A 57,671-nucleotide genomic window follows, 5' to 3' on the forward strand; every position below is an offset into this window, starting at 1 on the left:
GGCGAAGAAATTAGTCCAAGATAGTAGAAGCAGAAAGAAAAACACAGACAGTTCGGCTGAATTTCATCAGAATCAGCTTGAATCTATCTGTGTTTTTTATTTACTGGCTAGTTTTTGCCCAGTCTCTTTTCTTATGTCTTTGTTTCCAATCCCTCTATCGCTATTACCTCCTGTCGACAGAAGCTGTTCCCTTTATGGGGATGCTTCGGATGAGGTGGTTAGTGGAACATATAGAACAATTCTCTTTGACCTTCTCACTTGAACCACACTTCCTATATGTAGGTCTCCTTGGTTTTCTTCTTCCCTTATTGGCCTATGTCTCAGGAGACAGACAGGTCTATCGAACAGGAGAAGAACAAGGGAGTGCTCGCTTTGCGACCTTAAAAGAGATGAAGCGTTTTGAGGATAGAGAAATAGACAAGAACATGATTTTCACCAAACGAGCTAAGATGGGTCTCTTTAATTTTCGCTTAGCCTATCATGTCCAACTCAATAAAAATGTGATTGTCATTGGTCTTCCAGGGGACGGAAAAACCTTTACTTTTGTATTGCCTAATCTCATGCAGTTGAACTCTAATTTTGTGGTCACAGATCCCAAAGGAAACCTGGTCCACGAAACCGGTAAGATGTTAGAAAAGCATGGCTATGCGGTCAAGGTTTTTGACCTCATCCGCCTAACAAACTCCGATCGCTTTAATGTATTTGAGTATATGAGGTCTGAGCTGGATATTGACCGAATCTCAGAAGCTATTACGGAAGGAACAAAAAAGAGTGAACATATGGGAGAAGATTTCTGGGTACAGGCAGAACTCATGTTACAACGGGCACTCATTGGTTATCTTTATTTTGATTCTAAGGATCCGAAAACAGGTGTTTCTCACTACACCCCTCATTTGGGGCACGTGGCCGACCTCTTACGTCATCTGTACCGAGAAGATCCGGATAATCCAAGCCCAGTTGAGCAGATGTTTGAAGAGCTAGAAGAACACCAACCAGGTAACTATGCCTATAAGCAGTGGAAACTCTTTCAGAACTTTAAAGGCGAGACTCGAAACAGTGTCGTTGCGATTCTATCAGCTCGTTATTCCATCTTTGATCACCAGGATGTCAGAAACTTAATTAGCACCGATACGATGGAAATGGATACCTGGAACACCCATAAGACCGCTGTCTTTATTGCGATTCCTGAAACCAATAACGCCTTTAACTTCTTATCTTCTATCCTCTTTGCGGTCGGCTTTGAAGTGCTGACCCATAAGGCAGATGCCATTTTACAAGGAAAGGTTCCAGGTTATAGCAGACAGAATTTAAGACATATTCAGTTTATCTTAGATGAATTTGCGCAAATTGGCCGGATTCCAAACTTTGCCCAAGTTCTTTCGTCTATTCGAAGCCGAGAGATGTCCATTAAAATCATTATCCAAGCCGTGAACCAATTGGAGTCCCTTTATAAGAGTGACTGGAAAACAATCTTTAATAACTGCGCAACCCATGTCTTTTTAGGGACTAACGACAAGGACACCATGGAATACTACTCGACCAGGAGTGGGAAGCAGACGATACGCACTCGCTCCACTTCAAAAACACATAGCTATCGCAATGGTTCCTCTGGAGAAAATAAGCAAATCCAAGGCCGTCCTCTATTGACACCAGATGAGGTGGCTCGTATCGGTATTGAGGAAGGCTTGGTCTTTATCTCCAAACAACATGTCTTTAAAGATCAGAAGGCCAGTGTCTATGACCACCCAAGGCACGTAGAGATTGCTCATTCTCCACAGGATGAGAATTGGTATGACTATGTTCGATTGGGAACAGATATTGACGGACTATTGCTATATACAGATGATGTGACCTCAACATTTGAACAGCTAACCGCAGCTTAAGTAGAAAGGAAGAAGAAATGACAGAGACACAGGTAAGACTAGGCTATTTTGAAAGTATTTGCCAGGTCTTGGCACTAGAAACAGAAGATTTGACTGTGGAACACCCAAGTATCTGGAAACTCATTCAGACGGCAGACGAGGCAACCTTCTATCAATTGGCTCCTCATCTCTTTCTAACAAGAGACCGAACAGAACCTCTTCTAGCTTATCCATTAGAAGCTACAAAAGAAGAATACGAACGGTTTCGTCGATTACTAAAAGGAGAATAAGTATGGTCTTTACAAAAGCACAAGCCAAGGCTCTGTCCATCTTAGAGGTCGCAAAACGCCTCGGAATGGAGATGGAACGTAGCTCGCACAAGGAATATTACTGGAACGAACACGACTCATTTAAAATCAATACGGTAAAAAATACCTGGAACTGGTATTCTCGAACTGGGAAATATGGGGATACCATCAACTTAGTTCAAGAAATAAAAGGGGTGAGCTATAAGGAAGCGATGATTTTTCTAGAAACAGGAAATTTTCCTGAAGCCACCATTGTAGAAGAAGAGCGTAAACCCTTTAGGTACACGTTAGCCCCTTACGAGAAACCCTTTAGAAAAGCAAGAAGCTACCTCAAAGAGGCGAGAGGCTTGTCAGATGAGACGATTGATTTCTTCTTGGAAAAGGGAGTGCTGGCAGAAGCAAGCTACCGAGATAGGGATGGCTACGTGGAGGACGTCCTAGTCTTTAAATTTTTGGATCGCAACCACCACATTGTCGGAGCGAGCCTACAAGGCCTTTCTCCTTTCCCAGATCGTCATGAAGGCAAGGGCTACCTCAAGAAAATCATGTATCAATCAGAAGGAGTCGCCGGTTTAAACGTAGCTATTGGCTCTCCTAAGCGTCTAATCGTAGCAGAAGCTCCAATTGACCTTATGAGCTATTATGAGCTCCATAAGGATGAATTAGAGGATGTCCGTTTAGTTGCGATGGATGGTTTAAAGGAAGGAACACTGTCTCGCTATGCCATGGAAGTTCTCCAGGAAAGAGGAGCCGCAAAGGAAGTCGTTTTGGACTACACACAATCGAAAGACTTACGTCAAGCGTCAAACTTTCTATCTGAAACAGCCCGTTTAACGAATTTGTTTCATGATAACAACCATCAGGATTTCCTCACTCTTGCGGTAGACAATGATAAGGCTGGTCAAGACTTTATTGATCAGCTACAGGAGAAAAAAATCCCAGTTGTTGACGGAAGACCACCTCTAGCAACTAATGAGAAGAAAATGGACTGGAACGCTTATCTCCAGCTAAAAAAGAAAGGACAACTAATGGAACATCAAAGCAAACGTCTCACTCAAAACAAAGAAGTTGAACCACACCGAAAGGAAACAAAGTCTAAAAAAACAAAAACAGCAGAAGAACATTATTTCGATTGGATTGAGAGGATGGCCGCTACTGTACAGGAACAGCTACAACTTCCATCCCCTCCCACGTTAGCGTCTGAATTAGAAGCCGTAGTCGAACCATTCCTCACAACCGACTTAGATCAACTATTTGCCAAACGGCTTTCCTTAGCACTAGATACTCAGCGAGTAGAACAGTCTGAGATTCTATCTGTGTACCAAAAAATCGAACAATTGGATAAACAAATTAGCGAAAGAATGCGAGAAACAGAGCTTCGCGAATCTGAAATAGAAGTTATTTTCCATAGTTCTGACGAACCACTACTATCCCGATACTCCTCAGGAGAAATTATCCCATACACAGAGTTTGTTAGCATTCTTTATCCTAAAAATGCCAAACTTTTTAATGAGAACCCTCGCACAGGACCAACTGTTTCCTTTTCGAATGATGGGGGTACTTGGTTCGGACTTAGAACCGCAGATGGGCAGATGTTAGTTGAGCGTTTCCGTTATGATGTAGGATTGGAAGGGGAGTCTATATCTGAACGACTTAACAGAATCCTTTCGCCAGCACATTTAGAGCAGATAAGACAGATTGATACAGATTTTGATATTCCTTCTTATGTCGAAGATAAAAATAAAGAACTTGGTATCGAGGTGAAGCTTTACAGAGATAAAGAGCACATAGATACGCTAGATTTTAATGACTTGATTAATCACCCTAACATTGAAGAAATGGTCAATGAACTAGGTCACACCTCGCTCTCGTCCTATCCGGAAGAATTTACTATTGAAATTTTAGATAAACGCTTAAATCAGTCCCAGCTTACTGCATTGCTGGATCAGATTATTGAACTTGGTAAAGAAAAAGATGAATTAAAACAATTCCTGACAGAGCAACTAACAAGCCTTAGTCACTCTACTCGTCCAGATACTTTTCGTGCTTTAACAGAAAACGAAAGAACCCATATTAGCGAATTTTTTAAAACCCTAATACCCAATGTAACGACGAGCTATGAATTTACTGAAGAAGGAGTAGAGTATCTTTCTTATCGGATTAGGAATATGGAGTTTGCTTCCAGCCACCCAGAATTACGAGAGTTATCCCCTGAGGAACAGTATCAGTCTCTACTTAAGTTTTTTGATAAACACTATGGGAAACCATTCCCGTTACCAAGCGATCAAACTGTGATGGGGATTGAGCTACTGCAAGAAAAATTTGGTTATAACCCCAAATTGCCGTTGGCTGTCTATCGTGATAGCGCTCAGAATATGGATCGAATTGCTGAGAAGGAAGAAGAAGCCTTCCATTCTACTTTTGATAAGACGATGTTTGCCAAATCACTAGAACTGGTACAAAAGTATTCTCTTCAGGAAGTCATGGAGGGTATTGATATATGGTCTGGTGGAGATGAAGCTCGCTTAGAAGCCCTTAATTCGGACCTTAGAGATATATCTTTACAACCGCTTAAAGATTTCGTCGAAAGATATATTGACCCTAGTCTCTATTTGAGCCATGGATTTGAGGATAGTCCGCTGGCTAGTCTTTCGTTTCAAGATTTAGCAGATCTCTCTCATGAAAAAGGCTTGTTAGATGTAAATGGTAAGCTAGTTAATCAAAAAGACCATATGGAAAAAGAAAAAGCTCCTGACCGAGGTCAAGAGCCTATTAGCAATGCGGGCGATTTACATCGCAATCCCGATTCTTTAGGAGATATTTCTCCAAGGACAGCATCGAAGCCTGTTGTGAACGAATCACAACCTGATTTTCCTGTCATTGCTCCCTTAAAGTTTACCACTAAAGGAGAGTGGATGTCAACTCTTAAACCAGGTTACCATGTGATTACCGATGGCGAATTGAGGCGGCTCAATAAATTTGCACCAGGATTACAAGCAACGGCTCAGTGGTATTTGAATGAACTGGCGGGAAGTACAATTACCTATCTCTATCAAGATAGAGACGGCATTGGGCGACTAGACGTGCAATTCTCTGATGAAAATTTTGCACACCTGACAGGTATCTCTCCTAAGGGAACTGAGATGAAGCAAGTTGTCTATGATTTTGCGAATGGACAGGGGGATTATGGCAATATACAAGTTTCACATTCCATCAAAGATAAATCCATGGTATTGCCACTATTGCCAGATATTCTGTCATCTCAAGCCTTTGTCTTTAATGACTTATCAACGGTAGAGAAGTTTCATAAGATTGATTTGGAACAAGCAATCAAGACAGATGATGAAGATTTGTTGCTAGCTATTCGAGATGTAGATGGCGTTGGGGTTCCTGCTTCCATCATGCGAATAAAAGAAAAACTATCTGTAGAACTAGAAGGGAAAGAACAAGTTGTCCTGGGAGTCTATCGTGAACGAGACGACATTATCGAACAACTATCTATCCATCCAGACTATGTAAAAGATGGTGGACAGTCTATGATGACCGTCCTAAAAAATAAACAATATGAAACTCTCTCGACCTCACAAACGATAGAAGAAGAGAAAAAAATACCAAGCCTTTCTTCTGACAGACTACACGATGAACCGGCTCTACCAGTCTCCATAATGGATTCGGATGCGGATGGTATTTCAGATGAAGAGGAGAAAAAACAAGGAAGCAACCCTTACGATTTTCGCTCTCAACCAGCTACGAAACACCAAGAAGAAAGAGAAGAACAAGTGGTAGAAGACAGTAGCCTAGTTGTCGCAAACTTAATCCAAAATCAAGACATCGCTGGCTTAAACCGTCACCTAAAAGACGGCATTAAAGAGTATCTTGATTCAGATAAATACAAAGACTACTTAACTAAGATGAGTCAACTGAACAACTACTCCAGTCGCAACCTTCGTCTCATTCTTGCCCAACAGCCAACAGCTAGTCAAGTTGCTTCCTTTAAGCAATGGAAAGAAACATTTGGTCGCCATGTTAAAAAAGGGGAGAAGGCTCTTCGTATATTTGTTCCTATCACCTACATCAAGAAAGATGAGAACAATCAACCTATCTTAGATAAGGATGGAAAACCAGAAATAGGGACCACCTTCCGTCTCAAAGCTGCGGTCTTCGATGTCAGTCAAACAGACGGAAAAGAGATGCCAAAAGCTGTTTCAGATGTCAAGGACCAACTAACCGATCAGGACTACGGCAACCTTTATCGAACCCTGATGACGATTGCAAAAAACAATCATGTTTCCGTTCGTTTCGAGGAATTGGAGGAAAGTAGGAAAGGATATTATGACACAGCCAACCACCAAATCGTTTTAAATAAAGTTGGGATGAATAAGTCGCAACTCATCAAAACCTTCCTACATGAGACGGCTCATTCTGAACTCCATCACAAGGATCATCCACAGAAGGACCAACTGACAAGAAGTACCGCAGAACTCCAAGCAGAAAGCGTTGCGTACGTAGTTGCGTCTTACTATGGACTGGATACTTCTAACTATTCCTTCGGTTACTTAGCGAGCTGGTCACAAGACAAAGACACGCTGAGAGACCTAGAGGCACAGCTCGATATTGTCCAACAAGAAGCTAAAAGTTTGATTGAGCGCATGGATAAGGAAATGGAGGTCTTACGTTTATCCCAAGTTAAACAAACCCAACATCAGTTTGAAAATAAATTAAATCACTTTAAAGAACAATCAGACAAACAACTCAAAGAATTACAGGAAAAGAGGCAAGCAGAAGCTACCTCAAAAAAGGAAAAGGGTATCTCGAAATGACCAATCGAGATGTTCCAACACCGCCTAAGGTCACCTTAAAAACAACTCATCATCAAGGAGGAAATGTATCATGACACCAACACAAGAACACCAACTCATTCTCATCCTATCTGACTTCGTTCCAGTATTGGATGGAGATATAGTTCAAGCAATTAATCCAGAAGCACATCGTCTGACACGACAAATCATTTTAGCCAAACTCGAAGAAGAGGATGACTTCTTACTACAAGAACCTTCATTGTCTGACTGGATGGAAGAAAACAAAAGAGTCCTTCAAGAAGTCAGCGATGAGGAATTTCAAGAGGTCTTAAGAGAAACCATTCTCATTACAGAACTTCAAATTGGGCACTCATTATTTGACCCATTAACGGACGGACAACGAGGTCAATTAGCAGAAACTATTCTTCAAAACAAAATCAAAAACGAGGAGACCTCCAGTAAAAAATCAGTTGGCTTTTTCTCCAAAGCAACACATTTTTTAAGAGGAAGCCGTTAAAAAAACAATCAATTTTTTGAGAAGTGCTGCTCAAAAAGTGAGCACTAGGGGCTTGGGGTCTTCCCCAAAAATGAAAAAGGAGAGAAGGGAAAAATATATTTTTGACCTTCTCTGACTTTTTTAAAAATCGCAAATGGATATCCATTTGCTACGCTTGCCGGAAGAAAGGTAGGGGTGGGAGCCTCATTATAAAAGTATGGTTTTTACCAGGAGAGAAAAAAATAAATGGTACACAAGAAAGAAAATAGAAAACGATATATTCAGAAACTATTTCGTCTCACACCAGACGAGGACCGACAAATAAAAAAGAACATGGAACAGATGGGAGTGGAGTCTTTCCAGTACTATGCCAAAAATCAATTGATCCATGGTCAATTAGTTCAAATTGATTTTCCAGAGTTGAAAGCTCTTCGAGTAGCTATCAATCGAATTGGGTCCAACATCAACCAAATAGCCAAGCAGGCCAATGAGGACCAACACACCTCTACTGAGATGTTAGAACAAGTCTTGGGTCATCTAACGGAAATTCGAGAAATGGTTTCAGTCAAATTGTCAAGCGAGGAGAAACAAAGTCTCCAAGCGCGAAAACGAATAGTAAGGATGGATATAGATGAATGGTAGCTATTAAACCACCAATCCAAATTAAGACTACAGCTAATCTGAAACGTGCAGTCACCTATATACTAAAAGAAGCTAAAACAGTTCTGCCTATGAAAACAAAAACTGCTTTCCCCTTCCCAATTGTATCGAAAAATGGGAAATTACATTTTCAATTGGTTTCTGGTCATCAGATTGAGGATGTATCTATTGCAGATGAGGAAATGATTCTCACAAAACTAGCCGCAGCCTTTCATAAAGGAGACGATGATTTAAAAGAATTGACAGACAATAAACAAGTGCTTGCCCATCATATTATCCAATCATTCTCGCCAGAAGATAATCTAACTCCAGAACAGGTTCATGAGATTGGTCGGAAAACCATGCTTGAGTTTCTAGGACCAGATTATCAATTTGTGATTGCGACTCATACAGATAGAGACCACCTGCACAATCATATCATCATCAATACGACCAACAGCTCAACGTTAAAAAAATTACGTTGGCAGAAAAATACTCTAAAAAATCTACGGGCTATTTCAGATAAACATGCGGCTAAATATGGCGCAAAAATTATTGAGCCAGCGATGAAAAATTCTTATACCAAATATTCTGCCTGGCGTAGGCAAAATAATTTTCGTTATGAGTTAAAACAACGTCTTGACTTCCTCTTGAAACATTCTACCTCGTTAGAAGATTTCAAAGAAAAAGCAAAAGCTATGGATCTGCATGTTGATTTTTCAGGGAAGTTTGTCAAATACCGCTTACTGACTCCTTTGGATGGGAAGCTCCAAGAAAGAAATACCAGGGACGACACTTTATCCAAGAAAAGACTCTACGCCCTTGAAAAAATTAAGGAGAGAGTCTCAAAAAATCAACTTACATTTTCTACCTCGAGTATAAAAGAAATGTACCAACAGTATAAAGAAGAAAAAGAACTGGATTTTGAATTGAAACTCGATGTAGCTTCTTGGCAAGTCGAACAAGAAAGTCCAAAGGGGATTTATCTTCAACTGGATATGGGTGCCTTAGATAGTGGAGCCATCCTGATTCCTTCTCATAAAGTCGATAAAAAAGAAGATGGTTCATATACCATCTACATTAAGGAAAAAGATTATTTTTATTTTCTCAATCCTGACTACTCCGAGAAGAATCGGTACATGATGGGGGTGACTGTAGCGAGACAGTTGGCTAAACAAAATGGTGAGGTGCTCATTACAAAAAATCCTCATATTTCATCCATGCAAGAACTGGTTAAGGAATATAATTTCCTAGTGCAACATGGTGTGACAGATGGAGAGCAGTTTAGCCATTTGGAGGAACGCTTTAATCAGAAAATAGCTGACGTGGATAAAGAACTGAAACGCTTGGACAGTCGCTTAGCCCGTTATCATAAAATCGAGGGTGCACTTCTTGCCTTAGAAAAAACTCCAGAAAATACATTGTCCGCACTCCAACTATTGGATGAGATGGGGCTGCCAAAGGACATCAGCCTATCGGATATTTCACAACTCATCCAACAGTATGATATTGAAAAAGGAGCGCTTCAAGAATTTTTCGACGACACTTTGAGAGAGTATACTAATTACCGTGAACTGCAAGATGTGGTCCGTGTAAGAGAGCAGACTCATAAGGCTATGTCGGATGAAAAAATTCTATAGATGACTTACGGAAAGAATTTCCTAAGTGAGGTTTGCTAAACTAAAAAATGCTCCCCGTTTTTTCGGGAAGCATAGTTGCCTATGGCTGTGTGCTTAATTCAGAATTTTTTACCAAGACAACCTAAAAAATAGTATGCCACTAAATATTGTTTCTGTAAAGACCATTGATGACAATATCTGAAACTTACTTTCATGGGTTTTCAATGCTTTTCAAATCCAGTACAATGGATTGTATGAGATTTGATGAACGTAATTTTGTGACAGAAATGGATGAATACTGTAGACAGGAGTTTTTAAAACGAATTCGGGATTATGATGATTCTATCGCTCCAACTATGCGACAGAATGGCTATAAAAGAGTCGATGCAACGGAGCGAACAGTCCTCTTCACTTTCGGAGAAATCACCTTCTCACGAAACCGCTGGCGAAGAGGGCAGAAAACTCTTTATCCAGTAGATGAGTGGTTAGGTCTCGAAAAATATATGCGTTACTCTCCAGAGCTAATTTTTCATATGGCCAAACATGCCTCAAAACTATCTTATAGAGAAGTTTGTAGAACTATCTGTGATGCTTACCGTATTGGAGTAACGAAAGATGCTGTGTTGAAAGCCACTAAAGTAGTTGGACAACTTTTAGAGGAAAAAGAGCGCTATCGCTTTTATCTGGAAGAAGAACAACCCCCACAAAGAATCAAAGCAAGCAAGATATATCTAGAAGGGGATGGTGTGATGGTCAAAACCACTTCATCAGGAAATGAGCGTTCAAATACTGACCTAACACATTTTCTTGTCCATACGGGGGTAAAGCAAGTAACAAAAGATCGGTGGATACTCGAGAATAAACATGAGATTGTTCATGTTAACCATGAGAAAGCTAAAGAAGAGCTATTAGACTATCTCTATAACCATTTTGAAATTACAGACCAAACTATTCTTATTACTAATTCCGATAACGGGAAGGGGTATACCAAGCGCACCTTTCAAGAAATCAAAAAGGCACTTGGTATTAAACGTCATGAACATTTCTGGGATGAGTACCATCTGAATCAAAAACTGAAGACCTTCTTCAAACCCTATCCAGAAACCTTGTACAATTTAGCTCAGAAAGCTATCCAGACTCACAAGAAACCTCTACTCATCACAGTGTTAGATACGGTAGAATCCCTCATTGAGACAGAAGAGCAGTATGAGACTTACTATAGCTTCCGACAGAAGATGATACGCAACTTTAAGGATACCAAGCCAGCTAAACTAAGAAATTTATCTCATAAGGGTGTCGGTGTGATGGAGAGCCAGCATCGCAAAATCACATATCGCATGAAACATAGAGGGATGTATTGGTCGATTAAGGGAGCTTGTACGATGGCTAAGATGATTCTCTTGGAGAGGATAGATAAACTGGATGAGGTATTCTTTGGGGATTGGCGCAAAACCTATCAACCCTATCAGAACCAGCGTTTTAGCGCAGGAAGAGCCAACAAGAAGATAGAAGAACCACCTAATATCAGACGTTATCACTCAGGACATAAGACAGGTCGATGGTCGACTCATGCAAAGTAAAATCTAAAACCATAGAATACCGCTAAAAAAATGAGATTTTAGGGGCTTTTTCGTCATGTTTTGCTTGTGTTTTTGTATGGTTTGTGATACAATAATATTATAAAGAAAACGAAAAAAGGTGCAGGAGCGCTAACTCCCACACCACCGATTAAGACAAAGTAGAGTTTTGCTTAATCAGTCAAACAGTATTGTAGCATAAAGCAAACAATCACGTCAAGACTGGAGCAAAGAAAAAAACTTTGTTTCGGTCTTTTTTCGTAAGTGAAAACTATCTGCTTTCTTAGGGTTTTAAAGGGATTTTGAACTTTCCCAAAAATTTAGACACAAACATCGCTATATAAGGCTTTACAGAGCCTTTTTTTTGTGCTATACTATTCTTTGTGCGAAATAACAGCAGGGCAAAATGAAGCTCGTCAACAGAAGGTCAGCAAGAAGAGTAATCGTTGCTGTTTCGATGAAGGCCTCCTGCACGAATCAGGTTTGCTTAAAACGTTATTTCCTACAGAATACTTATTTTTTAGGAGGACATAACAAATGTCACGTTATACAGGACCATCTTGGAAACAAGCTCGTCGTCTTGGCTTGTCATTGACAGGTACAGGTAAAGAATTGGCACGTCGTAACTACGTACCAGGTCAACACGGACCAAACAACCGTTCTAAATTGTCAGAATACGGTTTGCAATTGGCTGAGAAACAAAAATTGCGTTTCTCTTACGGTTTGGGTGAGAAACAATTCCGTAACTTGTTCGTACAAGCTACTAAAATCAAACAAGGTACTCTTGGTTTCAACTTCATGCTTCTTTTGGAGCGTCGTTTGGACAACGTTGTTTACCGTCTTGGTTTGGCAACTACTCGTCGTCAAGCACGTCAATTCGTAAACCACGGTCACATCCTTGTTGACGGCAAACGCGTTGATATCCCATCATTCCGCGTTGAAGTTGGTCAAGTTATCTCAGTTCGTGAGAAGTCAATCAAAGTTCCAGCTATCCTTGAAGCTGTTGAAGCAACTCTTGGACGTCCAGCTTTCGTATCATTCGATGCTGAAAAGCTTGAAGGTTCATTGACTCGCTTGCCAGAACGCGACGAAATCAACCCAGAAATCAACGAAGCTCTTGTCGTAGAATTCTACAACAAAATGCTCTAAGATTTGTATCGATATTTTAAAAGCCCTATTTACAAGGGCTTTTTTGTCTGTATTTGAGGAGGGATTATGTGGCGTAAGTATTTTTTGCTAGTGGTATTGACTATTTTGGTCGTAGGTGGGGCATTCTTTCTATCTCAATCAGCGACTGCACCAAATGAATCAGACTACGTGAAAGCTGTAAAGAGTTACCAGGCTATTTCGATAGATGAAGTGGAGCAAAAGGTCCAAGACGAGGAAGAATTTATTTTATACATAGGTCGTGAGACATGCCCTTATTGTCGTGATTTTGTTCCTAAATTAACAGAGGCAGCAGAGCAATCACATGCGACTATTTACTATTTAGATAGCGAGTCGGATCCGAATGGAAAAATACAACAATTTCGACAGAGTCAAGGTCTTGCTACGGTTCCTAGCTTAACCTACTATAAATCAGGTAAATTATCTGGAATACTCCGTAAAGGGAGCCAAGCAACAATATCCGAAATAGCGAGCTTTTTAGCTCTTCAAAATCAGTAAATAGCTGTAAAAATGTGTGATGTTTGAATCATACATTTTTTGTTCATGTTTGTGAAAATATTTCAAAACAAATTGAAAAACATTTCACAATCTTGTATAATACTAATATCAGATAAAAATTGGAGGTTTATCATGAAAAAGAAAGCTTGGTTAGGCTTACTAATGAGTCTACTTGCTGTTGTGTTTTTGGTAGCGTGTGGAGGAAAATCTGACAAAACTGCAACTTCTTCATCGTCTACTATATCTTCTTCAGAAGAGGCTGTTTCAGGTGCATCTGTGAAAGAATATACAGATCCATCTGAGTTGAAAGATAGCTATGATGTTATCGTAGTTGGTTCAGGTGGTGCAGGGATGTCGGCAGCTATATCAGCTAAAGATGCTGGCGCTAGTGTTGCTCTCTTGGAAAAAATGCCTGTTATCGGTGGTAATACGGCTAAATCATCAGCTGGTATGAATGCTTCACAGACTAAATTCCAAGAAGCGGAAGGTATTGCTGATACAAACGATAAGTTCTATGAAGAAACACTTAAAGGCGGTAAGGGAACAAATAGTCCTGAATTACTTCGTTATCTTGTAGATAACTCTGCTAGTGCAATTGACTGGTTGGATGGAATGGGAATTACTCTTAGCAACCTTACTACAACTGGTGGTATGAGTGAGAAACGTACCCACCGTCCAGCAGATGGTTCAGCTGTTGGTGGCTACTTAGTAAATGGTCTTTACCACAATCTTGTTGAACGTAAAGTACCAATTTTTGTCAATGCAGATGTTAAAAAACTCCAAGACAAGGATGGGACTGTGACAGGTGTTGAAGTGAAGATTGCTGGTGAAACTAAGAAAATCTCAGCTAAAGCAGTTGTATTGGCGACTGGTGGTTTCGGTGCTGATTTGGAAATGGTTGCTAAATTAAACCCAGCATTGAAAGGTTATGTTACAACTAACCAAGAAGGTTCAACAGGTGACGGTATTGCACTTGCTGAATCAGAAGGTGCAGCAACTGTTGATATGGAACAAATCCAAATTCACCCAAGTGTTGAGCAAGAAACTTCTTACTTGATTACAGAAGCAGTTCGTGGCGAAGGTGCTATCCTTGTCAACTCAAAAGGTGAGCGTTTTGTTAACGAATTGGAAACTCGTGATAAAGTTTCTGCGGCTATCAATAGCTTAGAGCCAAACTATGCTTATGTTATCTTTGATGATGCCTTGAAAGATCGTGTGAAAGCTATTGCTCAATACGAAGAAAAAGGTCTTGTAAAAACGGGTGCTACACTTGCAGATTTGGCTAAAGAAATTGACCTACCTGCGGATACACTTCAAACAACACTTGATACTTGGAACAAGGCTGTAGCAGATAAGAATGATGCGGCATTTGGTCGTACATCAGGTATGGACCATGCCTTGAATACTGGTTCTTACCACGCGATTAAAGTTGCACCTGGTGTTCACCATACAATGGGTGGTGTGAAAATCAATACCAATACTGAAGTATTGAAAACAGACGGTTCAGCAATTTCTGGTCTTTATGCTGCTGGTGAGGTAACTGGTGGTGTTCATGGTCAAAACCGTATTGGTGGTAATGCTGTAGCAGACATCATCGTATTTGGTCGTCAGGCTGGTGAACAAGCAGCTGGATTTGCTAAGAAATAAATTTTAATATGAGGAGTTGGCTACAGTCTAACTCCTCTTTTTGTATTGTCGTCATTCATCTAAGATGATATACTTTTAAGGTATGAAGAAGAAAATAGTATTATTGTTAGGAGCTATTGCAGCCATTGTTTTGATTTGGTCTGCTATTGCTGGCCAGCGTCAGCAATCCTATGTCGAGGCCGAATTAAGATACCAGGATAAAATTTGGATTATCACAGATTTGCATTATTTATCACAGGATTTATTTGATGATGGAGAGGCATTTTCCTATATAGAAAAAACAGCTGCTGGCAAGGATTTACGTTATGGAAAAGAGCGGATGGAGGCCTTGGTTGAGCAGGTTGAGCGTGAGGAACCGTCCTTGTTACTAGTCAGTGGGGATTTGACTCTCAATGGTGAAAAGCAGAGCATGGTTGAGTTGGCGCAGTATTTTACCCAGATTGAAGAAAAAGGAACGGAGGTTTTGGTCATTCCTGGCAACCATGATATTGCCAGTGGCTGGGCTAGGGCTTTTAAGGGAGATCAGCAGGTAGTGACAGATCAGGTCACCGCTCAGCAATTTTCAGATATATTTGACGATCATGGCTATCAACAAGCCAGCAGTCGTGATAAAGCCTCATTGAGCTATCTGGCCAAGCCATTTTCCAATGCTTGGTTTCTGATGATAGACAGTAACATCTACTCTGACGGCTACGGTAAAGGAGCTCCTCCAACCAATGGACGTATCAAAAAAGAGACCTTGGATTGGATAGAAGTACAGCTTCAGGCAGCCAAGGAAGCTGGAGTGAGCTTGATACCTGTTATCCATCATAATGTCTTGCAACAGCATGTCATGCTCTCAAAAGGCTATACTTTGGATAATGCTGCCGATTTGAAGGCCTTGTTCAATCAATATGGCATTCAATTTGGTTTTTCGGGACACACTCATTCTCAGAATATTGTTGAAGAAGACTTGGGGCAAGTCAGCTATACTGAAGTGGTCAATGGAGCATTTTCTATTTACCCAGCTATTATCGGCCAATTGAACCTTGATGACGCAAGCATTCACTATCAAAAAACTCAACTTGATATGGCTTCGTGGATAGAAAAGCACCAACCTAGTGATCCAAATTTGCAGAATCACGTAAAGTACTTACAAACCGTCTTTGACAATACCAGTGACATCATGGTCCACAATGTGTTGAACGATGAACGGTGGTATGATGGCGAGACAGCAGATGCTGTTTCACAATTTATCATGCCAGCCAATCGTGCTTATTTTTCAGGAGAAAAATTGGACCAGACTTGGCTTGATGAGACGGTATTTCCAAGCCAAGTCTATCAGACCTTGCAAGCAGCATCACCGAGAAGTTTCTTGGCTGATTATCTTGATGTGATTATAAAACGGAGTCAAGGTCGAGATGTGGAAAAACTAGTGATTAAAACAGAAAAAGATTTTGTCCAATAGTTTTCCACAGATTGTTGAAGAAGTCCACAACTTTTCCACAGGTTGTGAATAAGTTATGCCTTAGTAACTGTCTGAGTAGGTCTATTTTTACAAATAAAAATGCTCAGCAACTTTCCTGAAAATGTGATAAAATAGTAACAAATTGTGTCAAATGGAGAGAAAGATGACCTTACTAAGCATTGCCATTCCGAGTTATAATTCGGAGGCCTACCTTCATTACTGTGTTCATTCCCTTGTAATGGGTGGTGACAAGGTTGAAATTCTGATTATCAACGATGGTTCGACCGATTGGACTCAGGAAATCGCAGAGGGACTAGAGAATCAATTTTCAAACGTACGTGCCATCTATCAGGACAATAAGGGTCATGGCGGAGCTGTTAATACAGGGATACGTGAGGCCAAGGGGAAGTACTTTAAAGTTGTAGATTCAGATGACTGGGTCGATACCAGGGCCTATTTGAAGATTTTGGAAAGTTTACAGGATTTAGAAGAAGCAAATACACCTGTTGATGCCTTTATTTCCAATTTTGTTTACGAAAAAGAGGGACAATCTCGTAAAAAATCCATGTCTTATCAATCCACTCTTCCTGAGAACCGTATCTTTGGTTGGGAGGATGTGGGTGCCTTTTCCAAGGGTCAATACATGATGATGCATTCCTTGATTTACAGGACAGATTTATTGCGTGAGGTTGGTCTCGTTCTACCAGAGCATACTTTCTATGTGGATAATATTTTCGTGTTTACCCCTTTACAGGCTGTGAAAACCATGTACTATCTACCAGTAGATTTTTATCGTTACTTTATTGGGCGAAATGACCAGTCTGTCAATGAATCCGTCATGATTAAGCGCATTGACCAGCAGTTAAAAGTCAATCGGATTTTGGTAGATAATTTAGACTTGGGGGCGATTGATAATCCTGATTTACGGAGTTATTTGCTCAATCACGTAGAGATTACGACCATTATCTCCTGTGCCCTTCTCAATCGTGCTGGAACGGCTGAACACATGATGAAAAAGCAGGAATTATGGCACTATATTCGTGATAACAATCCAGCTCTCTTTAAAATCGTTCGAAAAGGGTTACTCGGGCAATTAACTAACCTATACGGGTATCCAGGCCGAAAAATTTCCAATGCTGTCTATAAAATCGCGAAAAGAATTTATGGTTTTAACTAGGAGGTTGAATGCCACTTCTCAAAGCTAGTGTCAACATCTCAGCACAGTGGTTGATTGGCTCTAACAATCTGGGAGATTGTTAGAGGTTGGAGATAAGATTTGCACAGCAAATCTCAGCAATTCGTGTTGCACACTTCAAATCTGACCTAATCAACTGTGTGGGGGCGAGACGACGAACTCTTTTTATTTTCGAGTTCTGTCCCGCTCCCTTTTCTGTTATAATGAATAGAAGAAAAACGCTTACAAGGAGAAGACACATGCAAGAATTAGGACAGACAGGTTTACAGGTTTCTCGAATTGCTTTAGGCTGTATGCGAATGGCTAGTCTGACAGAGCAAGAAACTGCTAAAGTGTTAGATACAGTCGTTGGACAGGGGATCAACTTTTTCGACCATGCAGATATTTACGGCGGAGGTGAGTCAGAAATTCGCTTTGCTCAGGGCACCAAGTTGGCAGGTCTCAAGCGTGAGGACCTGCTTCTCCAATCAAAATGTGGCATTCGTAAAGGTTATTTTGATTTCTCAAAAGAGTATATTTTGGAATCTGTAGATGGGATTTTGAAGCGTTTGGATACAGAATATTTAGATGTTCTTGCCTTGCATAGACCAGATGCTTTAATGGAAGCAGAGGAAGTGGCAGAAGCCTTTTATCTCTTGAAAAAAGCAGGGAAGGTTCATCATTTCGGCGTCAGCAACCAAAACATTTACCAAATGGAGTTACTTCAATCCTATCTCGATCAACCGCTTGCAGTTAATCAATTGCAGCTATCTCCTGCTCACACGCCTTTGATTGATGCTGGATTACATGTCAATATGAAAGATGATGCTGCGACTATGCGTGATGGTGGGCTGATTGATTATTGCCAGCTTAAAAAACTCACTATCCAAGCCTGGTCTCCTTTCTTGATTGATTTGCAACGAGGTATTTTTGCCAACCATCCTGACTATGCTCTTTTAAACCAGACCATTGGGGAAATAGCAGAGCGATACAATGTTTCACATGAAACAATTGTCGTGGCTTGGATTTTGCGTCATCCAGCAAAGATTCAAACTATTGTTGGGTCCATGAATCCAGAACGTTTGACCAAGATTGCACAAGCTAGTGAGATTACCTTGACTAGACCAGAATGGTACGAAATATATAAAAGTGCAGGCAACATCTTGCCCTAGGAGGAAGCTATGCAGTGGGAAATAAAAGCATTTGACCAACTAAGTTTACAGGAACTTTACGGTATCTTGACACTGAGAGTTGATGTCTTTGTTGTTGAACAAGCCTGTCCCTATCCTGAAGTTGACGGTAAGGATCCAAACTGTCTTCATCTTTTGGGAACTGATGAAGGAGAGTTAGTAGCTTACTTGAGAATATTGCCAGCTGGTCTAAGTTATGATGAAGTTTCCATCGGTCGTGTGGTCATCAAGTCAAGTCATCGTGGCAAAGGATTAGGTCGACCAATGATGGAGCAGGCAATTCACTTTATTACAAACGAATGGAAAGAAAGTCAGATTAAAATTGGTGCCCAAGCCCATTTAGAAAAGTTCTATAGTTCGTTAGGTTTTGAGCCAGTTTCAGAAGTCTATCTAGAGGACGATATTCCTCATTTAGATATGCTTTATACTAAACCAGTCGTTTAAGGCTGGTTTTTTAAGCCTGTACTCACAAGTCAAGTTATATAAGAGATAGTTTTTTGAAGGAATACGGACTATATTTTGAAAAAACTAAGGCTGAGTAGCTTTAGATAGGAGTGCTGGACGGTGAATACAGTTTCTTAGATTTTTCTCGGCAATTTCCCCCAAAAATCAGCCATTTTATGGTAGAATGAATAGGTATAAAATCAGTAAAAGAGGAAGAAAATGAAACGTTCTATGTACGCTGGACGTGTTCGTAAAGAACATGTCGGACAGGAAATTACTTTGAAAGGTTGGGTTGGCCGTCGTCGTGACTTGGGTGGTCTGATTTTCATTGACTTGCGTGACCGTGAAGGCATTATGCAATTGGTGATTAACCCTGAGTCAGTTGAAGCTGAAGTGATGGAAAAAGCGGAGAGTCTTCGTTCCGAGTTTGTTATCGAAGTAACAGGAACGGTTGTGGAGCGTGAGCAAGCTAACGACAATATCCCGACAGGAGCTGTTGAACTGCAAGTAACCAGCTTAACAGTGTTGAATACGGCTAAGACAACTCCGTTTGAAATCAAAGATGGCATTGAAGCCAGCGATGATACCCGTCTTCGTTACCGTTATTTGGATCTTCGCCGTCCAGAAATGCTCAACAACTTCAAATTACGTGCAGCTGTAACCCACAGCATTCGCAATTATCTGGATGACTTGGAATTTATTGATGTGGAGACGCCAATGTTGACTAAGTCAACACCAGAAGGTGCACGCGACTACTTGGTACCATCTCGTGTGTCAAAAGGTCATTTCTATGCCCTGCCACAAAGTCCACAGATTACTAAGCAGCTTTTGATGAATGCTGGTTTTGACCGTTATTACCAAATCGTTAAGTGTTTCCGTGATGAGGACTTGCGTGGGGACCGTCAACCTGAGTTTACACAGGTGGACTTAGAAACCTCATTCTTGAATGAAGTTGAAATCCAAGACATCGTAGAAGGCTTGATTGCTAAGGTCTTGAAAGATACCAAAGGAATCGATGTGACCTTGCCATTCCCTCGTATGGCCTATGACCATGCTATGAACTTCTATGGTTCAGATAAACCAGATACTCGTTTTGAGATGCTTTTGCAAGACTTGACAGAACTTGTCAAGGAAGTTGACTTTAAGGTCTTCTCAGAAGCACCAGTTGTCAAAGCAATTGTAGTCAAGGGTGCGGCGGATAGCTACTCACGTAAAGACATTGACAAATTAACAGAATACGCCAAACAATTTGGTGCCAAGGGACTTGCTTGGGTTAAGGTTGATAAGGGAGAATTAGCGGGCCCAGTTGCTAAGTTCTTGACAGACATTACAGAAAACTTGACAACAAGTTTACAACTTGAAGATAAGGACCTGGTCCTCTTTGTGGCAGATGAATTGGAAGTAACCAACAATACCCTGGGAGCTTTGCGTAACCGCTTAGCAAAAGAGCAAGGTTTGATTGACGAAAGCAAATTCAACTTCCTCTGGATTGTAGACTGGCCAATGTTTGAGTGGTCGGAAGAAGAAGGTCGCTACATGAGTGCCCACCACCCATTCACCTTGCCAACGGAAGAAACAGCTCACCATTTGGATGGTGATTTGGCGCAAGTGCGTGCAGTTGCCTACGATATTGTTTTGAATGGTTATGAATTGGGTGGCGGTAGCCTTCGTATCAACCAAAAAGACATGCAAGAACGGATGTTCAAGGCTCTTGGTTTCTCAGCTGAAGATGCGCATGAGCAGTTTGGTTTCTTGCTTGAAGCTATGGATTACGGCTTCCCACCACACGGTGGATTGGCTATCGGTTTGGACCGCTTTGTCATGTTATTGGCTGGTGAGGATAATATTCGTGAAGTTATCGCCTTTCCGAAGAATAACAAGGCATCTGATCCGATGACGCAGGCACCAAGTACGGTTGCCTCAGCACAATTAGAGGAATTGGCTTTAGACATTACACTTGAAAATGAATAAATTTTTCAGAAAACAGCGTGTACGCTTTTTAAGAAAGGCCAGAAAGAATAAGTTTTGGTCGGTCATTTTGGGAATTTCTCAGGAAAAATATGCTGAACGGATATCGGGGTCCATTATTTATGGACTCCTATCTAGTATTGCAGTCAATTTTTTCTTTAGACCAGGGAATGTCTATTCGTCTGGAGTTACTGGTCTTGCACAGATTGTTTCTGCTCTGGCAGCTTCTTACACTGGTTGGAATGTACCGATTGCGGTAGTCTACTACGGTCTGAACATCCCCTTACTTATCTTAGCTTGGTATAAAATTGGTTATAAATTTACTATCTTTACCTTTATTACAGTATCCTTCAGTTCTTTCTTTATCCAATTTATGCCGCCAGTTACCCTGACGACGGATCCGTTAGTCAATGCTATTTTCGGTGGTCTCATGCTGGGAACTGGGATTGGCTTTGCGCTTAGGAACAATGTATCCAGTGGTGGTACTGATATTGTCTCTATTATTATTCGCAAGAAGACGGGACGTCAAGTTGGCTCCATTTCCTTGATTGTCAACATTATGATTATGTTGATTGCAGGGATGACCTTTGGCTGGCAATATGCCCTGTATTCAATGGTTGCGCTGTTTATCTCCAGTCGCATGACAGATGCGATTTTCGTGAAACAAAAACGGATGCAGGCCATGATTATCACCAATCATCCTGAACGAGTCATTAAGAAAATCCATAAGAAGCTCAATCGCGGTGTGACCATTATCAACGGTGCTGAGGGTGCTTATAACCATGAGCAAAAGACGATTCTCATTACCATCATCACTCGTGCAGAGTTCAATGATTTCAAGCATATTATGAAAAAGGCAGACCCCAAAGCCTTTGTATCGGTAGCTGACAACGTTAATATTATTGGTCGGTTTGTGGAAAGTGACTGATTGACAAACACTACATGTAGGAGTAAAATAGTATTTACAGTCTACATGTAGTGTTTTTATTATAAAGAGGAAATGTATGAAGAAGAAAATATATTTGGTTTACATTAGTTTGAGTGGCAATACAGAAAGTTTTGTGAAACGCCTAAAGTCCTTTTTCCAATTTCAAACTGACTGGGAGGTTGAACTGGTCCATGTTAAAGATTTGGTCAAGCGGGATATTCCTTTCTATCAGCTAGATGCACCCTTTGTCGCCTTTTTACCAACCTACTTAGAAGGTGGAAATGGAGTGGACAACGGAGATGTGGAAATTCTGACCAATCCTCTCGGAGATTTTATTGCTTTGGGGACCAATGCAGAGCTCTGTCTGGGTGTCGTTGGCTCAGGTAATCGAAATTTCAACAACCAATATTGTCTGACTGCTAAGCAATATGCTGAGCGATTTAATTTTCCTGTTATAGACACCTTTGAACTTAGAGGGATGCAGAATGACATTGAACGCATTGGTCGGAAGATAATGGAATTGATGTAAAGAGCCTCAACTCAGTTTTATGCTGGGTTGTTTTTTTGTCACACAAAAAAACTCACCAGTGTGACCAGTGAGTTTTAAGGAGATTATGAAAAATATTTAGGATTGACTATAGTATACCTCAGACTATATCGTGTTTCATCGGTCTAAAGTCCTATTTGTCTTCTAAAATGCAAATACTCTGTCCTGCAATCGTGATTTCTTGCTGATCACGCTCTTCGACTGGAGGATAGTTGTAGAGAACTGTCTTATCTTTTTCACGTTCATAGGTAAAGTCGCTATCCGCAAAGTTGATGATAAATTGAATGGTCTTTTCTTCACTTGTCACTTGATAGCGAAGAACATATTCAGTTAACCAGTAGAAATCACAAGTTTCTTGGATACTTTCGTAGTTATCCTGGCTGAGTATTGGATTATTTTTACGGAAGGTAATTAATTCCTGAATGAATTCGATATGTTCCTTATAGCGAATAGCTCGTGTCCAGTCCAGACGGTTGATACGGTCAGGGACATTGTAAGTATTATCTATTTCATCTTTTGTACGGAAAAATTCCTGTCCGCTGTGAATGAAGGCCATACCCTGAGAGATTAAGATGAGCTGGAGACCAAAACTTGCAGCACGTTTTTGCTGTTGAGGTGTCCAGTTTGGATTCTCAATATGGAAATAGTCAAATGCTGTAGCATTATCATGGCATTCGATGTAGTTGAGGGACTGTTGAGGCGTTAAGAAATGGCTTAATCGGCTACCAGTCAGGAGATGTTGTACCTTTTCGTGCAATTGCTTATCTACTAGACGGTTTGGATTGAGCAAGAGTTTCTTAAAGGTATCACGGTAATCGTCGTTGAAGAAGCTGATTTCAGGTAACTGCTCTGCATTGTACTGGTGAGCCAGCTTTTCAAATTCGAGGCCTGTTGCCATTTTCCATCCTTCACCATAGAGGTAGACATTTGGGTGAATGGCAGATAATTCAGTTTGAATCTGGTTGATTGTTTCGCTATCTAAAATACCCATAAGGTCGAAACGGAAGCCATCAAAACCATAGAGTTCTAGCCATTGGCGAAGGGATTGTTTGATGTAGTTGCGGACCATACTGCGCTCGCTGGCAACGTCGTTACCGCAGAATGTCCCGTCTGTTCGCATGCCGTGGTCATCATAGCGATAGAAGTAGCCTGGAACGATGAGCTCAAATGCGTACTTTTCAGCATGATAGACGTGGTTGTAAACAACGTCCATAATAACGGAAATATCTGCATCATGGTAGGCCTGAATAGCTTCTTGTAGCTCTAGAATACGTGCATAAGGATCATTTGGTTGGCTAGAATAAGAACCTTCTGGCAGATTGTATTGCATAGGGTCGTAGCCCCAGTTGTAAACAGCTTGGGGTTTATTTTCATCCACACTGCCAAAATCATAAACAGGCAATAATTGAATATGGGTAACGCCTAGTTCTCTGATGTAATCCATTCCTAGCTTTATCCCATCCATGGTAGGAGACTCTGTCAATCCGAGAAATTGACTGCGATGCTTGAAACCAGCTTCTTTTTGCCATGAGAAATCACGGACGCTCATTTCATAGATAATGGCCTGAGAGATAAGCCGTTGGGTCTTAGCACGACGGATTTTATGAAGTTTATCTGGATTGATAACGTAGCTGTCACCTGAGTTGGCTGTGGAAGACAGGGCGTAGGGATCGTGAACGGAAATCCATTCACCGTTTACTTTGTGGAGATAGTGATAGCTGTGCGCTTCTAGGTCTCCTTCAACAGTAATTTCCCAAACTCCTTTTGCTCCCTTAGTCATTGCATGTGGGTTTCCTTCTAGAACAAGAAAAACTTGCTTAGAAATCGGTGCCCATAGCTTAAAGGTTGTTGCCTCTGGTCGATAGGTTGCTCCCAAGTCTTGCCCATTGTATGTATAACTTTGTTCAAAAAGTGTCGAGCGAACAATATGACCATAGCCGAGTTCAGCTTTATTACGGTCCTGGTCGTAGATGGTATAGTCCTTGTCCAATGTCAATGCATGGAGGCTGGTTAGATAATAGATAACGAGATTATCTACTTCTAGACAGGAATGGATAAAAAGTTGAGACGTAGCATCATTTGATTCGAGTGAGAAGCTCATATGTTCGGAGTCGAATCGTTTTTCCATGACCAAGCGAATAGTTGCTACATCATCAAGGAATGCTTGGAATTGTCGTAATGCCATGAGCCAAAAGGCTCCTTTCTAAGTTAGAGTTCGGTAATGGTATGTGGAATGACACGTCGGTAGCAGACTTGCTTGTCTTCCTTGTTGTCATTGATGATTTGGTGGAGAGTATTGAATGCGACACGTCCTAGTTTAATAGCGTGGACGTCAACGTAGGCTTCAATATCTAGTTTTGGCTTGACGGAGTCGAAAGAAATGATAGGAAGTTTGACTCCGACTTCGTTGAGATATTTGACAACACCTTCGGCAACGGAAGTGTCGGTTGTGACGATTGCATCCAGGTCTTGTTTGAGTAATTTCTTAGAAATTTTATAGGCACTGTCTTCGAGAAGGAAGCCAGACACAAACTTGACCTTGTTTTCATCCAGGGGAATATTGTGCGATCTAAGGGCGTTCTTGTAACCTGTATAACGGTCTTGAGATACGACCAACTCTTTGTTACCAGCGACGAAGGCAATGTTTTTGTAACCTTTATTGATGAAGTAGTTGGTAGCTTCAAAGCCGGCCTGGATATTATCATTATCAACTAGTGATATGAATGGAGAATCCGCCTTACCAAGAATGAGGAAGGGGAATTTGTGTTGGATAGCTAATTGTACCAATGGATCGTCGGGCTTGGAATAGAGGAAGATGAGTCCGTCCACTCGTTTGCCGTAGACCATCTGAGAAATCGCTTCTAGACGTTGTTCTTCATTCTTTCCTGTGGAGATTTGGATGGCATAATTATGATCTGCTGCAACTTGAGAAATTCCTCGTAAGGCAGTAGGGAAGAAGGGGTTTTGATAGAAAACATCCGAGTCATCTGGCAAAACCAGTCCGATAACCTGTGTATAGCTAGAAACTAGGCTTCGAGCGTTGAGGTTTGGATGGTAGTTGAGATCCGCCATGGCTTTCCTAACCAAGTCTTTCGTTTTTTGGCTAATGGCAGAGCTATTTTGAATGACACGAGTAACTGTAGATGGCGAGACACCAGCTAATTTAGCCACATCTTTGATGGTTGCACGCATATAGACCTCCTAGATTTCATCTCTGAATTTTGTTTTGAAAAATACCCATAACAAGCATAGCACAAATAGGATATTTTGTATGGTTAGAAGGGTAGTCACAGGTTGACCAAATAGTCCAATTAGACAGGCTATAAGAGTAGGCAGGCCCAGACAGTTGAGAGCAAAATTATAGCACTCTGCAAACGTTTCAAAATGGAAGAAACGAGACTTTTTAGTCAAAAAGAGGAAGAAGCTGGCTCCTAGTAGGATGAAGAGTAGGTTTGTTGTTAAAATAAAGGTCGAAATAAGAGTGATGGACAGTCCGACAGCTGCTCGGTTGGCTTGATACCATTTTTTAGAGATGGCTGCAGTTAATGTCTCCTTACTAGCAAAATCGTCAGTATTCAAACCATCATAAGTCAATTCGCTTAGAATATCACTTCCTTTACGAATAGTCAGAGACTGATTGGCGAATTGATAAGTAAAGTCAGAACTAGAGCTAACGGTATCACCAAATGTCACTTGCTCCCAGTTAGTATTTCCAGTATAGGTTAGGTGGTTGTTTTCGATGACTGCATGTTGACGGAGGTCATCTACGACCTGATCTGTCAGAGGTGAATAGATACCTTCTACGAAATTTTCTAAAGGATAGGTTTCGAGATTGACAGTCTGTAGGGAGCTCGGAATGAGCAAGAGCGCCACTAAAAAAAGCGTTGTAAACAACCGTTGCCAAAGGTTCATTAGTCTACGATTGGCAAACATATTTCTTGGAGAGAAGATACTAGAAAAATAGGAAAAAGGATATGGGAGCATTCGTTGGACCTTTCATAAATATCAATGTTTCCCCTGAAAAGGGAAAAGGTGGGACAGGGTTATCCCTTGTCGCCACCGCTTGTTAAACCAGATACAAAGTTCTTTTGTAGGAAGAAGAATAGGATACTGATAGGGAGGGCAATAAGAATGGCACCTGCCGCAAAGTAGGCAATCTTCATATTTTTCACATCACTGATGAAGGTTTGAAGGCCGACAGCTACAGTATAGAATTCTTTTTCACGAAGCAAGAATTTGGATAGGATGTAATCTCCAAAAGGTCCCATGAAGGCCCAGAGCGCTTGTACAGCAATCATTGGACGAACGAGTGGGAGGACGATTTGCCAGAACCGTCTGAAGTGACCGGCACCGTCTAGTTTTGCAGATTCATCAAGTGAGATTGGCACCGTATCGAAGTAGCCTTTCATGAGCCAAGCGTTCATTGGGATACCACCACCGACATAAAGGAAGATGAGGAACCAGCTTTGGTTGAGCGCATTGAGCATGAGGGCCATAACGAAGAAGGCGGTAAGAGCAGCCATGGTTGGTACCATTTGGATAATCAAGAAGAAGACCAAACTCTGCTTACGAGCGATGAAGTTATAGCGACTATAAGCGTAACCCGCTAGTACCACTATACTTGTTTGAATAACCATTGTCAAGAGAGCAATGATAAGCGTATTGAGGTACCAGGTTCCGTATAGAGTCTCGCTAAAGAGCTTGCTGAAATTGTCTAGTGTAAAGTTGATATTGCTATCCAATTTGAAGGCAACCACGTTACCAGACTTGAAGGCGGACATGATTGTAATCAAGAGAGGATAGATGATGATAACAGACAGAACAATCAGATAGAGATAGGTTAAGGTCTGATTGATTCTACGTCTAAATTTTACAGATAATTTCATCTTATACATCCTCCATTTCAAAAGCATTTAGTTTTTTGAAAGCAATCATGGAAATACTGATGACAATCATTGAGATAATCAATGTAACTGCTGCCGCCATTGAGTATTGAGGTGATGTACCTGTGGTTAATTTATAAATCCATGAAATCAAGATGTCAGTTGAACCTGCTCCACCACCGACGCTACCAGGACCACCATTGTTGAAGAGGTAGATGATAGAGAAGTTGTTGAAGTTGAAGGTGTATTGACTGATTAGTGTTGGAGCTGCTACTGCTAAAATCATCGGAAGGGTGATGTTACGGAATTTTTGAATGGCACTTGCACCATCAATGTAAGCAGCTTCGTACAAGTCGTTTGGAATGGATTGTAAAATACCCAAGGTCAAAACATAGATATAAGGGAAACCAAGCCAAGCCTGCATCATAATGAGAGCAACTTTAGTCCAGAATGGGTCGGTCTTCCAAGGGATAAGGAAATTATCGATGAATGGTAGGAATTTGCTCAAGAATGGCAATACCTGTGTGTTAATAGCGCCGACACTATCGTTGAACATATTACTAAAAGTCAAGATAGTTACGAAGGCAGGAACAGCCCATGGGAGCAAGAAGATAACACCGAAGATACGTTTTCCTTTGATGAATGGTTGATTTGCGATGATGGCTGTCAAGATACCGATAACAATTTGAGCTGTTGAAGCGCAGAGTGCCCAGATAATTGTCCAGCCAAGTACAGAACCAAATGCGGTACGGAATGTGCTTAGTTTCCAGATGTTTGTAAAGTTGGTAATACCAATCCAATCCAACAATGCGCTTGGTGGCAGGTGTTTGAAGTCGTAGTTTGTAAAGGCGATAAACAATGTAACGACAACTGGGAAGATGATAGCAAAGGTCATCGCAATATATGATGGGATAATCAAGAGATATGGGAAACCATTCTCATAGATACCTTTTACCATTTCTTTTAATGTGGTAGCCACTGGCATCCCTGAATTCCATCGTTTCGCAGTATCACGTGCGTCTTTTAGGTTGAGTGCATAGAAAGCGAGATAGACAACTGTGATAATTAAGTGGAAAGAACCACGAATCAGCATGAATAGCGAATTATCTTGTCCACGAACACTACCGAGGGTAATCAAGTTGCCTAATTCACCAGCTGCAATAGCAATAAAATAAACAAGGAAGGCAAGCGTAACACCTAAAAAGATGTATCCTTTAGCTTTTTGTTTATTGTAGATTTGTCCGAGACCAGGGATCAGGGACAAAAGGAGTGCCTTACCTGGATTTTGTTTCATAGTCATAGTCTCCTTATATAGCTTCTGAATAGATGGTGGATGTTATCGTCATTTAGTTTTTCTTTTATTGCTTCGTTAACTCGCCTTGCCTAACTTCAGTTATGCCTGCGGCTCATTGCCTCGTACTAAAAGTAAACTAAAAGACTATATCTATTCAGTTTATCGTTAAGTAATAAAGTAGACTGGGAAGAGAACTCCCAGTCCAACTTTAAACTTGACTAGTTGCTGTGTTTTTGAGCAATTTCGTCTGCAATAGCTTTCACAGCGTCTGTTGCAGCAGTCTTAGCGTCTTTTGAACCACTTGCAGCTTCGAAGAGCATGTTACCAGCTGGTGTCCAAACTGAACCCATTTCTGAGATGTTTGGCATTGGTTGAGCTGAAGCAAACTGGTTGATAACTGCAGTTGTCAATTCGTCTTTTTTGCTTACAGCATATTCACGAGCTTCAGTGTTAGCTGGAACTTCGTTTGTAGCGTCGTAAAGTGCTTTTTGTTGGTCTGTAGCAGTCAAGAAGTCAACAAACTTTTGAGCCATTTCTTGGTTTTTAGCGCCTGCTGGAACAACCCATGCTTTACCACCACCGAATGCTGAGTAGTTTTTGCCGTTTACAAGAGTTGGTATTGTTGCTACACCATAGTTTACACCAGCTTCTTTATATGAAGCTGCTTTCCAAGGACCTTCGATGATAGCAGCTGCTTTACCGTCTGTAAATTGAGTGTTAATCAAGTTGTTTGCAGCAGTACCGTCTTGAAGACCTTGAGGCCATTTTTCGTACCAAGTTTTAGCGTATTCAATTGCTTTGATGGCACCTTCATTAGCAAGTCCGATGTCTTTTGGATTTGTACCATTTTCACCGAATACATAGCCGCCGTAACCAGAAAGAAGTCCGTATGTATAGTAGAAATTCGTCCAGTCAGCTAGGAATGCTGAAGTTTTACCCTCTTCACCAGCAAATGCGTATTTACTGTCTTTAGCAAGTGTTTCAAGTTCTGCAAATGTTTTAGGAGCTTCAGTCAACAAGTCTTTGTTGTAGTAAAGAACAAGTGTTTCGATAACCGCAGGTGAACCGTAAACTTTACCACCGTTTGTTACAAGAGCAGTTGTTGTGTCATCTGCTTTGCTATCATCTGCAAGAGTCAATTCAGATAGTTGACCTTCAGAACCAAGGCTACCTACACGGTCGTATGGTGCCATCATAACGTCTGGGGCTGAACCTGATTGGTTATCCAATGATAAGTTATCCAAACCAGTTAAAGCATCACCAGTTTTAACGGTAACAGATACACCATTTTCTTTTTCGAAGCTAGCTTTGACATCGTTGATGTAAGATTCATAACCTTGGTCAACGTAGACAGTCAATTCTTTGCTACCTTCAGCAGACTTAGATGCCTCTGTTGATGAACCTGAGTTTGAGCATGCAGCTAAAACAGCAGTTGATGCAGCAAGAAGAGCAACGCTCTTAAGGAGATTGTGTTTCATTTTCTTCCCTCCGAAGATAAATAGTTTTGTGTGACGCTTGCTTTGCGCAAACGTTTTCCTAAGTTGACTTCATTATACACTAGATTGAATCCGTTTGCAAGCGTTTTTATAAAAATTTTTAAAATTTTTTTTGAGTTTAAAAAAATATAAGAATTTTTTTGCACATATTAATGAAAAGAAATATGGAATGGCATGTGAACTAACAGAATTAAATGGAAATTTCTTGATTTGTTACCGTTTTCAGTATATAATAAAAAAGAGAAAACGTTTGCGTTGTGCAAGCGGATTAGATAGGAGAACTTATGAAAGTAAGACAGAGTGGTGTGCTGATGCACATTTCATCATTACCAGGGAAATATGGAATTGGTTCCATGGGACAATCGGCTTATGAATTCGTTGATTTTTTGGTAAGAACTAAGCAACGCTATTGGCAAATCTTACCTTTGGGAACAACCAGTTATGGAGATTCTCCTTACCAGTCATTTTCAGCTTTTGCAGGGAATACTCATTTTATTGATTTCGATATATTGATTGATAAAGGCTGGCTGGCAGCAGAGGATTTACAAGGTGTTGACTTTGGGCAGAATCCTACAGAGGTAGATTACGCAGCTGTTTTTTATGCTCGCCGTCCATTACTGGAGAAGGCGGTTGCCAACATGAAGGCACAAGGCTTGCCAGAAGATTACTGGATGTTCTTAGGGGAGAATGACTTTTGGATTCATACCTTTGCGGAGTATATGGCTATAAAAGAGCATTTTGATCTCAAACCTTGGACAGAGTGGGAAGATCAAGGGGCGCGCTTACGTTACCACGATACCTTGGAATATTATCGTCACTTGTTAGCAGATCGAATTGATTATCACCGCATTACACAATATTTATTCTTTTCACAATGGAAGGCTTTAAAGGCTTATGCCAATGCCAAAGGTGTTGAGTTTGTTGGGGATATGCCAATTTACATTGCTGCAGATTCTGCTGATATGTGGGCCAACCCTCATTTCTTTAAAACGGATGAAGAGGGCAAGCCGAGTGTGGTTGCAGGTTGTCCACCGGATGCCTTTTCGGAAATTGGTCAGCTTTGGGGCAATCCAATTTATGACTGGGAAGCGATGAAACAAGACGGCTTCACTTGGTGGGTTGCTCGTTTACGTGAATCCTTTAAGATATACGATATGGTACGTATCGACCACTTTATCGGCTTTGCCTCCTTCTGGGAAATTCCAGCGGGTGAAGAAACTGCTGTAAACGGTTACCGTGTCGAAGCACCAGGTTTTGAATTATTTGATACAATCAAACGTGAACTTGGTGATTTAAATATTATTGCTGAGGATCTCGGTTCTGTGACGGATAAGGTCATCCAATTGCGTGATACGACAGGTTTTCCTGGTATGAAAGTCCTGCAATTTGCCTTTGACCCTGAGGGCGACAGCATTGAAATGCCACATAACCATCCTAATAATGTGGTGGCATATACGGGAACCCATGACAATGATACGATTCTTGGCTGGTACGAAAATGAAACAACGAAAGAATCGCGTGCATTCTTAGATAAGTACAGCAATCGTCGTGAGGGCGAAACGGTCAGTCATGCTCTTTTCCGCCTGCTCTTTGGTTCCCCAGCCTTTATGGCGGTGGCTACTATGCAGGATTTACTTGGTTTGGATGGTTCAGCTCGCATGAACTTGCCAAATACACTTGGTGGTAACTGGACTTGGAGAATGACGGCAGATCAATTGACACCAGAGATTGAAGCGGAATTGCTAGATCTTACAGAAACCTATCGTCGGGTTAATGTGCATTTGGTTGATGAAAAGTCAGAATAAAATGAACTCCTCTAAGCAGCTAACTTAGAGGAGTCTTTGTTATCTCTGTTGTCGGACATAGAGCCAGTAGCGAATCCAGTAGTAGATGGTGTAGAGTAGGCAGGCTACGATAGTCCAAATGAAAAATGTATTCAGCACTTTAGCAAGACTTGGCAATAACCAGTTAATCAGTAGAGTGATTACAAAAATAATCACTCCGATATAGGTGGGCAATTTCTTCATGAGCTTTCCTCCTTTGAACTTAGTATAACAAAATTATATTTGCAGTCAAATGAAATATATGATTGACAATATAAAAATATGAGTATAAAATATAGAAAAAAGGAGGCTATTATGAAAAGACCAATTCATTTGTATATCTTTGTTGTGCTGTCATCTATTGCGAGCGTATTGCGTGTCTTTAATGTGTTTTTTGCGAAGTACGATGAGGCAGCTGTGCGTCAATTGTTGCAGAATTTTAATGTAGAGGGGCTTGATGAGGTATATTTTACCTATATGAGAGAGTCTGTCAATTTCCAAACGAATCTTGTCAATAAGGCATTTGCAGTTGTGTTATTACTTGCTGTGATTGCGACGATTGTACTGCTTTTCCTCAAGAAAAATGAGCAGGCTTCTTATGCCTACCTGGGTTATCTTTTTGTAACTCTCTTATTTTCGACCTATGCTTTTATTGGTGAGAAAGGGTTGAGTCAAATTTATACTGATTCAGTTATGCGTCAGTCAGTAGAGGCGCAGGCAATGATGAATTATATTATTCGAGTTGTCCTATTTGCTATCTATTTTGGGGTAACTATTTTCTTCCATCTGCGTAAACCGAAAGAAAAACCGAGCACAGCTATTAATTCGACAGATATTTAATGAAAAAGCACAGTCTAAAAAGATTGTGCTTTTAAATATTGTCTTTTTTGTGATCAGGAGATGGCGATGTAGCGTCGGGCACCTGAGTAACTGATATAGCTAATCCATGTGCGACCTTCGGCAGTAATAACTTTATCATAGCGAACGACTGAGCCAGCTCCGTAGAAGGTGATTTCAGGACTGGACAGACTTGGATTGTTGCGGACACTAGAGTAGGACTGGATGGTGTAGCTTCCTGATGCTGGTAGGCTGTTGTTTGTAGATTGAGTAATGGTAGGTTGGATAGCGATATAGCGCCGAGCTCCAGAATAGCTGATATAGCTAATCCATTGTTGTCCGTCGGCTTCAAGAACCTTGTCGTAGCGGACGCTTTCGCCAGCATAATAGTAATCGAGGGTAGGGCTAGATAGACTAGCTTGAGATTTGATGGCCAGTTGGCTGGTAAAAGTATAGGTGCCGCTTGGGGCTAAGGCGGGTTGAGAGTTGGTTGTTCCCGCTCCGAGGTCTTTAAAATGAATGTAGCCGCTAACGGCATTTTTGGGGATAACTCGCCTTCCGTAGGTATAGCGAACGCCGTAGTTGTATTCCTCAATCTCTACGGTATCTCCATTTACTGCAGAAACCCATGCGACATGCATGGGAGTTTCCCACCAGGCAACGGCGCCGACAGTAGGTGTCATGTTAACTTGATAACCTTCTTGTTTGGCACGATGGCCCCAAACATTGGCATCACCATAGGCAGGTGGTAATGTAAAACCGTTCACTGTGCTAAGTCGAAAGGCTACAAAGGAGGTGCACTGGCGTGTGTAGAGTCTCCATGGATCGACTGCATCAATTGCTGTGTAGGGATAGTCATCTCCTCGCGCATTGGCTGAGGCTGAAGGTGGGGATTGTAAATTGATACCGACAATAAAAATGGCGGCTAGAAGCTGACAGGCGATTCCTTTTCTTCTCAAGAATGTTTTCATTATTTCTCCTTATGTAGTAGATGTAGAGGTATCACGTGTACCTCCCATCTATATATTCGTAATTGAAATGAATCTTTTTGATTTTCATTTGGAATAAGGAGTTGTTGTGATAAGGAATCGGAAACGATAGTAGGCAATGTGGTAGAAAAAAAGCCTCGGCTGATGGCCGAAAGCTTTGATTACATTTTTTCTGGTGCTTTTACGCCGAGAAGACGTAGAGCTTCTTTGAGGACAAGTCCTGTCGCGTAGGCAAGTGCTAGACGGCTGTCACGCTCTGGGCTTTCATCCAAGATACGCGTGTGTGCGTAGTACTTGTTGAAGGCTTGAGCCAGGTTGATAGCATATTTAGCAATGAGGGATGGGTCAAATTTATCACCAGCACGTTCTACAACGTTTGAGAAGTTTTGGATGTGCTTGATGATGTCCCAGCTTTCTGCATCAGCCAGTTTGTAGTCATTTTCTGCGCTTGGTACAAAGTTGGCTTTGCGCAGGATAGACTGGATGCGGGCGTATGCGTATTGTACATAAGGACCTGTTTCGCCTTCGAAGGAAACCATAGCTTCTAGGTCGAAGTCGTAGCCGTTGTCACGGTCGGTTTTGAGGTCGTAGAACTTAACAGCGCCTACACCAACTGCATGTGCCACTTCTTCCTTGTTTTCAAGGTCAGGGTTTTTAGCTTCGATTTGAGTAAGGGCGCGTGAAATAGCTTCATCTAGAGTTGGCTCGAGTAGGATAATATTTCCTTTACGAGTAGAGAGTTTTTTCTTATCCTTGGTAACCAGACCGAAGGTGATATGGGTCATATCGTCGCTCCAGTCGAAATCCATTTCTTTCAAGACAGCCTTGAGCTGTTTGAAGTGGTTGATTTGCTCCTGACCAACAACATAGATGCTTTTCACAAAGTCGTAAGTGCGTTTGCGGTACATAGCTGTTGCCATGTCACGTGTGATGTAAAGTGTTGCACCGTCTGTTTTCATGATGAGGGCTGGTGGAAGATTGTAGCTTTCAAGGTCAACGATTCTCGCACCTTTAGATTCTTGAAGAAGTCCTTTTTCTTCTAAGATTTGGATGCCTTCGTCCATCTTATCATTGTAGAAAGCTTCGCCATTATAGCTATCGAAAGTTACATCAAGTTTGTCGTAAATGCGGTTGAATTCGACCAAGCTTTCATCACGGAACCATTGCCATAGCTCGTGAGCTTCTGGATCGCCATCTTCCAATTTTTTGAACCATTGACGTGCTTCGTCGTCCAACTCAGGCTTTTCTTCCGCTTCAGCGTTGATACGCACATAGAGTTTGAGGAGTTCTGAAATTGGGTCTGCTTCGACCGCAGCCTTGTCACCCCAAAGTTTGTAGGCAACAATCAACATACCGAACTGTTTACCCCAGTCCCCCAAGTGGTTGATGCGGATTGGCTTGTAGCCAAGCTTTTCGTGGATGTTAGCAAGGGCATCACCGATAACGGTTGAGCGCAAATGTCCAACTGAGAATGGTTTAGCAATGTTTGGGCTAGACATGTCGATGGTTACATTGCGTCCTTGACCAATGTTGAGTTTACCGTATTGGTCTTTTTCAGTAATAACATCTGTCAAGACTTGGTGGGAGATAGCAGCCTTGTCCAAGAAGAAGTTGACGTAAGGACCGGTTGCAACAACGTTCTCAAAACCAGTTGTATCGAGTTTTTCAACGATGTCCGCTGCGATAGCCTGTGGAGCCTTGCGTTCCACTTTAGCAAGTGAGAAGGCTGGGAAGGCAATATCGCCCATTTCTGATGATTTTGGTTTTTCTAGCAGATTGTAGATAGCTTCCACTTCCAAACTCGGAAGGATGGCAGCCAATCTTTCTGCAATCACTTGTTTTTGATTCATATAGGATTTCCTCCAAAGTTATTGATTCTATTTTAACACATTTCTAGGCTAATAGCGGGGAAAAGTGTTATAATATTTCTATAAATATACATTTTGAGGTAAAATGATGAATAAAGCAGGACGACATGATTTAATAAAGGCCATGATTCGTCAAGAAAAAATAGGGCGACAAACGGATATTCAGCAAGGTTTAGAGGCTCGAGGGGTAGTGGTAACCCAGACAACCTTGTCTCGTGATTTACGTGAGTTGGGAGTGATAAAAATTCATGAAAATGGGCGTTCATTTTATTCCTTAGCTATCGAAGAAGAGCGTGTGAATTTTATCCAATTATTGGCACAATATGCGTATAAAGTAGATAGGGCTAGTTTTATTCTGGTCCTTCATTCAGAACTGGGAGAAGCGGCCTTGATGGCTAATATCATTGATGCAGAAAAGCCAGAGACCATTTTGGGAACGCTGGCGGGAGCTAATACACTTTTAGTTATTTGTCGAGATGATGTGGCGGCTCAGCAAGTTGAAGCGGAGATTAACTACTATTTGAATTAGAACAGGGAGAGATGATGGCAACAGAAAAAATTTCTCCGGGAATGCAGCAGTATCTGGACATAAAAGCACAGTATCCAGATGCTTTTTTGCTTTTCCGTATGGGAGACTTTTATGAGTTATTTTATGAAGATGCGGTAGAAGCGGCACAGATTTTGGAATTGTCCTTGACCAGTCGGAATAAGAATGCGGAGAATCCGATTCCTATGGCGGGGGTACCGTATCACGCGGCACAACAGTATATCGACACACTTGTTGAATTAGGGCATAAGGTCGCTATTGCTGAGCAGATGGAAGATCCTAAGCAGGCAGTCGGCGTGGTCAAGCGGGAAGTAGTGCAGGTCATTACTCCTGGTACGGTAACAGACTCGTCCAAAATGGGAGCAGACAGTAACTATTTGGTTGCGATTGACCGTCAGGGAGTGCAGTTCGCACTTTCTTATATGGATGTGTCAACAGGTCAGTTTTTTGTGACTAGTCTAGATGATTTTACCAGTCTTTGCGGTGAAATCCGCAATTTACGGGCACGTGAATTGGTCATCGGCTATGCTCTGTCGGAGGAAGAGGAGCAGGTTTTCTCGAATCAGATGAACTTGTTGCTCTCTTTTGAAGATGAGGTGACGGAGGATGTTCAGCTGATTGACAACTCGCTGACGGACTTGGAAAAGGCTGCGGCGGGTAAACTCCTCAGCTACCTTCATCGGACTCAGATGCGAGATCTGAGCCACTTGCAAAAGGTGGTCCATTATGAAATCAAGGACTATCTGCAAATGGACTATGCAACCAAGTCCAGTCTGGACCTGCTTGAAAACGGTCGGACAGGCAAGAAGCACGGTAGTTTGTACTGGTTGCTAGACGAAACCAAGACAGCAATGGGCATGCGACTATTGCGGACATGGATTGATCGTCCCTTGATTGACCTTAAGCGGATTGAGAATCGTCAGGCTGTCGTCCAGGTTTTTCTGGATTACTTCTTTGAACGGAGTGACTTGGTCGAGGCTTTAAAAGGTGTCTATGACATCGAACGCTTGGCCAGTCGGGTGTCTTTTGGAAAAACCATGCCCAAGGATCTCTTGCAGCTCTCCCAGACTTTGGGAAATATCCCAGCAATCAAGAATATCTTGCTACAAATCAATGAGCCTGCTCTAGGCAATCTGGTAGCTGGATTGGACCCAATTCCAGAACTGCATGCTCTCATCAGCTCTGCTATTGACCCAGATGCCCAAGGGACCATCACAGATGGAAACATCATCCGTACGGGCTTTGACGAAACGCTGGATCAGTACCGTCTGGTCATGCGTGAGGGAGCGGGTTGGATTGCGGAGATTGAGGCCAAGGAGCGTGAAGCATCTGGTATCAATAATCTCAAGATTGATTACAATAAAAAAGACGGCTACTATTTCCATGTGACCAATTCCAATCTGGGCAATGTGCCTAGTCATTTCTTCCGTAAGGCGACCTTGAAAAACTCGGAGCGCTATGGAACGGAAGAGTTGGCTAAGATCGAAGGGCAGATGTTGGAGGCGCGTGATAAGTCTGCTAATTTGGAGTACGAGATTTTCATGCGGATTCGCCAAGAGGTTGAGAAATATATCGGTCGCTTGCAGAAGTTAGCTCGGACCATTGCAACCATCGATGTTTTGCAGGCCTTTGCAGTTGTGGCGGAGCAGCAACATTTGGTTTGTCCACGCTTTACAGATCAAAGAGAACTGACCATTGACCGTGGTCGTCATGCGGTGGTGGAGAAGGTCATGGGCAAGCAGACCTATATTCCCAACTCTATTCACTTGAATACCGATACGCATATGCAACTGATTACTGGTCCAAACATGAGTGGTAAGTCTACCTATATGCGGCAGTTGGCGGTTATTGTCATTCTGGCACAGATGGGTTCTTATGTGCCTGCGGATCAGGCTGCATTGCCGATTTTCGATGCTATTTTCACTCGTATTGGGGCGGCAGACGACTTGGTCAGCGGTCAATCTACCTTTATGGTTGAGATGATGGAGGCCAATAAGGCGGTCCGTCTGGCGACAGATCGTTCGCTCATCCTCTTTGACGAACTTGGACGGGGAACGGCCACCTATGATGGTATGGCTCTGGCCCAGTCTATCATCGAGTACATCCACGACAAGATTGGTGCCAAGACTCTCTTTGCCACCCACTACCATGAGTTGACAGACCTTAGCCAGACCTTGGAACACTTAGAGAATGTCCATGTATCGACCTGGGAGAAGGACGGCCAAGTCACCTTCCTCCACAAGATTGCACAAGGCCCAGCTGACAAGTCCTATGGGATTCATGTGGCTAAGATTGCGGGAATGCCAGAGGAGCTATTGCAGCGGGCGGATAGGATTTTGCAGACACTTGAAAACCAAGCCCCTACTGCACCAACTCACCCAGCTCCGTCAGTTGTGGAAGAGCCGTCTGGTCAAATCGACCTCTTCGCAGACACGCCTTCTCACCCAGTCCTCGATGAACTGGCAAAACTGGACATCTACAATATGACCCCAATGGAAGTCATGATGGCAGTTGCGGAGTTGAAGAAAAAACTATAATATAGTCATTTAGTTTGCTTTATTACTTCGTTAACTCACTTTGCCGTACTCCAGTTATGTCTACGGTTGTTGATGCGAACTTTGTTCGCTTTATTTCCAACCTCCAACTATCTCCCAGATAGTTGGAGCGAGTACTAAAAGCAAACTAAAAGACTATACATTGAAAGTCAGGACAGTTGTTCTGGCTTTTTTGCCGTTTAGCTTAGGAATATGACCACATAGTCAAAAGCCCTTGAAACCACTAGAAAAATGGTGTTTAATAAGGACAGAAAGAAAAAGGAGAAAAAATGAAAGTAAAACTAGCTATTTCACCGGAGATTTTGGAAGACTTGGTAACCATTGAGGCTCAAGCTATGTCTGAGCAGATTACTCACTTGGTGGCCTATGTTCAAAACCTAGACAAGCAGACTTCCAGATTGACAGTCAAAAAAGGGGAGCAGGTTTATCTTTTGGAGCATGATGAGATTGTTAGGCTCTACTTGGAAGACAAAATCTTACAGGTGGAAACGGTGGGAGATTCCTTTACTTCCAACCTACGCTTGTATCAGGTTAAGGAGGAACTGCCTGCTAACTTTTTGCAGATTTCCCAGTCGGAAATCATTCACATCAAGCAATTGGAACACCTCAAGTTGACAGCCAATGGTCTGGTCAAACTGGTCATGAAAAACGGCTCTGTCACTTACTCGTCCCGTCGTTATCTCAAGCTCATCAAAGAAAGGTTAGGACTATGAAAAAATACATCTTATCAGCCAGTTTAGGCGTTACAATCGGCAGTTTGATTTCAATCGTCATGGCGGGTTTCTTTGGCGAAGGCTATTATTTGCCAGTTAATCCACATTCAACCATGGGGGCTTACTACCTAAGCAATTTTAATCAGGTAACCGTTATGCTCATCTGTGTGCTGATTTGGGCGGCAATCGGTCTCTTGTTTCAGCTGGCAGACAAGATTTTTAAACAGGATTGGAGCCTTTTGAGAATGTCAACAACGCATTTTTGCATAACAGCTTTAGGTTTCACACCACTGGGCGTTGTAGCTGGCTGGTTTCCACTCAATCTTGGCTCTTTGCTCTTCTTCTGGCTGATCTTTGTCTTGGTCTACGCTTTGCTATTTTTCCTAAACTATCGGAAAATGGAGCGGCAGATTAAGGACATCAACGGTCGTTTGTAGTATAATAGCACTATCATTTAATTGGAGTGTCTTATGAAAATTATTTTGACGATTGTCTATAGTTTAGGGGTAGTGTGGAATACTCTCTATATTGCCTATAATGTCGGTAAACTTCCTTTGTTAAGTTTGCTTTGGCCTGCTGTGATTTTAGTGGCCTGTGCTATTAACCTGTACTTTTTATGGACTAGAAAACAAGAGTCAGAATAGGCTCTTGTTTTTAGTTATTTTAGAATATGAACTATATATTGTGTAAAAAAAAGAAAATTAACTTTTTGTATACTAGATATTGATTTTTATTTTGTGAAGTGCTACACTAATAGAAGTGAAGAATTTTGGAGGTTTGTCAGATGAATGTGCAAGAAAATGTCTTACCGAGTATAGAATTATTGGTTTTGAAACGTGATGGACGGACAGTATCCTTTGACCAGGATAAGATTTTTTCTGCTCTTCGGCGGGCAAACCAAGAATTAGAACATCCTGTTTCAGAGGCAGGGTTAAAAATTGTATTAGAAGCTGTTTTGGCTGAAATTGGTCGCCGATTTGAGAAAGATGTTCAAATTTACGAAATTCAAACGGTCGTTGAACAGGAATTGTTAAAGGCTCATTTATATGATTTGGCAGAGCTTTATATTCAATACCGAACACGCCGTGATTTTCGCCGTCATCAGGCTACCGATATTAATTTTGAGATCCATAAGCTGTTGAGCAAGGATCAGTCTGTGGTCAATGAAAACGCTAATAAAGATGCGGATGTGTTCAACACTCAACGGGACCTGACAGCAGGTATTGTCGGCAAGTCTATCGGTCTCAAATTATTGCCAGCTCATGTGGCTAATGCCCATCAAAAGGGGGACATCCATTATCACGACTTGGATTACAGCCCTTATACACCAATGACGAACTGTTGTTTGATTGATTTTAAAGGGATGTTGGCACAGGGCTTCAAGATAGGAAATGCGGATGTAGAAAGTCCAAAATCAATTCAAACAGCTACGGCTCAGATTTCACAAATCATTGCCAATGTGGCCTCTAGTCAATATGGTGGTTGCTCAGCTGACCGTATCGATGAAGTTTTGGCGCCCTATGCGGAACTCAATTACCAAAAGCATTTGAAAGATGCCAAGGATTGGGTGTTAGCAGACAAGCAAGAAGAATATGCGCGTGCTAAAACGCAAAAAGACATCTATGACGCTATGCAGTCTTTGGAGTATGAAATCAATACCCTTTTTACTTCCAATGGACAAACACCCTTTACCTCACTCGGTTTTGGGTTAGGGACATCGTGGTTTGAGAGAGAAATTCAAAAAGCGATTTTGAACATTCGTATCAAGGGTCTGGGGCGCGAAGGTCGGACAGCTATCTTTCCTAAGTTGATTTTCACAGTTAAGCGTGGATTGAACTTGGAGCCAGATTCTCCAAACTATGACATCAAGCAATTGGCGATTGAATGTGCAACCAAGCGTATGTATCCAGATATGCTTTCTTATGACAAGATTGTTGAGTTGACAGGTTCCTTCAAGGTGCCAATGGGCTGCCGCTCTTTCCTTCAAGGTTGGAAGGATGAAAATGGGCAGGATGTGACATCTGGTCGTATGAACCTAGGTGTCGTGACCGTCAATTTGCCACGGATTGCCATGGAGTCTGCAGGAGATATGGATAAGTTCTGGGAAATTTTTGCAGAACGCATGGCCATTGCCAAGGATGCTCTGGTCTACCGAGTGGAACGAGTGAAGGAAGCAATTCCAGCCAATGCTCCAATTCTCTATCAATACGGGGCATTCGGCAAACGCTTGGCTAAGACAGACGCAGTAGATGAAGTCTTTAAAAATCGTCGAGCAACCGTATCTTTGGGCTACATTGGTTTGTATGAAGTTGCGACAGTATTTTACGGTGGCGAATGGGAGACCAACCCAGAGGCAAAAGATTTCACGGTGGATATTATCAAGAAAATGAAAACCTTGGTTGAAGATTGGTCGGATGAATATGGTTATCATTTCTCAGTTTATTCGACACCATCTGAAAGCCTGACAGACCGCTTCTGCCGTATGGATATAGAGAAATTTGGCATTGTAAAGGACATTACGGATAAAGAATATTACACTAACAGTTTCCATTATGATGTACGTAAAAATCCAACACCATTTGAAAAACTGGATTTTGAGAAAATTTATCCTGCTGTAGGTGCCAGCGGTGGCTTTATCCACTACTGTGAATACCCTGTGCTGCAACAAAATCCAAAGGCCTTGGAAGCAGTTTGGGACTATGCCTATGACCGTGTAGGTTACTTGGGGACCAATACTCCGATTGACCATTGTTACGCTTGCGATTTTGAAGGTGATTTTGAGCCTACGGAGCGTGGTTTCAAGTGTCCAAGTTGCGGAAATAGTGATCCTAAATTGGTAGATGTTGTTAAACGAACTTGTGGGTATCTAGGCAATCCACAGGCACGTCCGATGGTAAAAGGTCGTCACAAGGAAATTTCGGCGCGTGTGAAACACATGAATGGGTCGAGCTTATAAGTAATAAACAGACTATGTAGAGCTTCCACAGTTCCAGTTAGCTGTGGAAGTTTATTATAAACGAACAAGAGATAAAAAGGAGGAGAAAACAATGGGAAAATATCAACTAGACGATAAGGGGAAGGCCCTGGTGACACGCTATCATGAGAAGAATTCTAATGTGAAGCAGGATAAAAAAGCGCGTGTGCAGGAATTGCTCAAACAAGCAAAAAACAAGAAAAAATAGTATGGACTATACAGATATTAGTATTCTCCATACCAATGATATGCATTCCTACATGGAGAATTTTCCAAAGAAGGCACAGCTGATTGCGAACATTCGGGATGGTAATGAGAAAAAGGGGATTCTGACCTACAGACCGGTCTCCACCCTCAGATGTGGGGCATTGTTCCAGGCGGTGAGGGTTTTATGGTCAATGGCAGAGCAGTCGAGCTAGACAAGGTCTATCAGATTGTGACCAACTCTTTTGTTTGGAGCGGCAAGGACAACTATGATGATTTCCACAAGGCAGAAATTGTGCAGGACTTGGGACTGGATATTGACATTATCAGCGAATTTTTCAAGAGACAATACGGAGGCTAGAATGGAACTAAGAAGACCAACTGTGGCGGATAAGGAAACGATTTTGGATATGTTGGCCGAGTTTGAAGCGGCAGACTCTGCTATGGACGGAGGTTTTATCTCTAGGGATGTCGACTTTGAAGACTGGATTTTGAGAAACCAAGATTATGAGGCAGGTCTCAATCTACCAGACGGTTTTGTTCCTTCCATTCAATATGTATCATTTGACCAAACAGGTCGAGCCCTTGGTTTTCTCAGTCTACGCCTACGGCTCAACGATTTCCTGCTCAATAAAGGCGGTCACATCGGATATTCCGTTCGCCCGACCGAGCGAGGAAAGGGCTATGCCAAGGAACAACTTCGACTTGGTTTGCAGAAGGCGGCTAGTAAAAATATCGCCAAGGTCCTCGTGACCTGCTCGGCAGACAATCAAGCCAGTCGCCGCACGATTGTGGCTTGTGGTGGGGTTTTGGAAGATGTTCGAGACGGGGTAGAAAGATACTGGATTGAGGATTAATGGGAGTGACAAACTACTGAATCAAAACAGGAAAGGAATTGAGATTGGTTCTGCACTAGGCTTGCTGGGATCAATCCGAGCTAAAGCATTGGAAGTACCATTTATGGATAAAAACAGTCTGTGTACTGGTAAAACGGAATTCATCCAAACGATCAGATTTCATTTGCTTATGCTCAGGTATTTGAAATGAATAATCCTAAACCACAAGAATGGAAGAGCGAGGAACTTAGTCAAGGGCGAATAATGGACTACAAAGCCTTTAACTTTGTGGATGGAGAAGGAGTCCGTTGCTCTCTATATGTTAGTGGCTGTCTGTTTCACTGTGAGGGCTGCTACAATGTTGCAACCTGGTCTTTTAAAGCTGGGATTCCCTATACCAAGGAGCTTGAAGACCGCATTTTAGCAGACTTGGGTCAGCCCTATGTGCAGGGCCTAACCCTCTTGGGTGGCGAGCCTTTTCTGAACACAGGCACGGTCCTCCCACTCGTAAAGCGAATTCGGAAAGAACTGCCAGAAAAGGATATTTGGTCTTGGACAGGCTACACATGGGAAGAAATGATGTTAGAAACTCCGGATAAGTTAGAGTTACTATCCTATTTAGATATTCTAGTTGACGGCCGCTATGACCGTACCAAGCGCAATCTCATGTTGCAATTTCGAGGCTCATCGAATCAACGCATCATCGATGTACAGAAATCATTACAGGAAAAACGAGTTGTCCTGTGGGATAAGTTAAAAAAATAGAGGTTAGCATAGACTTAAATTTCACCTCAAATATTGAGATAATCTGTATTATAAAACGCATAAAATCATATTGCTAAAAACATTGATTTTATGCGTCTTTCTATTTTTTGAGCTTTTATCTAGCCTCTATTTTTGAATAAATTTTGATTCTATAGCTTGTGTAGTGGGTAATTTCACAACAGAGATTATGGAGCTTTTTAGTGAATCAAAAAGTTTGTGAGTAGTCCTGCCATGGTTCCAGCAATAATATCTTTTATCATGCTGTTGTTTAGAAGACTCTGGTTTTTAGAAACAGTATCTTGAAATTTATCATTATTTTTTTCCTTGCTTGCCTCTAACAATTGAGTGAAAACGGAAAGAATTCCTTCAGACAGGATGTATTGATTTTCAGATATGATATTTTGTAAGCTTAAACTAATATCATCCCATGGAATATCATTGATATTTGTGTCTACATTTTTTGAGTTATTTATGATGTTTGAATTTGATATTGCATCTCCGTTATGGGCTGTTGTATTATTATTTCCTAAGACATTATTATCCCCTGAAACATTTGTTTGTGTACTTCCTGATTTAAAGACAGTTTGATTTTCGATTTTTTCATTTTTAATATCAATTAAAAAATTGTTCTGCAGTGAGCTATCAAATGATTTTGTAACAGCATTGAAAACCTGATTGCGAAACTGGCTATTTTTAAAAAAGAGGTAGTAGTTTTTACTGGAACCCAAGTTAAAAATAATGTAATATTTGTCTTTTAAATGCTTTTTATATTTGGAATAGACTATGAAACCGTACAACGTTAATAACAATACACCAATGAATGGTGGGATTAGGCTGATAAAGAATAGTACTATTAAGATAATGTAATCCATCAACGTAACTGGGGATTGCAATTCACTTTTGTAGAGCATGGAAATATTATTAATTTGTATGCAATTGTTTCTCGTTAAAATTGTGTTGTTTTTTATTGACAATTCATCGGTTTCGATTGTGTAGTTTTTATCGGAGTTTAGGCTTTTTAATTTTTCTAATAGTTCATTCATAATTATTCTCCTTCATATAAACTTATTATGTTAAATTAGACTAAATGTTGTGCTCGTTTGTTTTGCTTATTCATATTGATATTACATGCTTATCCAAGTCTGGTGCATCAGATAGCTTGCGCTAGATTAGTTTAGCGAATACCTACATAAAAAGAAAAACACATTTATTATACCTGTAAATGTTCAAAAAGTCAAACCGCAATAAACAAACGCGCAACGTTATTGTTAGGTAAAATGTAACAAATTCATCGCTATTCTAGAGTTTATGGCTTAAGCAGTCGGTACAATCCTTATACATATGACTGATGGCTTTGTCCTGATTATTCGTTATGAAGGAAATAGAAGTTGAGAATCATGATGAAATTCGTAGATTGGTGACTTTTAATGAAGAAAAGTTTAAAAAATGAAGCGTAGAACAAATCCACTCCAAAAATGAGAAAAAGCCTTGATAAATCAAGACTTTCCTCATATCAACCAATCCTCCCTGTAGGGATCGAACCTACGACCCACGGATTAAGAGTCCGCTGCTCTGCCAGCTGAGCTAAGGAAGGTAAAAAATAAAAATGCTGTATTGGTACCGGTTATCCATGGATTGTATTGATCCCGCACGCTAAAAGCAGGTGGGTGACGCGTTTCTAACTTAGTTGCTTCTGGGTGTGCCAGCTTGCATACTGTCAGAGGATCTTTGTCTCCCTAGTAATACAAAAATAGTCGGTCAACACATAGGTATGAATTCGTATACCACAGCAGTTCTTATTTATGATTTAATAATACCACTTTTTTTTGAAAAATCAAGAGAAAAATGGCAAAAATGTAAGCGGTGTCAAAGGATATGTGCCAAAAAACCAGTTCTATCAAGGATTTTGGCGTCTATTTTTTTTCAAATTTTTTATCTTTTCTTGGGTCATACCCAAGGCACGCTCGTATTTTCCGGTGTCGTTGGCGGTGAAGTAGTCCGCATTCAGTAACTTATCGGGCAGGTATTGCTGGTCCACCCATTTTTCAGGATAGGCATGCGGATACTGGTAGCCAATGGCATTTCCCAGCTCTTTACTACCAGCATAATGCCCGTCCCGCAGGTGATTTGGGATAGGTAGATGACCGTTTTTCCGCAAATCAGCCAGAGCTGCATCCATAGCCAGATAGGCAGAATTGGACTTGGGAGAAAGAGCCAAATCGACTACCACATTGGCAATCAAAATCCGTGCTTCTGGAAAGCCGATTTTCTGGGCAGCTTCAAGGGCCGTCACCGTATGAATCTGAGCCTCTGGATTGGCCAAGCCGATGTCTTCGTAGGCGATGACCGTCAAGCGACGAGCCAGGCTAGGCAGGTCTTCCGCCTCAATCAAACGAGCGGCGTAGTGGAGGCTGGCATTGACATCGCTACCCCGAATGGATTTTTGCAGAGCCGAGAGGATGTCGTAGTGGGCATCGCCGTTCTTGTCCATGCTGATGTAGGACTTTTGCAGGCTATTTTCCACGGCGTCCAGATCAATGTGGCGGCTACCGTCATCACTTTCCTTGGTCGAAAGCACAGCTAATTCTAGCGAATTGTAAGCAGCACGTAGGTCACCGTTGGTGGCGTTGGCTAGGAAATCCAGAGCCTCAGGCTCAATGGTAATGGGGAAGTCAAAACCACGTTCACTGTCTGTCAGAGCCAGTTCCAAGGCCTGTCGGATGTGGCTGGTTTGCAAAGGTTGTAATTCAAAAATCTGCACTCGACTGCGAATGGCAGGCAGAATTGAGAAGAAGGGATTTTCCGTCGTTGCCCCAATCATGATGATATTGCCATTTTCCAAGAGAGGAAGCAGAAAGTCCTGTTTGGTCTTGTTGAGGCGGTGGATTTCATCGAGCATGAGGACCAGGCCGCCAGAAAATTTAGCTTCTTCAGCGATTTCCTGCAGGCGTTTTTGGTTGTCCGTCGTGGCATTAAAGGTTCGAAAGGCATACTTGGTCGTACCAGCAATGGCGGATGCAATCGAGGTCTTGCCAATCCCTGGCGGACCGTAGAGAATCATGGACGACAGCATATTGGCATCAATCATGCGACGGATAATCTTTCCAGGACCGACCAGGTGTTCCTGACCGATGACTTCATCAATGGATTTTGGCCGCATACGAAGGGCGAGATTGGCTGGCATAGGCTTCCTTTCAGTGCATTTATGGTATAATCATTATACTACAATTTTAGGATTTGGAGAGAAACGAAGATGGCGGAGTTGACGGTGGGTGTTTTGGAAGAATACTTGCGTGACCACTATGGGACGACAGTTCCAGAGCAAAGTCTCTTTATGAAATTAGTGGAAGAAATTGGTGAAGTGGCAGAGCTACTGAATCAGCGTTCAGGCCGCAAGATGATGGATTGCGAAGACGACAACTCTGCTCGTCTGGCAGAAGAATTAGCTGATGTTATTCACTATGCTGTAGCCTTGGCAGCGGTGAATCAACTAGATTTAACCAAGTCCATTTTGAAGAAAGACAAGCAGGCTTCCGTCAAATACGGTCGAGAAATAAATTTATTGGAATTTATAGAAAAGAGGAAATAGAATGGCAAAACATGGCTTTTTAGATGTGCTGGAAGCGGCACTGGATAAACATTTTACCTACGATTATGAACTCAACTGGGACAAGAAAAACCACGCGGTTGAGTTGGCCTTCATCTTAGAAGCACAAAATGCGGATGGGATTGAAACGGTGGACGACGAAGGCAATGCCTCTGCAGAGGATATTTTCCTAGAGGAGTATGTCCTTTTCTACAACCAGGACAAGTCTCGCTTTGACGAGGAAGACTACCTGGTCGCTCTGCCATTTGATGCCAAGAAGGGCTTTTCAGCAGAGTTTCTGACCTACTTCGCAGATTTCCTCAAGGATACCGCCGACCAAGGTTTAGACGACCTCATGGACTTTTTGGCGGACCCAGAAGCCCAAGAATTCGCGATTGCTTGGGATAGCGAGGCCTTTGAAAAAGGCAGAGCAGACTTGGTGGAGGGGGAATTTTACCCATATCCGAGGTATTGAGATGGTTCATGAAATGTTACTGGCTCCAAAGCCTTTTGAAATGATGAAGTCTGGTCAGAAGACCATTGAGCTACGACTTTACGATGAGAAGCGCAAGCATATACAAATTGGAGATCGCATCCGTTTTTATTGTACAGAGAATCAGACGCAAACGATCGAGGTGCAAGTATTAGATCTTCACATATTTGATAATTTTGCTCAGTTATACAAAGAACTGGATTTATTGTCTTGTGGGTATACGCAAAGCAGCATCAGAGGGGCGAAACCAGAAGATATGGAAGTTTACTATTCGCGAGAACAGTTAGAACAATATGGTGCAGTAGGTATAGAATTGAGGGTAATAGATTCTATTTGACATTCCGTTTTCTCTCTTGCTTGACTGCAGGTGAAACTTTTGCTATTATAAAAATAGAAAAGGCGCTGAGTTCCAGCTCAACGCCCAGTAGGACCGCTAAACGGTGGTTCAGTTCGTTAGATTAAATAACCGTCAGAACTGTGTCAAAGTTTGCTGACGGTTATTTTTTATCTCGAATAGCTAAAATGATGACGATTATCAAGCTCAGCATTTCAACAAGTAGACTTGCGAATGTGAGCATGACAATCAGTCCATCAGCTACGGACAAAAGCATTCCTCCTTTCTAGCAGATTTGCTGTCCACTTTCATGGGCATCACCTCCGTTCAGAAACTTGGAACCACCGTCTCAAACTTTCCTACACATGTTTATTCGCAGTGCGATTAGAAAATTTCCGAAAAAGTATTATTAGGGCTCCATCGCGTAACATTAACTTGTAAAATAGGCTAGAAATCGGTACAATAATACAGTGATTGACGCATAGAAAAGAAAAGGAACAAGAAACATGAACTCATGGCAAGAATTAACGATTCACGTTCATCGTGATGCAGAAGAAGCAGTTTCAAATCTCATGATTGAAACGGGCAGTCAGGGGGTGGCCATTAGCGACTCGGCTGACTATGTGGGACAGGAGGACCGTTTCGGTGAACTTTATCCCGAGGTGGAGCAGTCAGATATGATTGCGATTACGGCTTATTATCCTGATACTGTAGATATTGAGGAAGTTAAGGCAGACTTGGCAACTCGCTTGGCGGATTTGACAGGCTTTGGCTTGGAAACGGGTCAGGTCAGCCTAGAAAGTCAGGAACTGACAGAGGAAGACTGGGCGGACAACTGGAAGAAATACTATGAGCCAGCCCGCATTACCCACGATTTGACCATTGTGCCATCTTGGACCGACTATGAGGCGACTGCTGGTGAGAAGATTATCCGTCTGGATCCAGGCATGGCTTTCGGTACGGGTACTCATCCAACCACCAAGATGAGCCTCTTTGCTCTTTCTCAGGTCTTGCGTGGTGGCGAAACGGTTATCGATGTTGGTACAGGCTCAGGCGTTCTCTCTATTGCTAGCTCTCTTCTTGGGGCTAAGGAAATCTTTGCTTACGATTTAGATGAAGTGGCGGTGCGTGTGGCTCAGGAAAACATTGACCTCAATGCCAATACTAGCAATATTCATGTCGCAGCAGGCGACCTGCTTCGTGGCGTTGATATTAAAGCGGAAGTTATCGTTGCCAACATCTTGGCGGATATTCTCATCCATCTGACCGAGGATGCCTACCGTCTGGTCAAGGACGAGGGCTACCTGATTATGAGCGGCATCATCGCGGACAAGTGGGACATGGTGCGAGCATCTGCGGAGGCGGCAGGCTTCTTCCTCGAAACCCACATGATTCAGGGCGAGTGGAATTGCTGTATCTTCAAGAAAACAGCTGACCGCTCAGGTGTGATTGGAGGCTAGGATGCAGCAGTATTTTGTCAATGGCAGAGCACCGCAGGGCCTTTTCCAGATTAAGGATAAGGACACTGCCAAGCATATGTTTTCTGTCATGCGCTTGCAGGCAGACGACCAGATTGTCCTGGTATTTGATGACGGGATCAAACGCTTGGCGCGTGTAGTGGACAGTCAGAGCCAATCTGTTGAGATTATCGAAGAACTGGCAGATAATGTTGAATTACCCGTTTCCGTGACCATTGCCATGGGCTTTCCAAAGGGAGATAAGCTCGAATTTGTCGCCCAAAAGGCAACGGAGTTAGGCATGGCAGCCCTCTGGGCCTTTCCAGCTGACTGGTCCGTGGTCAAATGGGACGGTAAAAAACTGGCAAAAAAAGCAGAAAAGTTGGAAAAAATTGCCCAAGGCGCAGCCGAGCAAAGCAAACGCAATCGCGTTCCAGCTGTTCGCTTGTTTGAGAAAAAATCGGATTTTCTAGCTCAACTAGCAGGATTTGACCAGATTATCCTAGCCTACGAAGAGGCTGCCAAAGAAGGTGAACAAGCTAATCTAGTAAAAATCTTGTCTGGCTTAGAACTCGGCCAATCAGTCCTTGTCATTGTCGGTCCAGAAGGTGGCGTGTCGCCTGAGGAAGTAGCCGCATTTGAAGGAGCAGGAGCGGTCAAGACAGGTCTGGGTCCTCGTATCTTACGAGCGGAGACGGCTCCACTCTACGCCCTTTCTGCCATTAGCTACGCGACGGAATTGATGAGGTAGTCCATGTTTGCTTTAGGTACGATTATCAATACGGTGGTCATTGCCCTGGCAGGTTTGCTAGAGTCTTGGTTTGGACATTTACTGAAAGAACGGCATCAGTCGGGGTTGACGATGGGGAATGTTTGAGTCTTTCTTGAACCTGTTAGAATCCTTTGATTATTGGGGTATAGATAGTTAAATGGTAATTGGTTTCAATAATGAAATTGATTCTGATAAAAAACCAGGCAAGTGGGAAAGACGACTATTCCTAGTAGAGTCCGTCTTCTTATCCTTGCCTAACTTCAGTTATGCCTGTGGCTCATTGCCTCATACTAAAAGTAAATTAAAAGACTATAAAATACGAATTGCTGTGATTTTCTTTACAAATCCTATATCCAACTTTTTTACCTCACTTTTGATTTCTAGGGTCAGGCTGAAACAGTTTCTTGGGCTGTCTCAGCACAAACTTTGTTTGTTCAATTTCTAACCTCAAGCAATTCTCTCAGATTGCTAGAGCAATCAACTACTGCACTGAGATATTGATACTAACTTAAAGAAGTGGCGTTGTACTTTTTACCTAGCTGGGCTATTATTTGTGCTAGATTACCTGTGAGTAATTTTTTATTCATGCATGTTAGGCTAAAAGGTGAAAAGTCCTTTTTAGGTAGTTCGGGAATTCTTTATCAAGAATTCAGGGAAGACTCATATATATTAGCTCGGAAATATGAGTTTTTTACAACTAAAATAGCGTCGCCGAAATATTTAAGCTACATCTTTTATTCAATCGAATCCGAAATTAGTCTCTTAATGATTTTGAGAAAAAGTATAATTTTATATATAAAAACGAACAAAATTAGTTTTAGGGTATCTAGAAACTAGTATTGTTCGTTTTTTGTTTTGTTTATCAATCTGCAGAATGACCAGATGAGGTATTTCAAAAAAACAACTCTTTTTGTCCTAGACTCATTAGAGAGTCAGTGTTTGAAATGTAATATGGTGTGATGCATATTTTTTGAAATATGGTTATTTTTATATTAAGGTGACTCTTGTCATTTCCAGATGTTCTTTTTCTATTTTTTCTGTGTTTCTCGCTAAATGTCGCTTGATTTTAGAGGGAAATCAAGTAAGATTGTATATGGAAAAAATCTGTATAAGTGTTATTGTAAAAAGTGAAAACTAGAGGAAGATTGCAGGGAACTTACGGCGATTTGCTATTTATATTATAGTAAATTGAAATAATGGTATTTGAACTATCAATTTCATGTAAGCTTAATAAGTATTAAAGTTGATTTTGTTTATATTTAGAACCGGAAAAGATAATGTCCCTGTATCTCAACTTTAGCAGATTTAGACACAAACCAAGGAGTACGAGATGATAGAATTTAGAAAGAAAGCAGTTCAATTAGCTAGTTTAATGTCAGTTTTTTTTCTATGCACGTATAGTTTTACAGATGCGATGTGTATCATGGCAGAAAGTTTGTCGACCAATGGTGCTTCAAGAATAAGACGCACCTATATCGAAGACAAAAAGGAGTACAAAGATAGATTAAATATTGAGTTAGTAGAATCGTTGTCTAGTCCAGAGACTATAGGTCAAAAAATTACAATAGATAAGCAGAGTTTAGCTACACAGAATTTTAACGAAAAAGGTATAGTAGTTATCACTCAAAAAGGGCTAGAGTTAAAGAAAGATGATTTAGAAAAAGGTTGGAAACTAGATGAGTCATATAACGAGAAGGACCTAGCTATAACAAAGAGTGAGACAGAAAAACGCTCTCTTTCAAATGAATTAGATGTATTGTCAAAAACTGTAGAAGAACTTCCAGTGTATGGAGAAAACTACCATTCCTATAGACTGCTGCCAACAACAGAATTGGATTATTCGGCAGATAATGTAAGTCTGACTTTAAGTTTTACCAAGGTTAGTGAGGTTATTAAGGGGGAGTTAGTAGCGGTAGTAGCTGCGGATCATATCGCATATTTTAAAGCTGAACCGAGTGTCTTTAAGGAGTATTCTCAAGTTACTGAAAAGCCTTCATCTACTGAGGATGTCAATGTAGTAAGCCCTTCTCAAGACCCACCCGTCTCTGAAACAAAAGAAAATGTACCTGACAATTCAGAATCACAAGGAAGTTCAACAGTTCCAGAGTCAGAGCAAGCTGTGGATGCTTTGGTCGAACAACGAGGAGTTATCTGTATCAAATTAACAAAATCTAGTTCTGAACAAGAAGAGGGCATTGAGGATACTGAAAATGAAGCCATCGAAGGTGCTATATTTGAGGTGCGTAATGTAGAAAGTGAAAATCTTGTTTATACTGGTCAGACAGATAAAGATGGTCTCCTAACGATTTCAAATCTTCCGTTGGGAAACTATGCGGTAATTCAAAAATCTACCATAGATGGTTATGAGATTTCTGCCACAAAAGAAGTAGTGGAGTTAACAGTAGCTCAATCAAGACAAAACGTCTCAATTAGCAACTTCCCTAAAAATCCTTTAGAAGGACTTATGCTGAACTCAATATTGGATTCATCTTTGATGCCGCGTTCAGCGAGAGTAGCACGTTCGCTACTTGATGTTTCATTATTTGATAATCCTACTGTGACAGGAAATGCAAATGCCACTACAACGACCACCATATCCGGGAATAAAACAACAACCATCACGCGTGAAGAGTCAAATATAAAATACATTTTTAAACCTATTACAATTTCAATTCCAGGTATTTATCAAAGCTATTCACAAGATGGTGTCTTGAAGAAAAAAGAGGTAGTGGTTGACTCAAATACCAATACCACAAAAATCATTTGGGAATACACTACTACGGTAGGCGGTGCCAATAGCAATATCACCTCCATTAGAAATGCCTTCTCAACAACAACTGACTCTGGTTTGGGTGAACCTAAAATTATTTCTATTACGAAAAATGGCACTCCGATAACAACTAATACGACTTACTATGGAAGTTTCGACAATTTTAAGTCAGCTACCGATAATTTACCAGTTGGAAACGGGACGTATGTCTATACGATTGAGACTCCTGTGGTGATTCCAAGTGATAACTATAGTTTGGATTATCGGTCGGAAGTAACTGTCGATGCTCCAAAGGGCAGCAAGCTTACCTATAATGGTACATCGGTTACCCTAACTCAGAAGGAAACACGTACCTTATCAACAGCAGATACTATTACGCTTCCAGCTAAAAATGATGGTGGTCCTCTAGGGGACTTAAAAGTAGATACGGTCAATACTTCCAATACCAATCGTACAATTGGTAAGTATCGTGATAATGACGATAAGGTCATCGAATGGACTAGTTCACAACTAAATGATACGTCGACAACCCAAAGGTTTACATTTGATGTTGCCCTAGATAGCTCACAAGCTGCCCATGAATATAAGGTTTATATATATGAACCAAGTAATGGAACCTATACTGAAACTAGATCTGAAACAGTTAATCCGTCTGGGAACCAGATTACGGTTGACAATGTTCCGGCAGGTGCGGTCGCTTTGGTTAAGATAGTGACAAATGTGAAAGACGAAAAAGTTAATCACACCATTTCAGGAGCACAACTAGAAGCGCTGAAAGGTGATATAAAAATCCAGAAGAATTGGGAGGCTGATAGTGATAAGGTAGATGTGACCTTTACGGTTAATGGGGGAAGTTTAACTAATCGTAAGGAAACACTTAGCGCAAATAATACACAAATTACGATTGCTAATGTTGATAAGTTTTCTGGTATGGGAAGTACAGCAACTAAAAAGAGGATATATTATGATGTGACCGAAGCTGTTCCATCAGGTTATATTCTTTCTAGCGCACAGACTGACTGGGAAAATCTTTACTATGTCTTTACAAATAAAAAGGATAATACCACGACACCAGTATTCCCACCAGATACTTGCGGAAACTATGGGGTAAGCAGTATAGACCTTGTAAGCATCAATTATGTCATGTATAAATCAGGTTCTAAAATTTGGGGTGGTTTTGACGGTTCGATGAAAATGAACTTGAAAATACCTGCTTTTGCGCGTGCAGGAGATTCATTTACTTTAGAATTGCCACCAGAGTTAAAGTTAAGTCATGTTGCAAATCCTAATGTTGCATGGTCCACTGTGTCTGCAAATGGTAAGGTGATAGCAAAAGTTTATCACGAAAAAGATAATTTAATTCGCTTTGTATTGACTACAGAGGCTTATTCCGTACAAGAGTACAATGGTTGGTTTGAGATTGGAGTTCCAACCAGTAATGTGATTAAAATCAATAATAAAGCAACTACAGAACTATATAAAACAGGGGTACTTCCAAACCTTCCTGAGTGGTATACAACGACTACTCGCAATCAGACATTGATTAATAAGAAACTGAGCTTCAAATCCACCTATAATGGAAGTGGAATGAATTGTGAAAAGACTATACAAGCAGATGGAAGCTTAGATGCTACGAATAACGACAATCGTGAGGGAGGACTATCTAGGTTTGGAGGAATAAATAAATATCAATATAGCCAGACTGTGGATACTTTTACTTGGGAATTAGTTTATAATGCAGGGGGAAATAATATAGGTAGAGCTCGCGGCGACAATCGAAAGTTTTGGGATTTTTTACATCCAGGTTTAGAATTATATCCAAATGGGAACGTATCGAGTAGTATACCTCAATCTATTGAAATTTTCATAGCAGATGGTACCAAGGCTATGTCTTATTCTAAGGATAGTTTAGTTAAACTGGATTATAAAGGTACTTCATATAATGGAGATATCCATCACTATGGTTTGCCAGACAATAGCATAGGTGTATCTGTAAGAGTTTATAGAGAAAACAATTCATATTCTTCATTTGATGGTTTCACTAGTACTCATACAATTGAATTTTATCATGATGGTAATACGGCCAATAAGGCGATTGTTGTACGATTGAAGGAGAAGAAAAAGTATAAGACGAATGGATTGTATTATAATGGTATGAGTGTGAAATGGAGTAGTCCAGTCATGGGTGGAGGAAGAACCACTAATATCTATCGTCGTGAGGGAGATACAGTATCACAAGGTGGTGCTTATCCTGTAGATTGGTATGGTTTTAAACTGAAAAAGGTTGGAATTAAAAATGGTCAGAAAATTCCACTTTCAGGTGCGATTTTCACATTATATAAAGGAAATGAACCGTATCGAACCGCCGTTTCAGATGATAATGGAGATATTCAGTTTTCGGAGATAATCGGCGGCACCTACACCTTCAAGGAAACTAGTGCACCACCTGGCTATATCTTAGATCCGACAGAGCACACTATTGTTGTAACCGATAATCAAAATATTACCATTGACGGGAAAAAATATGATGTCAATAAGCCAACAGAAGTTGTTAATACTAAATCAACTACACTTCAAATCAATAAATTTGAATTTGGTGAAAGTAAGCCATTGAAAGGAGCTGTCTTTAGACTGCAGAGTAAAAATGGTGGAAATTATGATGTCACAATAGGAGAAGTTCTTCCTGCAAGTCAGTTTATTTTCTCTAACCTCGCAAAAGGCATGTATACTTTGACGGAGACAAAAGCTCCTGCGGGTTATAAAACGATTCCTCCTCTTGATATTGAGGTTTATGAGGAAAACGGAGAGCTAAAAGTACGTAAATTAACAGACACTTCCAATACACAGACGGGAGCGGTAGAAGTTGTCAACGGAAACTTTAGTATAAATGTTGTTGACGAGGACTTTAGTACTGAGTTCACCAAGGTAAATGAGCAAGATCAGCCACTTGCAGATGCAGTGTTTGAGCTTCGTCAGATAACCCAAACAGGCTACAAACGAGTTCTAACAGGCTTAACTTCAAATAGTCAAGGCAAGCTCCGTGTGGACCACTTGCAAGGTGGTACAACCTATGAACTTTGGGAAACTAGTGCGCCAGCAGGTTATAGTAAGTTAACAAAAGCTGCGGCACGATTTACGGTATCTGAGACTGGAACTATCAGTTTTGAATCTGGTACTAGTGAGCGTATTATTAACCGCCCTCCAACTTATAAAGTTAAAGTGCAGAAAATTGATGCACTGACTGGACAGAAAGTAACTGTGCAGACACGTATTGGTATTACGGATAGCCAAGGGAATGTAATTGATGGGCAAATTTCAAACTTTGACAATGGAGAGTTCAGCTTCCCTAAAAACTTTGCCCCAGGGACTTACTATATCAAGGAAGAAAAAACTCCATCGGGTTATATCGGCTTATCAGGTTTGGTACCATTCACTATTCGGGCAGATGGTATAGTAGAAGTGAATAGTGATTATCTTGAAGGTATTGATGTGACGACGAGCTCGCCAGATACGATTACGATAAAAGTCAAGAACTATCCACTCGGTAAATTCAAAGTTAGCAAGCGTGTTAAAGGGATTAGTGATTTGACCAACCTTATCACTGGACAAATGACCTTTACTTTGACAAAGAATGACGATCCGACCATCACCATTGTCAAACAGCAAGCTGCAAACCAAGACTTTGTTTTTGAAAACCTCCAGCCTGGGGTCTATACTCTGACAGAAACACAAGCCCCATCTGGCTATATCAAATCGACAGAAAACTACACGATTTATGTTAATAGGGATGGCAGTGTCCGTTTCTACTCTGACTCGGATATAAGTAGTCACATAGCAAGTGGTTTGCATGTGATAAAATCTGCAGAGATTGCTATGGCCTCTACCTATGGCTATAGTACAGAAGATAAGGCGCTGGACAGTGATTTGACAACCGGTGCCTTGTACCAACTCTCAAGTTCGACTTTGAATGAAGGACAATGGTGGGGAGTGAACTTAGGTTCGCCTCAGCGCGTAACGCAAATTCGCTTTGCTCAAGGTAAAAATACCACAAACGGTAGTGACCATGACAAAATGGATAGCTATGCCCTTGAGTATTCACCGGATGGTATCACCTATCAATCAATTGGTAATTTCACCGAGACCGACCTTACTCAGACTGTAGATA

Annotated in this window: 48 protein-coding genes, 1 tRNA gene and 1 other RNA gene (1 of these 50 running past the window's edge); 36 read left to right on the forward strand and 14 right to left on the reverse strand. The window is 41.4% G+C overall.

The window, feature by feature from the left end; all coding sequences use genetic code 11:
- The first annotated feature begins 89 nt into the window (after positions 1-89).
- From ODU34_RS05640 to nrdI, 17 genes are all read left to right on the forward strand, one after another.
- Positions 90-1,883 carry a VirD4-like conjugal transfer protein, CD1115 family gene (locus ODU34_RS05640; protein WP_398578407.1) on the forward strand — a complete coding sequence of 598 codons (1,794 nt, stop codon included), beginning with the start codon at positions 90-92 and terminating at the stop codon, positions 1,881-1,883.
- A gap of 17 nt (positions 1,884-1,900) precedes the next feature.
- Complete coding sequence (locus ODU34_RS05645) at positions 1,901-2,152, forward strand: hypothetical protein (RefSeq protein ID WP_105183387.1); 252 nt, start codon at positions 1,901-1,903, stop codon at positions 2,150-2,152.
- A gap of 2 nt (positions 2,153-2,154) precedes the next feature.
- Complete coding sequence (locus tag ODU34_RS05650; RefSeq protein ID WP_238144833.1) at positions 2,155-6,990, forward strand: PBECR4 domain-containing protein; 4,836 nt, start codon at positions 2,155-2,157, stop codon at positions 6,988-6,990.
- Between the two features lie 70 nt (positions 6,991-7,060).
- Positions 7,061-7,486 carry a hypothetical protein gene (locus tag ODU34_RS05655; protein WP_024395629.1) on the forward strand — a complete coding sequence of 142 codons (426 nt, stop codon included), beginning with the start codon at positions 7,061-7,063 and terminating at the stop codon, positions 7,484-7,486.
- Positions 7,487-7,711: 225 nt separating this feature from the next.
- Positions 7,712-8,107: a plasmid mobilization protein gene (locus ODU34_RS05660; RefSeq protein ID WP_105183386.1), complete on the forward strand. Its 396-nt coding sequence runs from the start codon at positions 7,712-7,714 to the stop codon at positions 8,105-8,107.
- Entirely contained in the window at positions 8,101-9,744 is a 1,644-nt protein-coding gene (locus ODU34_RS05665; RefSeq protein ID WP_024412025.1) for a relaxase/mobilization nuclease domain-containing protein, read from the forward strand. The genes ODU34_RS05660 and ODU34_RS05665 overlap by 7 nt, the downstream gene beginning before the upstream one ends.
- 233 nt (positions 9,745-9,977) lie before the next feature.
- Positions 9,978-11,303, forward strand: coding sequence for an ISLre2 family transposase (locus ODU34_RS05670; RefSeq protein ID WP_162841324.1), 1,326 nt, complete (start codon positions 9,978-9,980; stop codon positions 11,301-11,303).
- 534 nt (positions 11,304-11,837) lie between these two features.
- Complete coding sequence (gene rpsD / locus ODU34_RS05675) at positions 11,838-12,449, forward strand: 30S ribosomal protein S4 (RefSeq protein WP_024407736.1); 612 nt, start codon at positions 11,838-11,840, stop codon at positions 12,447-12,449.
- A gap of 66 nt (positions 12,450-12,515) precedes the next feature.
- A complete protein-coding gene (locus ODU34_RS05680) occupies positions 12,516-12,965 on the forward strand; it encodes a thiol reductase thioredoxin (protein ID WP_105147625.1) in 450 nt (149 codons plus the stop codon).
- 132 nt (positions 12,966-13,097) lie between these two features.
- Positions 13,098-14,612 carry a flavocytochrome c gene (locus tag ODU34_RS05685; protein WP_105178896.1) on the forward strand — a complete coding sequence of 505 codons (1,515 nt, stop codon included), beginning with the start codon at positions 13,098-13,100 and terminating at the stop codon, positions 14,610-14,612.
- An 82-nt stretch (positions 14,613-14,694) separates the two neighbouring features.
- Positions 14,695-16,059: a metallophosphoesterase gene (locus ODU34_RS05690; RefSeq protein WP_105178895.1), complete on the forward strand. Its 1,365-nt coding sequence runs from the start codon at positions 14,695-14,697 to the stop codon at positions 16,057-16,059.
- A gap of 163 nt (positions 16,060-16,222) precedes the next feature.
- Positions 16,223-17,236: a glycosyltransferase family 2 protein gene (locus ODU34_RS05695; protein WP_169051014.1), complete on the forward strand. Its 1,014-nt coding sequence runs from the start codon at positions 16,223-16,225 to the stop codon at positions 17,234-17,236.
- Between the two features lie 257 nt (positions 17,237-17,493).
- Positions 17,494-18,405, forward strand: coding sequence for an aldo/keto reductase family oxidoreductase (locus ODU34_RS05700; RefSeq protein WP_105178893.1), 912 nt, complete (start codon positions 17,494-17,496; stop codon positions 18,403-18,405).
- Positions 18,406-18,414: 9 nt separating this feature from the next.
- The gene (locus tag ODU34_RS05705) at positions 18,415-18,867 is read left to right on the forward strand and encodes a GNAT family N-acetyltransferase (RefSeq protein WP_105178892.1); all 453 of its coding nucleotides are present in this window, start codon (positions 18,415-18,417) and stop codon (positions 18,865-18,867) included.
- A gap of 219 nt (positions 18,868-19,086) precedes the next feature.
- Entirely contained in the window at positions 19,087-20,838 is a 1,752-nt protein-coding gene (aspS, locus tag ODU34_RS05710) for an aspartate--tRNA ligase (RefSeq protein WP_105178891.1), read from the forward strand.
- Positions 20,825-21,763, forward strand: a complete 939-nt coding sequence (locus ODU34_RS05715; RefSeq protein ID WP_079396488.1) for a YitT family protein — start codon at positions 20,825-20,827, stop codon at positions 21,761-21,763. The genes aspS and ODU34_RS05715 overlap by 14 nt, the downstream gene beginning before the upstream one ends.
- 76 nt (positions 21,764-21,839) lie before the next feature.
- Positions 21,840-22,292: a class Ib ribonucleoside-diphosphate reductase assembly flavoprotein NrdI gene (gene nrdI / locus ODU34_RS05720; protein WP_044758456.1), complete on the forward strand. Its 453-nt coding sequence runs from the start codon at positions 21,840-21,842 to the stop codon at positions 22,290-22,292.
- Positions 22,293-22,443: 151 nt separating this feature from the next.
- Here the strand turns inward: nrdI and pulA are convergent, their stop codons facing one another.
- The 6 genes from pulA to ODU34_RS05750 all read right to left on the reverse strand — a co-directional run bounded on the left by pulA (position 22,444) and on the right by ODU34_RS05750 (position 29,965).
- Positions 22,444-24,495 carry a type I pullulanase gene (gene pulA, locus ODU34_RS05725; RefSeq protein WP_105178890.1) on the reverse strand — a complete coding sequence of 684 codons (2,052 nt, stop codon included), beginning with the start codon at positions 24,493-24,495 and terminating at the stop codon, positions 22,444-22,446.
- Positions 24,496-24,518: 23 nt separating this feature from the next.
- Positions 24,519-25,502 (reverse strand): LacI family DNA-binding transcriptional regulator, encoded by a 984-nt coding sequence (locus ODU34_RS05730; RefSeq protein ID WP_105178889.1) that lies wholly within the window; start codon positions 25,500-25,502, stop codon positions 24,519-24,521.
- Between the two features lie 9 nt (positions 25,503-25,511).
- Positions 25,512-26,222: a hypothetical protein gene (locus tag ODU34_RS05735; protein WP_238145927.1), complete on the reverse strand. Its 711-nt coding sequence runs from the start codon at positions 26,220-26,222 to the stop codon at positions 25,512-25,514.
- Positions 26,223-26,353: 131 nt separating this feature from the next.
- Positions 26,354-27,196, reverse strand: a complete 843-nt coding sequence (locus tag ODU34_RS05740; protein ID WP_024407722.1) for a sugar ABC transporter permease — start codon at positions 27,194-27,196, stop codon at positions 26,354-26,356.
- A gap of 1 nt (position 27,197) precedes the next feature.
- The gene (locus ODU34_RS05745) at positions 27,198-28,493 is read right to left on the reverse strand and encodes a sugar ABC transporter permease (RefSeq protein WP_009911009.1); all 1,296 of its coding nucleotides are present in this window, start codon (positions 28,491-28,493) and stop codon (positions 27,198-27,200) included.
- Positions 28,494-28,705: 212 nt separating this feature from the next.
- A complete protein-coding gene (locus tag ODU34_RS05750) occupies positions 28,706-29,965 on the reverse strand; it encodes an extracellular solute-binding protein (protein WP_044758459.1) in 1,260 nt (419 codons plus the stop codon).
- Positions 29,966-30,267: 302 nt separating this feature from the next.
- Here ODU34_RS05750 and malQ point away from each other — a divergent pair, with 302 nt between their 5' ends.
- Complete coding sequence (malQ, locus tag ODU34_RS05755; RefSeq protein ID WP_105178887.1) at positions 30,268-31,788, forward strand: 4-alpha-glucanotransferase; 1,521 nt, start codon at positions 30,268-30,270, stop codon at positions 31,786-31,788.
- 39 nt (positions 31,789-31,827) lie between these two features.
- Here malQ and ODU34_RS05760 read toward each other — a convergent pair whose 3' ends face one another.
- On the reverse strand, positions 31,828-32,010 hold the full coding sequence (locus ODU34_RS05760) for a hypothetical protein (RefSeq protein ID WP_105178886.1): 183 nt from the start codon (positions 32,008-32,010) through the stop codon (positions 31,828-31,830).
- A 111-nt stretch (positions 32,011-32,121) separates the two neighbouring features.
- Between ODU34_RS05760 and ODU34_RS05765 the strand changes: the two genes are divergently transcribed.
- Entirely contained in the window at positions 32,122-32,646 is a 525-nt protein-coding gene (locus ODU34_RS05765) for a hypothetical protein (protein WP_105178885.1), read from the forward strand.
- A 53-nt stretch (positions 32,647-32,699) separates the two neighbouring features.
- On the opposite strand, the gene ODU34_RS05770 is transcribed toward ODU34_RS05765, so the two are convergent.
- Both ODU34_RS05770 and argS read right to left on the reverse strand, forming a co-directional pair.
- Positions 32,700-33,614, reverse strand: coding sequence for an SH3 domain-containing protein (locus tag ODU34_RS05770; RefSeq protein WP_053866789.1), 915 nt, complete (start codon positions 33,612-33,614; stop codon positions 32,700-32,702).
- A gap of 179 nt (positions 33,615-33,793) precedes the next feature.
- A complete protein-coding gene (gene argS, locus ODU34_RS05775) occupies positions 33,794-35,482 on the reverse strand; it encodes an arginine--tRNA ligase (protein ID WP_044675503.1) in 1,689 nt (562 codons plus the stop codon).
- Between the two features lie 106 nt (positions 35,483-35,588).
- On the opposite strand from argS, the gene argR reads away from it, so the two are divergent.
- The 10 genes from argR (at position 35,589) to nrdG (ending at position 44,094) form a co-directional block, all read left to right on the forward strand.
- Positions 35,589-36,029 carry an arginine repressor gene (gene argR / locus ODU34_RS05780; protein WP_002937036.1) on the forward strand — a complete coding sequence of 147 codons (441 nt, stop codon included), beginning with the start codon at positions 35,589-35,591 and terminating at the stop codon, positions 36,027-36,029.
- Between the two features lie 14 nt (positions 36,030-36,043).
- Positions 36,044-38,584 carry a DNA mismatch repair protein MutS gene (gene mutS, locus ODU34_RS05785; RefSeq protein WP_105178884.1) on the forward strand — a complete coding sequence of 847 codons (2,541 nt, stop codon included), beginning with the start codon at positions 36,044-36,046 and terminating at the stop codon, positions 38,582-38,584.
- Between the two features lie 287 nt (positions 38,585-38,871).
- Entirely contained in the window at positions 38,872-39,315 is a 444-nt protein-coding gene (locus ODU34_RS05790) for a LytTR family DNA-binding domain-containing protein (RefSeq protein ID WP_105178883.1), read from the forward strand.
- Entirely contained in the window at positions 39,312-39,752 is a 441-nt protein-coding gene (locus tag ODU34_RS05795; RefSeq protein ID WP_105178882.1) for a DUF3021 domain-containing protein, read from the forward strand. Before ODU34_RS05790 ends, ODU34_RS05795 begins: the two co-directional genes overlap by 4 nt.
- Positions 39,753-39,785: 33 nt before the next feature.
- A complete protein-coding gene (locus ODU34_RS05800) occupies positions 39,786-39,959 on the forward strand; it encodes a hypothetical protein (protein ID WP_169051013.1) in 174 nt (57 codons plus the stop codon).
- Between the two features lie 140 nt (positions 39,960-40,099).
- Positions 40,100-42,271: an anaerobic ribonucleoside-triphosphate reductase gene (nrdD, locus tag ODU34_RS05805; RefSeq protein ID WP_105178880.1), complete on the forward strand. Its 2,172-nt coding sequence runs from the start codon at positions 40,100-40,102 to the stop codon at positions 42,269-42,271.
- Between the two features lie 91 nt (positions 42,272-42,362).
- Complete coding sequence (locus ODU34_RS05810; RefSeq protein WP_002939130.1) at positions 42,363-42,497, forward strand: hypothetical protein; 135 nt, start codon at positions 42,363-42,365, stop codon at positions 42,495-42,497.
- A 150-nt stretch (positions 42,498-42,647) separates the two neighbouring features.
- Positions 42,648-42,854: a metallophosphoesterase gene (locus tag ODU34_RS05815; protein WP_105138864.1), complete on the forward strand. Its 207-nt coding sequence runs from the start codon at positions 42,648-42,650 to the stop codon at positions 42,852-42,854.
- A 1-nt stretch (position 42,855) separates the two neighbouring features.
- Positions 42,856-43,350: a GNAT family N-acetyltransferase gene (locus ODU34_RS05820; RefSeq protein WP_105138863.1), complete on the forward strand. Its 495-nt coding sequence runs from the start codon at positions 42,856-42,858 to the stop codon at positions 43,348-43,350.
- Between the two features lie 186 nt (positions 43,351-43,536).
- Complete coding sequence (nrdG, locus tag ODU34_RS05825) at positions 43,537-44,094, forward strand: anaerobic ribonucleoside-triphosphate reductase activating protein (protein WP_002939123.1); 558 nt, start codon at positions 43,537-43,539, stop codon at positions 44,092-44,094.
- Positions 44,095-44,291: 197 nt separating this feature from the next.
- Here the strand turns inward: nrdG and ODU34_RS05830 are convergent, their stop codons facing one another.
- The 4 genes from ODU34_RS05830 to ODU34_RS05845 all read right to left on the reverse strand — a co-directional run bounded on the left by ODU34_RS05830 (position 44,292) and on the right by ODU34_RS05845 (position 47,278).
- On the reverse strand, positions 44,292-45,137 hold the full coding sequence (locus ODU34_RS05830) for a hypothetical protein (protein ID WP_105138862.1): 846 nt from the start codon (positions 45,135-45,137) through the stop codon (positions 44,292-44,294).
- A gap of 478 nt (positions 45,138-45,615) precedes the next feature.
- Positions 45,616-45,688 (reverse strand) — tRNA-Lys (locus ODU34_RS05835).
- 8 nt (positions 45,689-45,696) lie between these two features.
- Positions 45,697-45,890, reverse strand: a non-coding RNA gene (ssrS, locus tag ODU34_RS05840) — 6S RNA.
- Positions 45,891-45,991: 101 nt separating this feature from the next.
- Entirely contained in the window at positions 45,992-47,278 is a 1,287-nt protein-coding gene (locus tag ODU34_RS05845) for a replication-associated recombination protein A (RefSeq protein ID WP_105138861.1), read from the reverse strand.
- 69 nt (positions 47,279-47,347) lie between these two features.
- Here ODU34_RS05845 and ODU34_RS05850 point away from each other — a divergent pair, with 69 nt between their 5' ends.
- Genes ODU34_RS05850 through ODU34_RS05860 form a run of 3 tightly spaced genes read left to right on the forward strand, consistent with a single transcriptional unit; the run spans position 47,348 to position 48,510 of the window.
- Positions 47,348-47,683, forward strand: coding sequence for a MazG nucleotide pyrophosphohydrolase domain-containing protein (locus ODU34_RS05850; protein WP_105138860.1), 336 nt, complete (start codon positions 47,348-47,350; stop codon positions 47,681-47,683).
- 1 nt (position 47,684) lies between these two features.
- Positions 47,685-48,155 carry a DUF3013 family protein gene (locus tag ODU34_RS05855; RefSeq protein WP_105138859.1) on the forward strand — a complete coding sequence of 157 codons (471 nt, stop codon included), beginning with the start codon at positions 47,685-47,687 and terminating at the stop codon, positions 48,153-48,155.
- Position 48,156: 1 nt separating this feature from the next.
- The gene (locus ODU34_RS05860) at positions 48,157-48,510 is read left to right on the forward strand and encodes an ASCH domain-containing protein (protein WP_029173673.1); all 354 of its coding nucleotides are present in this window, start codon (positions 48,157-48,159) and stop codon (positions 48,508-48,510) included.
- A 160-nt stretch (positions 48,511-48,670) separates the two neighbouring features.
- On the opposite strand, the gene ODU34_RS05865 is transcribed toward ODU34_RS05860, so the two are convergent.
- Positions 48,671-48,784, reverse strand: coding sequence for a putative holin-like toxin (locus ODU34_RS05865; RefSeq protein ID WP_015647538.1), 114 nt, complete (start codon positions 48,782-48,784; stop codon positions 48,671-48,673).
- A 229-nt stretch (positions 48,785-49,013) separates the two neighbouring features.
- On the opposite strand from ODU34_RS05865, the gene prmA reads away from it, so the two are divergent.
- The 4 genes from prmA to ODU34_RS05885 form a co-directional block, all read left to right on the forward strand.
- Positions 49,014-49,967 (forward strand): 50S ribosomal protein L11 methyltransferase, encoded by a 954-nt coding sequence (gene prmA / locus ODU34_RS05870; RefSeq protein WP_105138858.1) that lies wholly within the window; start codon positions 49,014-49,016, stop codon positions 49,965-49,967.
- Position 49,968: 1 nt separating this feature from the next.
- A complete protein-coding gene (locus tag ODU34_RS05875; RefSeq protein WP_105138857.1) occupies positions 49,969-50,715 on the forward strand; it encodes a 16S rRNA (uracil(1498)-N(3))-methyltransferase in 747 nt (248 codons plus the stop codon).
- Between the two features lie 3 nt (positions 50,716-50,718).
- Complete coding sequence (locus ODU34_RS05880; RefSeq protein ID WP_044763406.1) at positions 50,719-50,841, forward strand: hypothetical protein; 123 nt, start codon at positions 50,719-50,721, stop codon at positions 50,839-50,841.
- A 1,225-nt stretch (positions 50,842-52,066) separates the two neighbouring features.
- On the forward strand, positions 52,067-57,671 hold the 5' portion of the coding sequence (locus ODU34_RS05885) for a SpaA isopeptide-forming pilin-related protein (RefSeq protein WP_239514892.1). 1,736 nt of this gene lie beyond the right edge of the window; the window shows 5,605 of its 7,341 coding nt (coding positions 1-5,605); the start codon lies at positions 52,067-52,069; the stop codon falls past the right edge of the window.

Origin of the sequence: Streptococcus sp. 2018WUSS126 (genome assembly GCF_044427425.1) — a bacterium.
Taxonomy (GTDB): domain Bacteria; phylum Bacillota; class Bacilli; order Lactobacillales; family Streptococcaceae; genus Streptococcus; species Streptococcus hashimotonensis.

What these genes read in the sequence shown, in the direction of transcription:
- ODU34_RS05650 (WP_238144833.1), top strand. Translation starts at nt 2,155, where the DNA reads ATGGTCTTTACAAAAGCACAAGCCAAGGCTCTGTCCATCTTAGAGGTC.
- ODU34_RS05880 (WP_044763406.1), top strand. Translation starts at nt 50,719, where the DNA reads ATGTTTGCTTTAGGTACGATTATCAATACGGTGGTCATTGCCCTGGCA.
- ODU34_RS05740 (WP_024407722.1), bottom strand. Translation starts at nt 27,196, where the DNA reads ATGAAATTATCTGTAAAATTTAGACGTAGAATCAATCAGACCTTAACC.
- mutS (WP_105178884.1), top strand. Translation starts at nt 36,044, where the DNA reads ATGGCAACAGAAAAAATTTCTCCGGGAATGCAGCAGTATCTGGACATA.
- ODU34_RS05670 (WP_162841324.1), top strand. Translation starts at nt 9,978, where the DNA reads ATGAGATTTGATGAACGTAATTTTGTGACAGAAATGGATGAATACTGT.
- ODU34_RS05855 (WP_105138859.1), top strand. Translation starts at nt 47,685, where the DNA reads ATGGCAAAACATGGCTTTTTAGATGTGCTGGAAGCGGCACTGGATAAA.
- ODU34_RS05800 (WP_169051013.1), top strand. Translation starts at nt 39,786, where the DNA reads ATGAAAATTATTTTGACGATTGTCTATAGTTTAGGGGTAGTGTGGAAT.
- ODU34_RS05770 (WP_053866789.1), bottom strand. Translation starts at nt 33,614, where the DNA reads ATGAAAACATTCTTGAGAAGAAAAGGAATCGCCTGTCAGCTTCTAGCC.
- ODU34_RS05745 (WP_009911009.1), bottom strand. Translation starts at nt 28,493, where the DNA reads ATGACTATGAAACAAAATCCAGGTAAGGCACTCCTTTTGTCCCTGATC.
- nrdG (WP_002939123.1), top strand. Translation starts at nt 43,537, where the DNA reads ATGAATAATCCTAAACCACAAGAATGGAAGAGCGAGGAACTTAGTCAA.
- ODU34_RS05790 (WP_105178883.1), top strand. Translation starts at nt 38,872, where the DNA reads ATGAAAGTAAAACTAGCTATTTCACCGGAGATTTTGGAAGACTTGGTA.
- ODU34_RS05750 (WP_044758459.1), bottom strand. Translation starts at nt 29,965, where the DNA reads ATGAAACACAATCTCCTTAAGAGCGTTGCTCTTCTTGCTGCATCAACT.
- ODU34_RS05680 (WP_105147625.1), top strand. Translation starts at nt 12,516, where the DNA reads ATGTGGCGTAAGTATTTTTTGCTAGTGGTATTGACTATTTTGGTCGTA.
- argS (WP_044675503.1), bottom strand. Translation starts at nt 35,482, where the DNA reads ATGAATCAAAAACAAGTGATTGCAGAAAGATTGGCTGCCATCCTTCCG.
- ODU34_RS05815 (WP_105138864.1), top strand. Translation starts at nt 42,648, where the DNA reads ATGTGGGGCATTGTTCCAGGCGGTGAGGGTTTTATGGTCAATGGCAGA.
- ODU34_RS05660 (WP_105183386.1), top strand. Translation starts at nt 7,712, where the DNA reads ATGGTACACAAGAAAGAAAATAGAAAACGATATATTCAGAAACTATTT.
- ODU34_RS05830 (WP_105138862.1), bottom strand. Translation starts at nt 45,137, where the DNA reads ATGAATGAACTATTAGAAAAATTAAAAAGCCTAAACTCCGATAAAAAC.
- nrdD (WP_105178880.1), top strand. Translation starts at nt 40,100, where the DNA reads ATGAATGTGCAAGAAAATGTCTTACCGAGTATAGAATTATTGGTTTTG.
- ODU34_RS05665 (WP_024412025.1), top strand. Translation starts at nt 8,101, where the DNA reads ATGGTAGCTATTAAACCACCAATCCAAATTAAGACTACAGCTAATCTG.
- ODU34_RS05845 (WP_105138861.1), bottom strand. Translation starts at nt 47,278, where the DNA reads ATGCCAGCCAATCTCGCCCTTCGTATGCGGCCAAAATCCATTGATGAA.
- ODU34_RS05645 (WP_105183387.1), top strand. Translation starts at nt 1,901, where the DNA reads ATGACAGAGACACAGGTAAGACTAGGCTATTTTGAAAGTATTTGCCAG.
- ODU34_RS05810 (WP_002939130.1), top strand. Translation starts at nt 42,363, where the DNA reads ATGGGAAAATATCAACTAGACGATAAGGGGAAGGCCCTGGTGACACGC.
- ODU34_RS05850 (WP_105138860.1), top strand. Translation starts at nt 47,348, where the DNA reads ATGGCGGAGTTGACGGTGGGTGTTTTGGAAGAATACTTGCGTGACCAC.
- ODU34_RS05705 (WP_105178892.1), top strand. Translation starts at nt 18,415, where the DNA reads ATGCAGTGGGAAATAAAAGCATTTGACCAACTAAGTTTACAGGAACTT.
- ODU34_RS05695 (WP_169051014.1), top strand. Translation starts at nt 16,223, where the DNA reads ATGACCTTACTAAGCATTGCCATTCCGAGTTATAATTCGGAGGCCTAC.
- aspS (WP_105178891.1), top strand. Translation starts at nt 19,087, where the DNA reads ATGAAACGTTCTATGTACGCTGGACGTGTTCGTAAAGAACATGTCGGA.
- rpsD (WP_024407736.1), top strand. Translation starts at nt 11,838, where the DNA reads ATGTCACGTTATACAGGACCATCTTGGAAACAAGCTCGTCGTCTTGGC.
- nrdI (WP_044758456.1), top strand. Translation starts at nt 21,840, where the DNA reads ATGAAGAAGAAAATATATTTGGTTTACATTAGTTTGAGTGGCAATACA.
- ODU34_RS05690 (WP_105178895.1), top strand. Translation starts at nt 14,695, where the DNA reads ATGAAGAAGAAAATAGTATTATTGTTAGGAGCTATTGCAGCCATTGTT.
- pulA (WP_105178890.1), bottom strand. Translation starts at nt 24,495, where the DNA reads ATGGCATTACGACAATTCCAAGCATTCCTTGATGATGTAGCAACTATT.
- ODU34_RS05760 (WP_105178886.1), bottom strand. Translation starts at nt 32,010, where the DNA reads ATGAAGAAATTGCCCACCTATATCGGAGTGATTATTTTTGTAATCACT.
- ODU34_RS05865 (WP_015647538.1), bottom strand. Translation starts at nt 48,784, where the DNA reads ATGCTTTTGTCCGTAGCTGATGGACTGATTGTCATGCTCACATTCGCA.
- ODU34_RS05700 (WP_105178893.1), top strand. Translation starts at nt 17,494, where the DNA reads ATGCAAGAATTAGGACAGACAGGTTTACAGGTTTCTCGAATTGCTTTA.
- ODU34_RS05795 (WP_105178882.1), top strand. Translation starts at nt 39,312, where the DNA reads ATGAAAAAATACATCTTATCAGCCAGTTTAGGCGTTACAATCGGCAGT.
- malQ (WP_105178887.1), top strand. Translation starts at nt 30,268, where the DNA reads ATGAAAGTAAGACAGAGTGGTGTGCTGATGCACATTTCATCATTACCA.
- ODU34_RS05685 (WP_105178896.1), top strand. Translation starts at nt 13,098, where the DNA reads ATGAAAAAGAAAGCTTGGTTAGGCTTACTAATGAGTCTACTTGCTGTT.
- ODU34_RS05860 (WP_029173673.1), top strand. Translation starts at nt 48,157, where the DNA reads ATGGTTCATGAAATGTTACTGGCTCCAAAGCCTTTTGAAATGATGAAG.
- ODU34_RS05820 (WP_105138863.1), top strand. Translation starts at nt 42,856, where the DNA reads ATGGAACTAAGAAGACCAACTGTGGCGGATAAGGAAACGATTTTGGAT.
- ODU34_RS05735 (WP_238145927.1), bottom strand. Translation starts at nt 26,222, where the DNA reads ATGAACCTTTGGCAACGGTTGTTTACAACGCTTTTTTTAGTGGCGCTC.
- argR (WP_002937036.1), top strand. Translation starts at nt 35,589, where the DNA reads ATGAATAAAGCAGGACGACATGATTTAATAAAGGCCATGATTCGTCAA.
- ODU34_RS05765 (WP_105178885.1), top strand. Translation starts at nt 32,122, where the DNA reads ATGAAAAGACCAATTCATTTGTATATCTTTGTTGTGCTGTCATCTATT.
- ODU34_RS05730 (WP_105178889.1), bottom strand. Translation starts at nt 25,502, where the DNA reads ATGCGTGCAACCATCAAAGATGTGGCTAAATTAGCTGGTGTCTCGCCA.
- ODU34_RS05655 (WP_024395629.1), top strand. Translation starts at nt 7,061, where the DNA reads ATGACACCAACACAAGAACACCAACTCATTCTCATCCTATCTGACTTC.
- prmA (WP_105138858.1), top strand. Translation starts at nt 49,014, where the DNA reads ATGAACTCATGGCAAGAATTAACGATTCACGTTCATCGTGATGCAGAA.
- ODU34_RS05875 (WP_105138857.1), top strand. Translation starts at nt 49,969, where the DNA reads ATGCAGCAGTATTTTGTCAATGGCAGAGCACCGCAGGGCCTTTTCCAG.